A 57,013-nucleotide genomic window follows, 5' to 3' on the forward strand; every position below is an offset into this window, starting at 1 on the left:
AAGCTGCCAGCCGCGACCTGGCCATGGCGGCCGCTCTGTACAACATCGGCAAGCTGAGCTGGTCCGACAGCATGATGGTCACCCCTTCGGATCTGCTGAGGCACACTGACCGCGACCGCTATCGTGGCTATCCGAAGCAGAGCGAATCGCTACTGATGACCCTGGACCCGATGAAGGACGCGGCGCGGTTGATCCTGCACCATCAGGAACGCTGGGACGGCAGTGGTTTCCCCGACCGGCTCAAGGGCAAAGCCATTCCGTTCGGATCGCGATTGCTGAAGCTGGCGGTCGACTTCGTCGAGTTGCAGCGAGGATTGATTCTCGAACGACAGATGAACAGCGACGAAGCGCTGCTCTACCTGCGCCAGTACGCCGGACGGCTTTACGATCCTGACCTGCTCGAAGATTTCATCAAGGTATGCACCACATTCCTGAGCGATATCACCCTGGCCGATCCGCAGGTCAAGGTCCTGACCACCCGGGAACTGACGGCCGGGATGATGCTGGCGCGCAATCTCAACGCCGATAACGGCATGCTCCTGCTCAATGCCGGCAAGGTGTTGAACGGGCCGCTGGTGGAAAAACTGATCGCCTTCGAAGCCATGGAAGGCGGCAAGTACAGGATTTTCGTGAAGGTCCCGCAGGATACGCCGGAGCTGGTTCAGGCCAAGGCATGACGGCGGACGGTCGGACATGGGATCCTAGTGATTTCCACCAGGGTCCATGGCTGACACATGACATCTGTATCCGCTGTTTTACCGCGTATTATCCATATCGCCGCCGCCCTGCTGATCGGCCCTGATGGCCGCACACTGCTGGTGCGCAAGCGTGGCACCACGGCGTTCATGCAGCCGGGTGGCAAGATCGAGCCCCATGAGTTGCCGGTCCACGCCCTGGCCCGGGAACTTGAAGAAGAGTTGACTCTGGACATCGACCCGGCGCAGGCCGTTTACCTCGGTCACTTCTCGGCACCGGCCGCCAACGAGCCGGGTTTTGTTGTACACGCCGAGCTTTTTCAGCTGAACATTGATTCGGATGTCACCCCGCAGGCAGAGATCGAAGAAGTGATCTGGATCGACCCGGCCACCGAAGGCGATGTCAGCCTGGCGCCATTGACACGGGACCTGATCCTGCCGTTTTATCGTGCATCGCTGACTGCGATCGCCTGATCATCACGCAAAGGACTTCGCCCATGATCCCGCTTCAAGACCTGCTGATTTTTGCTGCCGCCGCGTTGCTGATGGTACTGACGCCGGGGCCGAATATGATCTACCTGATCTCCCGTTCAATCTGCCAGGGGCGCAAGGCCGGGGTGATTTCGTTGCTTGGGGTGGTTGCGGGATTCTTCGTGCATCTGTTTGCCGCCGCCGCCGGTTTGACCGCGGTGTTCCTGGCCGTGCCGATGGCCTATGAAGTGTTGAAGTGGGCCGGTGCGTTGTACCTGTTGTGGCTGGCCTGGCAGGCGATCAAGCCCGGTGCGCGCTCGCCGTTCGAGGCGCAGCAGTTGCCCCCGGATTCGTCGCGCAAGCTGATCACCATGGGCTTTCTGACCAGTGCCCTGAACCCGAAAATCGCAGTGTTCTATCTGTCGGTGTTTCCGCAGTTCATCACGCCGGAGCACGGCTCGGTGTTCAGCCAGAGCATCATCCTCGGCCTGACCCAGATCAGCGTGAGTTTCTGCGTCAACCTGCTGATCGCCATGTTTGCCGCGGGCATCGCCTCGTGGTTTGTCAGCAATCCGACCTGGCTGGCGATGCAGCGCTATTTCATGGGCTTCGTATTGTCGGCGCTGGCGCTGCGGTTGATGCTTGAGCAAAAACGGATGGCTTGAGCATGTGGATCGAACGACTGGATGCCAGCCATGCCCTGGACTACCGGGCGCTGATGCTCGAAGCCTACGACCTGCACCCGCAGGCCTTTACCTCGAGCGTGCGTGAGCGAGCGACGATGCCGCTGGGCTGGTGGGAGTCGCGCCTGACCGGCAAGCTGGACCTGGTGCTAGGGGCGTTCGAAGAAGGCCGGTTGGCCGGCATCGTCGGCCTTGCGTTCGAGCCTCGGGAAAAGGCCCGGCACAAGGTGACGCTGTTTGGCATGTATGTGACCGCCAAGGTTCGCCAGCGCGGCCTCGGCCATCAGCTGGTTCAGGCGGCATTGGCCGAGGCGCAGAACCATGAGGGTTTGCGCCTGGTCCAGTTGACCGTCACCGCCGGCAACGATGTCGCGCTCAACCTCTACCAGCGCTGCGGCTTCATCCAGTTCGGCCTGGAACCGATGGCGGTGCGGGTGGGGGAAGATTACTTCGACAAGATCCACATGTGGCGCGAGCTCTGAAGTCACCGCTGATCCCCTGTGGGAGCGGGCTTGCTCCGGGCGGCGTTCCGACGAAAGCGGTGGGGCAGGCAACATCAATCTTGAATGTTATGCCGCCTTCGTCGGAACGCCGCCCGGACCAAGTCCGCTCCCACATTTGTACAGTTTTCCTTCATTAAGAAATCAGCGAACCGCACTAACCCCATCCAGCGTCGAAAACGACGTGTCCTTGGCCGTCAGCAGGAAGTCACGCATGTACGGCGCATCGAGCATGTCGGCGCGGATTGCCGCATACAGCGTGGCGAACAGTCCTTTCTCGCCCAGCCGCTTGGCTTTCACATAGCCTCGCGAGCTGTATTCATGCAGCGCCCAATGGGGCATGCCGCACACGCCGCGCCCGCTGGCCACCAGTTGCATCATCATCACCGTCAGTTCCGAGGTACGGACCTGGGCCGGTTCGATGTCGGCGGGTTCGAGGAAACGGGTGAAGATGTCCAGCCGGTCCCGTTCCACCGGGTAGGTGATCAAGGTTTCCGGGAGCAAGTCTTCGGGGACGATATAGGCCTTGCTGGCCAGGCGGTGCTGGTTGGCCACCGCGAGCATCGCTTCATAAGTGAACAGCGGTACATAGGTGATCCCGGCCAGGTCCACCGGATCGGAGGTCACCACCAGGTCCAGGTCGCCACGGGCCAGGGCCGGCAGCGGGGCGAAGGAAAACCCCGAGGCCAGGTCCAGCTCGACTTCCGGCCAGGCGTCACGGAACTGGTCGATGGTCGGCATCAGCCACTGGAAGCAACTGTGGCATTCAATGGCCATGTGCAGGCGTCCGGCGGTGCCCCCGGCCAGGCGACTGATGTCGCGTTCGGCGGCGCGCAGCAGCGGGAGGGTGGCGTCGGCCAGTTGCAGCAGGCGCAAACCGGCGCTGGTGAAGCGCACCGGTTTGGTCTTGCGCACGAACAGTGGCATGCCCATGCGTTCCTCCAGTTCCTTGAACTGGTGGGAAAGGGCTGACTGGGTCAGGTGCAGGCGATCGGCCGCATCCACCAGGCTGTCGGCTTCGCGCAAGGCGTGCAGGGTCTTGAGGTGACGGATTTCAAGCACCGGGGGCTCCATGAGGAAAACTTGTCGATAAATCGAAAAGGTTGAGTTTGTCTCATGTTGGTGCCGCTGTCGACCACAAGCACGGCGGAGCACATTGCGTGCCCCGCCGTTGCTGCTTTACAGCGTGGAAAAGTGTTTGTTGCCCAGCGGTTTGCCGATGTCGCCGCGCCAGATCGCCTCGACCGTACCGCCACTGGCGGCCATGTCCTTCTGCCATTGCAGACCCAGGTTGCGTTGTTCCGGCCGTTTCAGATGGCCTTTGACGAAGTCGCTGAATTGCGGCTTGGCCGAGGTGTAGTGGAAGTGTGCGTACCACAGGGTTTGCGCCGGTTCGTGGCGCAAGTCACGCACCTCGTACTCCTGGAGGAAATCCCGTCGTCCGTCCGGGCGTTTGCCCAGGTCGCGCAAACCGCCTTCCTTGCGGATGTCCACCATCTGTTGTTCAACCAAATAGTCCAGATAACCTTCGGTCGGGGTTTTGCTGTTCATGCTTTGCTCGATGCGCAGGGTGCGCCCCGTGCTCAGCATTTCATCCGCCCGCGTGCGCAACTGTTGCGCCACGGTCTCGGTGGGGGACAACCGTTCGATGGCCTGGGCGCGCAGGGTCAACTCCGCCGCTTCGCTGCTCATCATGTGCTCAAGGTCGACCGGCAGCGTGTTTTGCTGCGCGTAGCCTTTGACTTTGTCGGTATAGGCGTCCGTGCTTCCCAGCCTTTTTCTGGCTTCGCTCAGCAGTGGCCTGACGTCGGTCGGCAGTGCCGGCTGGGTGGATTTCGGTGGTTCGCTCAGGTGATATTTGCCGCTGGAGCGCGGGAGCCAGGTTTCCGTGTGGCCACCAACCCCTTGAATGGTGAAGCGTTTTTGCCGGGAGGCCGCGTCGGTGCTGGCGATACCGATCAACAACTGGTTGTCTTCGGTCTCGAACAGTTGCTGCCCGGGCCGTCCTTCCCTGGGCACCACCGAAGGGCGGGTCCTGATGGCATGGCGCGCGAATTCCTCGACCTTGTCCAGATTGTCCAGAAACGCGGTGACTTGCTCCTGGTCCAGGTGCTGCGAATAACCAATGGTCCAGGCGCCCAGTTGGCGACGGAACTCGGTATAGGTCGCCAGGCAGTCTTCGAGGACTTTGTTGCGCTGGCTGACGGTGGCGCTCACCTGTGGCAGGTGATGCTGTGTCAGTAATGCGCGGCCGACCTTGTTGCGGGCTGTTTTCAACTGCGTGTGGAAGTATATCCAGGACAGGTCGGTCACCGCGTCATAACGGGTGATGATTTCCAGGGTGTGTGCCGTTTTCAGATAGTAGTGATTGGCGTCGCTGAGTTTTTCATTCACGGTCGCCATGTCCGCCACCATCTTCGACTTTTGCGTCCTGTTAGTGATCCGGCGGTTCCAGCGGTTGGCTTCCTCGACCGTCGTACGGAGCTGATCGAAATCTTTGAGAAAGTCTTTGCGGACCAGTTTGCGCTGCGCCATGAGCTGCAAGTGCGCAGCGGTATCAGTGGCTGGTGTGGTGTCTGATCGTGTGACCAATTGATCGATACGGTTGAGGTGCTCCACCAGCCGCTCCTTGACCAGGCCGATTCGTCGCACCGAACGGTCGACGATGATCCAGGCGCAGCGGCTTTGAATGTCTTCGATCTGCACGCGTTTGCGGCCATGGCTGTACAACATCAGCTCATCGAGATTCAGGTATTGGGCCTGGGCAAGGTCGATATCGTTCGCACAGGCGATGTCGGCTCTGGCGCGCGAGGCCGGGCGCTGATCGGGTTCGAGGGCGAAGTAGTGCTCCAGCGTGGCGTTGCTGCTTCGGGTCTGGGTGTCCAGCCGCCGGGTGTAGGCGTCGGCGGTATTGGTCAGGGTCAGTTGTCGACGCAGGGCCCGATCCGTCCACCAGCGCGGCAGCCAGCGGCGTATGGCGACCGGCCAGAGTGGGTCCAGTCCATCGGCCATGTGCCCAAGCACCGCGCCTCCCCCCACGCCGCCGCCTTCGATCACCGTGCCGAATACTGCGTAGTGGGTGTTCCAGTGGCCGGACTCATCCAGGGCGATTGGCTGTTTGTAGGTCCGGCTGCTGGTGCCGCTCAAACGCCAGCGGGGTGGATTGCCTTCCAGTTCGATGCGATAGATTCGCCCCTGGCTGAGCATGACGTCGCCGTCGGCGTGGTGATACACGTTGCGATAGATGCCTTCGGTGCCCGGTTGCAGGCCGGCGAGTGAAATCATCTGTTCGTATTCATAGCCCTTGAAGCGTTCCAGGGTTCGTTGTGCCTGGCGCTGCGTCGAACCGCGCAGTGCGCCGACGCTCTTGCTCACGGCGCGCAACTGGCGCTGGCGGGTGATGGCAAGCGCTGCCGAAGGTGCCGCACTGGCGCCGGGCAGCAGATCCATGGCCGCGTCGATTAATGACAACAGCACTGCTTCGACCTCGGCCAGCCCGTGGCCGACATCTCCGCGCAAGAACGCCGCCACTGCCAGGTTGGCGCTGCTCCAGGCGTCGTACAAGGCAATCGCCGTGCCGACGAAGGGCACCACGCCCAGCGCCATTTTCAGGTAGTTGAACATCGCGCCGGATTGCAGCGCAACCTGTTCCAGGTACAACGCATCGTTGGAACGAGACGTCGCCCGATGGGCTTCCAGCAAGCGGCCCATGTGCACATTCAACAGATGTGCTGCCAGGGATGTACTGGCTGGCCAGGGCGTACCGACGCCGATCAGGGTGTCGAAGTTTCTCAACCGGGCCTGGTTGATCCGGCTGACGTGGTGGGTGACATCGCCCTTCAAGGCCTGGCCGGCCAGGTAGTTGACCATTGAGCTGCGCAGGCAGTCGTTGAACAGGCGCATCCGAGCGTCTTCAAGACTGTCGAATTGACGCAGAAAAACACCGTCTGGACTGTCGGGCAGATAAAGCAGGGTCAGGCCGCTGATCTGCTCCACGATAAACGTGACGCCGGACAAGGTGCTCGGTCCCTGGCCATGGGTGTCCTTACCGCCCACCGTCAGGTGTGCCGGCAGCAGCTGGATGCGTTTGCCATTGGCGCTGAAAGCGTCACGGTTGTTGGCATCGATGGCAATGTCCAGGACCTGCTGGCCATCGGTATTGATGTCTTTGGCGAGCACGGCGAACTCGCCTTGCAGGCGCAGCATCAGGCGCCAGGGTTCGCTCAGGCATTCGTGGCGGTATTCATTGCTGAAGGTCGGTGCGTGCGAGGTGCCGAGGAAGGTTTCACGGATCAGCGTTTCATACTGTCCGGCCAGGTCCAGTTCGGTGGCCATCTTTCGCAGCCAGGCCTGGGTGATGCCGGTTTTCAGCTTCTGTCGATCTGTCGGATCGCCGCCGCTGGTCTCGACTTGCATGAACGACAGTCGCCACGACATCGCCTGATCAATGTTGCTTTGCGCAAGGTCTCCGAGGGACAGCTTGCTGCGTTGCTCGCTGGCGACCAGCACGTTTTCCTGGGGGGTTCCCGGTGCCGCACCCTCGATGACGACTTTGCGCCAGGTGGTGGCGTCAGGCACGTCCAGTAGCACGTCAACGTTCCGGCTCAGGCCGAACGCCTGGCGCAGGTGGGCATCAATGGCTTTTTTGCTGAAGGCGTCGCGGGGCGGCAACTCGCGCTCCAGCCATTCATGGGAGCGCTTCATGGCCTCGATGTAGGACTTGAACAGCGTCTTGATCCGCTCACGTTGCACGGTGGGCAGGGCGTCGTGCCACGCCGGCAAACGTGCGGCCAGTGCACTGCTGTGAACTTGCTCGACAATATGCTGGTGCGCCAGCTCTCGGGCTGCGTGGACAGGAACCGTCAGGCAGGCGAGGGTCTGTTCGCGCAGCTTTTCCAGTTCTGTTTCGCGTTGACTGGCGCGAGACGGATCCCGGTTGGCGGAAAGCAGCCGTGCCACTTGTTGTACGCAGCCATGAAGCTGGTTCTGCAAGGCGTATTCGAACGGGTTTGCAGCCAGCGGCAAGAGATGCAGCGCTTGACTGTTGTCGTTGGCCGCCAGTTTGAACAGCGTCTGTTCCAGCGCCTGTCGAGAGGTGAACCGTTGCAGGCCACCGAAACGTCCCGGCCAGTAGAGCAACAGGCTTTCGGTCGAGGACGGCAGCAAGGCCGATGGCTGGGCAAACAGCAATACACCGTCCAGTTCCTGGGTTTGTGTACGGGGGGTATCACCTTCGGTATCCATCATCGACAACACCAGACGCGCCACCACCACTCCGGCCGGGCGTGGTTGATCCGGTGCATCCAGTACACAGATCAACCACTGATGTTCCTCGTGGCTGATCTGGTTCAGGCTCAATTGCAGCTCGGCTTCGGCGCGCAGGCCGTCCAGGCGCGCCTGGTAAAGGGCGGCGTAGTGCGGGCGGTTTTTGTGGCGCAGTTCCAGCATTTGCTGCGCACTGTCGGTGTGCAGCAGCGCGGTTGCGGCGCGGGTGCTGGCCTGCTCGGCCGTCGTGAGCTCGTCCATTTGCCGTTGCAGACGTTGCAGGCGCGGGTCAGTGTGGTTGCCCTGAAAGTTATCGCCCAACAAGGCATCCAGTGCCGTGCGCTGTTGCGCCAGTGCATGGAGACGGATGCCCAGTGGAATATCGGGGCTCAACTGGCCGAACAGGACATCGTCGTCGTTGGTATCCGCGTCCGGCAGGTTGGCGGGCGGGGCCAGGATCAATTCGTTACGCAGTCGATCGCCAGGGGTGACAGGCAATCGTGCCCACAAGGATTGAGCACTGGTCTGCAGTACGCTGCGCTCAAGCACTGTGTAATAGACCCTGAGGGTACCTGTCGGTAGCCGGGGGTGGTCGAACATCTGCGGCTGATGTTCGATCAGCCAGCTTTCCATATCGACTCGGCTTTCAAAGGTCATCCAGGCCGATGGCCGGGAAGGCAAGTACAGCAATTGAGCGACCGGCTGGGCTGTGTCCCGGGTGATGACCAACGCGCCGGATAGTTCGATTGACAGGCCTTTGTCATCCTTGAACTGCATTTGCTCGACGTAATGCCGTGCAGTGGCAGGCGTTGCTGTCTGCACGGGCGGATCGATGAACGCCTGCAATGTCTGGAACTGTTCGACATCCAGGATGCCCCGGGCAAACGCCCATTGGCTCGACGCTTCGAAATGCTGACGATACAAGCGGTTGGCCTGAGCCCGGCGTGACTGATCCGTACCGCGCGCACGGGCATTCCACCAAGTGCTGGCGAGCGGCGACTGCGGATTTTGCGCCATAAGCGCCCGCCACTGTTCACAGCATTCATTCCAGCGCTCCGAGGCGCTCAGGGTCAGGCCTTGGTCCGGGTTCGCGGGCAAAGGAACAACAAGGCCGAAATCGGCCGCTAGGGGGGTGGTTTCGTCAACCATGACGATGAATCTCCAGAAGGCCGGGCCGTGCCGGCGGTGCGGGCATTAGGAGACAGTCGTCAAAAGGGCGGGTGGTACATAGTTATTGCGAGGCTGAATCTGACGCCTGATGACCGCTCGGCACTCTTCATCAAACTGTCATGGAACTGTGGCAGCGCGCTTGAACAAACTTCATCAGACTCGCGCTCTACTGGGGTTCTGCGTTTTGGTGTTTTTCCATGGGTGCTTCATTCCTTTCACGAATCGTTTTGTTGGCCGCGCTGTTGTTCGGCCTGCCGTCCATGGCGGCTTCGCGTTGTGACGTCAATGTTCCGACCGAACGGGTGGATCTGGCCCAGGTAAGCCTGGCGTACCAGAGCATCGGCCGTGCGTCCGATCCGGCATTGCTGCTGGTGATGGGCCTGGGCGGGCAATTGATTCACTGGCCGGACGAAGTGGTGGTCGCCCTGTGCCAGCAGGGGTTCCGGGTGATCCGCTATGACAATCGCGACGTAGGCCTGTCAACCTGGCGGCAAGCACCGGCCGAAGCCAACCTGACTTTCGAAGTTTTGCGCTACAAACTCGGATTGCCGGTGTCGTCGCCTTATTCGCTGACCGACATGGCCGAGGATGGCCTGGGCTTGATGGACGCCTTGCACATCGACCAATTCCACGTGCTGGGCGCCAGCATGGGCGGAATGATCGCCCAGCGCATGGCGGCCATGGCACCGCAACGGGTCGAGAGCCTGACCCTGATCATGACCACCTCCGGTGCCGAAGGCTTGCCGGCGCCGAGTGCGGCGCTGGTGCAGTTGTTGGCCCGGCGCGGCGCACCGAACCGCGAAGTGGCCCTGGAGCAACAGGCCGACTTGCTGGCGGCACTGGGCAGCCCGATGGTCACCGACGATCGCCAGGCGCTGCTGCATCAGGCGGCACAGTCCTATGACCGGGCGTTCAATCCCGAGGGTGTGAAACGCCAGATCATGGCCATTCTCGCCGAGCCGAGCCGGGTGGCGCTGCTCAATCAATTGCGGGTACCGGCGCTGGTGGTGCACGGCACGGCCGATCCGCTGCTGCCGGTGATGCACGGGGTGCATCTGGCGGCGCATCTGCGTGGCAGTCAATTGATCCTGATTCCGGGTCTGGCCCATCGCTTCCAGGAGGCATTCAAGGCGCCGTTGCTGGGGGCGGTGTTGCCGTATTTGCGCGAGCACCGTGAAGACACCTCGCACTGGGCGCAGATCGAGCCTGTGGCCGATCGCAACCTCCTCTAACCCCTGATCACCTGTAGGAGCCTCCGGCAGCTCCTACAGAGGTTGTGGGCGATCAGGTTTTGCTCAATGGCTCAGGCCGTACTTTTTCACTTTGTCGAACAGCGTGGTCTTGGCCATGCCCAGTTCCTGGCTGGCCTGGGTCAGGTTGCCGCCGCTGCGTTGCAAGGCGTCGCTGAGCAGGTTGCGCTCGAACGCCTCCACCGCTTCGGCAAAGGCCAGGCCCTGGTTGCCGGCGCCGGCACCGGTTTTCTTGAACGCCGGCAGGCCCAGGGCAAAGCGCTCGGCAACGTTGCGCAGTTCACGCACATTACCCGGCCAGTCGTGGCTCATGAGGTTCGAAACGGTCTGGTTGTCCAGTTCCGGTACCGTGCGGTCGAAGCGCAGGGACGACTGCTGCAGGAAGTGTTCGAACAGTTGCAGGATGTCTTCGCGGCGTTCGCGCAGCGGCGGCAGTTCCAGGGTCACCACGTTGAGGCGGTAATACAGGTCGCTGCGGAACTCGCCGGCCTTGCTCGACTCGACGAGGTCGGATTTGGTCGCTGCGATGACGCGGCAATCCACCGCTACGCTCTGGTTCGAACCGAGGCGTTCGAGGGTGCGTTCCTGCAACACCCGTAGCAGTTTGATCTGCAAGGGCAGGGGCATGCTTTCCACTTCGTCGAGGAACAGCGTGCCGCCGTCGGCGTGCTCGATCTTGCCGATCCGACGTTTGCCCGCGCCGGTAAAAGCGTTGGCTTCGTGGCCGAATATTTCGCTTTCGAACAGGTTCTCCGGCAGGCCACCGCAGTTCAAGGCGACAAACTGCTTGGTGTGCCGCCGACTGAAATCGTGCAGGCAACGGGCAACCAATTCCTTGCCGGTGCCGGTCTCGCCTTCGATCAGCACGTTGGCCGAGGTATCGGCAACGTTGGCGATCAGTTCCCGCAGGTTCTGCATGGCCGGCGAGCGACCGATGATCCGCCCTTCGAGGGAATCGCGTTCGGCCAGTTGCCGACGCAACGACGACACTTCCCGCGCCAGGCTGCGTTGCTCCAGGGCGCGGCGGGCCACATCCACCAGGCGCTCCGGGGAGAACGGCTTTTCCATGAAGTCGTAGGCGCCTTTCTGCATCGCGTCGACGGCCATGGAGATATCGCCGTGCCCGGTGATCAGCACCACCGGCAGGCTACGGTCCCGGGCCTTGAGACGGGTCAGCAATTCCAGGCCATCGATGCCCGGCAGGCGAATGTCGCTGACGACGATGCCGGCGAAGTTGTCGCCGACCCGCTCCAGGGCTTCTTCGGCGCTGCCCACGCCAATGCAGGGAATGTCCTCCAGGGTCAGCGCCTGTTGGCAGCCGAGCAGTACATGGGGGTCGTCTTCGACGATCAATACACTAAGGTCGTTGTTCATATTGGCTCGGCGGGAGTGGGGCTTACCAACGGTAAACTGAGGACGAACGCGGTACCACCGCTGGCCGGGTGCTCGACACCCAGGTGACCGCCGGTGGCGGCGGCCAGGCTGGCGGAAAGGGTCAGGCCCAGGCCCAGGCCTTGTTCGCCGGGTTTGGTGGTGAAGAAGGGTTCGAACAGGTGCTTGCGCGCTTCGGCATCGATGCCGTGGCCGTTGTCACGCACCCGCAGGCGGTATTTGCCATCGAACGCTTCGCCTTCGAGCCACAGCTCGGGTTGTGGCTGCGCTTGCATGGCGTCGAGGGCGTTGCCGATCAGGTTGACCAGAATCTGTTCCAGGCGGGTCTGGTCGATCTGCACCTGCACATCGGTGAAATCGCGGTGCAGTTGCAGGTGAATGTTTTCCACCCGGCCGCCGAGCAATTGCAAGGCCGCGTCCACGCCTTTGCCGAGGCAGGCCTGGCCCTTGTCGTCACCGCGCCGGGCGAACGAGCGCAGGCTGGCGGTGATCCGGCCCATGCGGTCGATCAGTTCGTTGATGGTCTTGAGGTTGGTGCTGGCCACGTCGAGCTGGCCGCGTTCGAGGAAGCGCACGGTATTGCCGGACAAGGTGCGCAGCGCTGCCAGCGGTTGGTTCAGTTCGTGGGCGATGCTGGTGGACATCTGGCCGATGGCCGCGAGCTTTCCGGCCTGTACCAGTTCATCCTGGGCGCGGCGCAAGGTCTCTTCGGCTTGCCGGCGTTCGCGGATCTGGCCCTTGAGCCGTTCGTTGCTGGCGCGCAGGTCGGTGGTGCGTTCGGTAATCCGACGCTCCAGCTGACTGTTGGCTTCCTGCAAGGCTTCCCGGGCCGCGAGGCGAGTGGCGATCACCTTGCGCCGCTCGTTCCAGGCGATCAAAAGGAACGCCAGCAGGGCAAACGCCACGGCCACCAGGATCCCCTGGTTGATCGCTTCGCGGCGCAGGTCCTGCAGCGGCGTGAGCAGGGTGAAATTCCACGGCGTATCGCCGAGCGGCCGGGTCTGCGCCAGGTAGCTGATGTTTTCATCGTCGGACACCAGTTCGCTATTGGCCGGGAACGTGAGTTTTTCCACGCCTTCGGACAGGGTTTCCCGGGCTAGCGGCTGCAGTTCGTTGAGCGGGAACCAGTAGTACTGCAGGCTGCGGGCGAGTTTTTCCTTGGTTTCTTCGCTCAGCGGTATCACCGATTTCAAGCGTCGTGCCGGATCGCTGGACAGAATGATGATGCCGTTTTCGTCGCTGACGAAGGCTTCCAGGCGTGCCCGTTGCCAGCGTTCTTCCATGGCCTCCAGACGGACCTTGACCACCGCGACGCCGATGATCTTGCCGTGTTCTTCCAGGCCGTGGGCCAGGTAGTAACCGGGTTCGCCATTGGTGCTGCCGATGCCGTAGAAGCGCCCCGGCTGACCGCGCACGGCGTTCTGGAAATAGGCGCGAAAGGACAGGTCTTCACCCAGGTAACTGTCGACATCGCGCCAGTTGCTGGTGGCCATGACGCGACCGGTGGTATCCATCACGTAGATGGCCCGACTGCGGCTGCGCCGGTTCAGGCCTTCGAGGTAATCGTTGACCGTCTGCCGGTGTTCCGGAGTCGGGTCGGCCAGCAACTGCGCAACGCTGGTTTCGAGTTCCAGCAGGCTGGGCAGGTAGGTGTATTTGCTGATTTCGCTTTCGACTGCACGGGCGTGCAGTTCCAGCTGGCGCTGGCCGTTTTCGCTGAGGCTGCGGATGCCGTAGTGTTCACTGATCCAGAAGCCGATAAAGCCCAGGCCGATCATCATGGCGATGATCAGCGGCGGCAGGAACAAATGGCGAACCAGACGGGGTTTCACGGCGAGTGATGGCGACGTGGCGCGATAAAGAGTGGGGTCGCATTTCATCACAGATGCCTTGGGTCAACCACAACAACAAGCCCAGAGGACTCCCTGTAGGAGCTGCCGCAGGCTGCGATCTTTTGATCTTTGCTTGTTAAAGGCAACATCAAAAGATCGCAGCCTGCGGCAGCTCCTACAGGGGAGACCGTGAAGCTTTTTAGTGCTGCAGGATCTTGTTGAGGAAGTGCTGCGTACGCTCGGCGCGGGCGTTGATATCACCGAAGAACTCTTCTTTCTTGCAGTCTTCGATGATCTTGCCGGCGTCCATGAAGATCACCCGGTCCGCGACTTTACGGGCGAAGCCCATTTCGTGGGTCACGCACATCATGGTCATGCCTTCGTGGGCCAGTTGCACCATCACGTCCAGTACTTCGTTGACCATTTCCGGGTCCAGCGCCGAGGTCGGTTCGTCGAACAGCATGACGATCGGGTCCATCGCCAGCGCACGGGCAATCGCCACACGCTGCTGCTGACCGCCGGACAGTTGGCCCGGATGCTTGTGGGCGTGGGCCGAGAGACCGACGCGCTCGAGCAGTTGCAGGCCTTTCTTGGTGGCTTCTTCCTTGCTGCGACCCAGCACCTTGATCTGCGCGATGGTCAGGTTTTCGGTGATGGTCAGGTGCGGGAACAGCTCGAAGTGCTGGAACACCATGCCCACGCGCGAACGCAGTTTCGGCAGGTTGGTCTTCGGGTCGGCGATGGAGGTGCCGTCGACCACGATGTCGCCTTTCTGGAAAGGCTCCAGGGCGTTGACGCATTTGATCAGGGTCGATTTGCCGGAACCGGACGGCCCGCACACCACGATCACTTCGCCTTTTTTGACCTCGGTGCTGCAATCAGTCAGTACCTGGAAGTCCCCATACCACTTGTTGATGCTTTTGATAGAGATCATACGGCGAACCTTTTTTGCAGACGCTTGACCAGCTGCGAGGCGGCAAAGCTGATAGTGAAGTACACGAGACCCGCGAAAATCAGGAACTCATTGGAGCGGCCAATGATGTCGCCACTGGCGCGCGACGCATTGAGGAAGTCCACCAGGCCGACGGCGTAGACCAGCGAGGTGTCCTGAAACAGGATGATGCTCTGTTGCAGCAACAGCGGCGTCATCTTGCGGAACGCTTGCGGCAGGATGATCAGGCGCATCATCTGTCCGTAAGTCATGCCCAGCGCTTGGGCAGCGCCCATCTGGCCCTTGGGAATCGACTGCACACCGGCACGGACGATTTCGCAGAAGTACGCCGCTTCGAACATCATGAAGGCCACGATGCACGAGGCGAACGCGCCGATCGGCGTGTCTTCGCCAGTGATCCAGCGCAGCACGAACGGTACCGCCAGGTAGAACCAGGTGATCACCAGCAGCAAGGGGATCGAGCGGAAATAGTTAACGTACGCGCCGGCGATGTTCGACAGCACTTTGTTGTGGGACAGGCGCATCAGGGCAAGGATGGTGCCGAGGATGATGCCGCCGATCACGCCCATGGCCATCAGCTTGAGGGTCATGATCATGCCGTTCCACAGGCCCGGCAGAGACGGGATGATGCCCGAGAAGTCGAATTCCATCATTTACCCCCTACGGAAATCAGGCCCGGTACGGCGACTTTCTTCTCGACCATACGCATCAGCAACATCAGGCTCATGTTCAGGGTGAAGTAGATCAGCGTTGCCAGGGTGAAGGCTTCGAACAGGTTGGCGGAGAACTCGGCGGTCTGCTTGGTCTGCGCGAGCAGCTCCATCAAACCGATCAGCGAGGCCACGGAGGTGTTCTTGAAGACGTTCAGGAATTCCGAGGTAAGCGGCGGAATGATGATCCGGTAGGCTTGGGGCAGCAGCACGTTCCAGTAGATCTGCGGCAGCTTGAAGCCCATGGCGCGAGCCGCGGATTCCTGGCCCTTTGGCAGTGCCTGGATACCGGTGCGCACCTGTTCGCAAACCCGGGCGGTAGTGAACAGGCCCAGGCACACGACGACGCTGAGGAAGGCCGAGGTGGTCGGGTTCAGATCCTGCTTGTACCACTCTTGCAGGTCGGCCGGCAGCAGGTCGGGTACCAGGAAGTACCAGATGAACAGCTGAACCAGCAGCGGCACGTTACGGAAGAGTTCGACGTAGCAGGTGGCGATGCCCGATACGATGCGGTTCGGCACGGTACGCATGACGCCCAGGATCGAGCCCAGTGTCAGGGCGATGATCCAGGCCGCGATGGCGATGCCGATGGTCCAGGCCAGACCGGACACGTACCAGTCGAAATAAGTCTCGCTGCCCACGCCGGTGGACTTGAAGAACACGCCCCAGTCCCAGTTGTAATTCATTAGGGTCTCCCCTCAGTTCAATCGATGTACAAGTGCCCGCTTGGGGGAAGCTCCGTTCCCTCCTGTCCTTGAGGGACAGGCACACGCTCCCGGCTCGACAGCCACCGGTTCGAGTGTTTCCAAAAAATGCCAGCAGGAAGTGACCACCTCCTGAAAGGGTCAGGGCCCTCTCAGGAGATAAGGTTAGTCAGAAATCAGGACTTCTTGTCGTCTGCCGCTTTATCAGTCGGTTTGGCGATCAGGGCCTTGAGTTCGTCGCTCATCGGGAAGTTCAGGTTCAGGCCTTTTGGCGGGATTGGTTGCATGAACCATTTTTCGTAGATCTTGTTGATCTCGCCCGATGCGTAGGTGGCCTTGATGGCGTCATCCACAGCCTTTTTGAACGGCTCGTCGCCCTTGCGCACCATGCAGCCGTAGATTTCGTAGGACTGTGGAGTGCCGGTCACGGCCCAGTCGCTTGCCTTCTTGGCCTTGGCGGCTTCACCAGCCAGCAGGGCGTCGTCCATCATGAAGGCCACTGCGCGGCCGGTTTCCAGCATCTGGAACGACTCGCCATGGTCTTTGGCGGAGATGACGTTCATGCCCATCTGTTTGTCGGCGTTCATCGCCTTGAGGATGCGCTCGGACGTGGTGCCGGCGGTGGTCACGACGTTCTTGCCGGCCAGGTCAGGGAAATCCTTGTACTTGGAGTCTGCCTTGGACAGCAGGCGAGTACCGATTTCGAAGATGCCAACGGAGAAGTCAACTTGTTGCTGACGCTCGACGTTGTTGGTGGTGGAACCGCACTCCAGGTCCACGGTGCCGTTCTGCACCAGCGGGATACGGGTTTGCGAGGTGACCAGGTTGTACTTGACCTGAAGGTTCGGCATGTCGAGGTCTTTTTTCAGCGCTTCGACGACTTTCAACTGGATGTCGTGGGAGTAGCCGACCGGTTTGCCGGAAGCATCCGCGATATAGGAAAACGGAATGGAAGCGTCGCGATGGCCCAGGGTGATGGTGCCGGACTCTTTGATCTTCTTCAGGGTGCCGGTGAGTTCGGCGGCGAAAACTGGCGTGCTGATCAGAGCGGCAGCAATGGCTGCGCCCAGGATATGGGGAACGATGCGCATCAAATTTTCCTCGACTTTGTTTTTTTTATGGAGCCAGTTCATCGGCCCTTTTGTGCTGCAAAACACCTGAGCGCTATTGAGAGTCGGCGCAAAGGACATTCGTCGAAGAAGTGTAGAGCATGACTCGTGCCAGACCAGTCGAAATTGGTCATAGCATTGATTTGTAAGGGAATTAAATATTTTTTGCGTTGAAGTTTCAGTGAGATGATCCGGTTAACCGAACTGACTCGCGGGTCGCGTTCGGAAAACCGAATGGTGGCAGGGTGCTACCCGATCATCAGCTGTACTTGCGCTTGTCCGGCGCTGGCGGGAAGTACTGGTACAACCAGGTTTCACTCAGGGTGCGGTCGTTGGTGCGGATGAATAGACGCAGTTCGACAGGCTCGACGCTGTCATTGGTCGGGTACCAGTCAAACAGGATGCGGTAGCCCTTGATGTCGTCGAGCTTCAGTATGCTGAAATCCTTGACCTCGCCGTTCGAGCAGGTAACGACCGGCTCGATACCCGTACCTTCGGGCAAGCGGTCCAGGCCGCCGCCGGTGAAGTCCACGGCAAAGCGCCGCGCCCACACCGGCGGGTAATGCTCGCCTGGCGCCCAGCCTTCGGTGAAGCCGCCCATGCCCGAACGGGTCGCGTTGACCCGTGCCAACGGCGTTCCGACTGGCGGCAATGCGCTCCAGTAGAGCTTGTAGCCGTAGTTCAGCGAATCCCCCGCAGCCACCGGTTTCTTCGGCGTCCAGAAGGCGACGATGTTGTCCATGGTCTCGCCGGTGGTCGGGATCTCCAGCAGATCGACCGAGCCTTCGCCCCATGAGGTGGTTGGTTCGACCCACAGGCTCGGGCGGCGGCTGTACCAGTCGACGGTGTCCTGATAGCTGGCGAACTCGTGGTCGGTCTGTACCAGGCCGAAACCTTTTGGGTCGGTATCGGCGAAGGCATTGAATTGCAGGGTAGCCGGGTTGTTCAGCGGGCGGCAGATCCACTCGCCGTTGCCGCGCCACATCGCCAGGCGGTCGGAGTCATGGATTTGCGGGTGAATGGTGTCGCACATGCGACGCTCGTGGGTGCCGCAACTGAACATGCTGGTCATCGGCGCGATGCCCAACTGGTCGATGGCGGTCCGGGCGTTGACATGGGCGTCGATCTCCATCACCACGCGCTCGGCCTGGCAATCGATATCGAAGCGGTAGGCACCGGTGGCGCTCGGCGAGTCGAGCAGGGCGTAGACCACGAAGCGGGTGCTGTCCTTGTTCGGTGTCTCGAACCAGAACTTGGTGAAGTCCGGGAATTCCTCACGTTTTTTGGCGTAGGTATCGATCGCCAGCCCGCGGGCCGACAAGCCGTACTGGCCGGTGGCGTCCACCGCGCGGAAGTAACTGGCGCCGAGGAAAGACACGACATCGTGCTTGTCCAGTTCCGGGGCCTTGAACAACTTGAAGCCGGAGAAGCCCAGGTCGCCCTTGAGCTGTGCGGTGTCGACCGTGGTGTTTTCATAGTTGAACAGCGACGGGCGGAAATGCACCTCGCGGGCCATCCGGGTTTTCGGATCGACGCTGTACATGCGCACCGGCTGCTTGAAGCCCATGCCGACGTGGAAGAACTGCACGTCCAACTGGCCCTTGAGCTCTTTCCACAACGAATGATTGCCGTCGTAGCGGATCGCATTGAAGTTCTGCGGCGTCATGGTCGCCAGGGTCGGCGGCAACTGCTGCTTGGTGTCCTGGTAGCGATTGCTGGCGAGCTGCTTGGCCTGGAGCTTCAGCGCCTCGAAATCGAACACGGTAGCCTCGCCATCAGCGGTGCCACTGCTGGCGGCCCAGGCCTTGGCGGCCAACAGACCCGTGGCGGACAAACCGGTGTAGGCCGCGATGGCCATGGAGGCTTTGAGCAAGTTCCTGCGGTGCATAAATACAACCTGTCGTGAGCAATCCCGCGCCGTTCCTGGCACGTGCTGGATCGGAAATATCGGTTCGGACATGCCTTCGGCCAAACACAACGGACTTTTAAACAGATGCCCGACAGCTTAAACCGTTCGATTGCAGAGCAAAATTGATTGATGGCATTGCGCTGGCTCGGCAATGAAACAAGACATGTCGGGAAACAATTCCGACAGGGGTTTCTGATTTACAGGGCATTTCTGCTTTTTTCGACTAATTACTCTAAAAACCGCTTTTCAGCGCCCGGAATATTTCTATTCTGTGCACATGACCGGTTTATGCCCGAAAGACCGGTGCGGTTCAGTCGGCACGATGCGGCTGCTGAATAGGGGGAGGGCGATGCGGTTTTTTGCAGTTTTCTTTGACGTTTAGAAGGACATCGTCCATGTCGAAAGTACAAGGCATCACCGAAATGTTGGGAATCTTTCCGTGTCTGGCCCTGGGGCGACGAAGACGCCGGCTCAATAGCGAGGAAATGAAACTGGTGGAACGCTATCGGGAGCTGTCGGAGAGCGACAGGATCGCGATGAGGTATCTGGTGGATGCGATGAGGAGTGTTTCGAGGTTTTGAAACAATGGGGCATCCCGTCCTGGCTGGATGCCCTCATCTACCAATCCTGGGAACGCTCGGATCGCTGATGCAGCACGCGCAGAACTTGTACCTGGCCTTGGGAAAATCGGTAAGGGGCGATAAAGGGAAAACGGCCAAGTACCAACTCTCGGACATCGGGCATGCCTGAAGGCCTGCCCGAGCCGGGAAACTGTTCCAACAGTTCAAAGGATTGCAGCATCGTGGAAATGATTTCGAGAGCGGCTTTTGCGCCAACTACCTTTCGGTAGTGTTCGTGGATGGCATCGAGATCGCTATCGGCTTTTTCAGTCAGTACTACGCTCGGCACGTTTTGCCCACTTAGCCTTCACGGCATCCAGATCGGTGAGTTTCCCTGCGTCGGCATCGGCGATGCCGTCACTGATGGCTTGCAGATGCCAGGACTCGGCTTCCACATATCGAACCAATGCACGCTTGAGATGGTACTGACGATCTCTGTCGGTCGCCGCAGCCAATAAATCCAGCTGCTGTGCCAATTGTTCTTCGACGCGAAAAGACAAAACGGGTGAGGCCATGATGGCTCTCCTAAGGTGTATACGCTGTAAACGACGTAAACACCCTAGGCCGAGCCAGGGTTTTCGTCAACCGCAGGCGTGCATGGGTTGCACGAAACTCTAGTGCGGCGAACACGAACGAGAGAGAGGGATGTGTTGCCAGATGCTAACGCAACGAGATGGGGTTAACCGACTCAACCCCCGTCGGGGTGATATCCATATTCAATCCTTGTTGGTTTTTTTAGATCACCCCGGCACCACGACGGCACCGGGGCGAATGCCGTTACCGGCTGACTTTCCAGGCATCCCCAGCAGGCGCCATGCCATGGTCATACGGCTTGGCGAACCACATGTAGAGCAGGCCCAGACCAATGACGATGGCGGTACTCAGCACCATCGCGTAGTTGATGTACCACGCGGCATCCGGGGTGCGTGGCCAGGCCATGTTGATGATGGCTCCGACACCATAGACCAGCGCGCCGATGTTCACGGCCCAGCCCCAGGCGCCGAGGGTGAATTTGCCGCTGGGTTTCCAGCCTTTCATGCGGGCGTACAGGGCCGCGAGCACGATCATCTGGAACGCCAGGTAGATGCCGATGGCCGCGAAGCTGACAATGGTGGCGACCGCGTCCTGCAGGAAGAAGCCGAGGATGATGATCAGCGCCGGCAGGACACCGGAGACGAACAGGGCCGCGACAGGAACCTGTGTTGTAGGGGAAATCTTCTTCAGCAGTCGGCTGCCGATGACCATTTCATCACGGGCGTATGAATACAGCAGGCGACTGGCCGCTGCTTGCAGGCTGATGACGCAGGAGATGAAGGAAATCATCACCACGCCCATCACCACTTTCGAACCGATCGGGCCGAAGGCGTTGTTGAGGATGGTGGTGACCGGGTCCTTGTCGGTGCCGTTGATCACCGCTTGCATGTCCGGCACGGCCAGGATCAGCGCCAGGCAGGCGAACATCGCCGCGATGCCGCCGATGTAGATGGTCATGCGCATGGCCACCGGGATTTTCTTGCTTGGGTTCGGGGTTTCTTCGGCCACGTCGCCGCAAGCCTCGAAGCCGTAATACAGGAACATCCCCGCCAGCGACGCGGTGAGGAACGCCGGCAGGTACGAGCCGTCGACGCTGATATCGAAGGTGTTGAACAACACGCTGATGGGTTGATGACGCTCGAAGATCAGCAAGTAAACGCCGACGATCACCGCGCCCACCAGCTCGCACAGGAAGCCGAACATGGCAATGCGCGCCAGCACTTTGGTGCCGCTGAGGTTGACCAAAGTGGCGAACAGCGTCAGGAACAGGGCGATGATGATGTTGGTGTTGTTGCTCGGTTCAAAACCCATCATGGCGGCGAGGTACGGACCGGCACCGACCGCAACGGCGGCGATGGTTACGCACAGGGCGATGGAGTAGATCCAGCCGACCATCCACGCCCAGCGTTTGCCCACCAAGCGGCGAGCCCAGGGGTATACGCCACCGGAAATCGGGAACTGCGAAACCACTTCGCCGAAGATCAGGCACACCAGCAGTTGGCCGCAACCGACCAGCAAGTAAGCCCAGAACATAGGTGGCCCGCCTGCGGCCAGGCACAGGCCGAACAGGGTATACACCCCGACCACCGGGGACAGGTAGGTGAAGCCCAGGGCGAAGTTTTCCCACAGGCTCATGCTGCGATTGAAGTTGGAGGTGTAACCGAGTTTGCGCAGTTGCTCGGCATCGCTGTCGGCAAGGGCTGCAGAGAGATCGGGTGATGCACTCATGTGTTATTGCTCCGGAAAATCGGCAGATTTCGGATGTCCGAAACCGTGGCGGGGCCTTGGGGGCGCCGCCCGGATCGGTGGTTATTGTTTTTTTAAGTTGCGGTGAATCCTTGGTGTAAATCGCTGACATCATCCGTGTGTCTGCTGAAAAGATCGCGGTTAATGCTTGAACATCACGTGCCGCACAACGGTGTAGTCCTCCAGCCCGTACATGGACATGTCCTTGCCATAGCCGGACAGTTTCTGACCGCCGTGGGGCATTTCGCTGACGAGCATGAAGTGCGTGTTGACCCAGGTGCAGCCGTACTGCAGGCGAGCCGACAGGCGATGGGCGCGGCCGACGTCGGCGGTCCACACGGAAGAGGCCAGGCCGTAGTCCGAATCGTTGGCCCAGCCCAGCACCTGTGTTTCATCGCTGAACCTGGTCACCGAGACCACAGGCCCGAACACTTCGCGGCGCACGATTTCGTCGTCCTGCTGCGCATCGGCCAGTACCGTCGGTTCGAAGAAGTAGCCGTTGCCCTCAACCGCCTTGCCGCCAGTGATCAAGCGAATGTGCGGCTGGGCGATGGCGCGTTCGACGAAACCGGTCACGCGGTCGCGGTGTTGCGCGGTGATCAGCGGGCCGAGCTCGGTCGATGGATCATCCTGCAAGCCGTACTTGATACTGCTGACGGCGGCGCCGAGTTTTTCCACGAACTTGTCGTAGATGCCTTCCTGGGCATAGATGCGGCAGGCAGCGGTGCAGTCTTGCCCTGCGTTGTAGAAACCGAAGGTGCGGATGCCTTCGACGGCGGCATCGATGTCGGCGTCGTCGAAGATGATCACCGGGGCCTTGCCGCCCAATTCCATGTGCATGCGCTTGACGCTGTCGGCGGTGCTGGAAATGATGTTCGAGCCGGTGGCAATCGAACCGGTCAACGACACCATGCGCACTTTCGGGTGGGTCACCAGCGGGCTACCGACCGTAGGACCACGGCCGAACACCAGGTTGAGTACACCGGCCGGGAAGATCTCCGACGCGAGCTCGGCCAGGCGCAGGGCAGTCAGCGGGGTTTGTTCCGACGGCTTGAGCACCACAGTATTACCGGCGGCCAAGGCCGGGGCGATTTTCCAGGCGACCATCATCAGCGGGTAGTTCCACGGTGCGATGGACGCGATCACGCCCACCGGGTCGCGGCGGATCATCGAGGTGTGCCCCGGCAGGTACTCGCCACCGGCTGAACCGCTCATGCAGCGGCTGGCGCCAGCGAAGAAGCGGAACACGTCGGCAATCGCCGGGATCTCGTCGTTCAGCGCAGCGCTGTAAGGCTTGCCGCAGTTGTCCGATTCCAGTTTCGCCAGCTCTTCGCCGTGGGCTTCGATGACATCGGCCAGTTTGAGCAGCAGCAGCGAGCGCTCTTTCGGCGGGGTATGCGACCAGCTGTCGAACGCGGCGTCGGCGGCGCGTACGGCGGCATCGACCTGGGCTTCGCTGGCTTCGTTGATTTCCACCAGTACACGACCCAGGGCCGGGTTGAATACGGGTTGGGCGGGGCCTTCGCCGTTGAGCAATTGGCCGTTGATCAAGAGTTTGGTTTGCATGTTTATCTCCTCTGAATTCTTTGTGTAGGGGGGATGTCAGTTACTTGCCACCACTCCCCGCAACGCTCTCACCACCCCGGGTCAGGTAATAGGCACCAAGAATCGGCAGCATGGTCACGATCATCACCAGCATCGCCACGACGTTGGTCACCGGCACGTCCCGTGGGCGGCTGAGCTGGTTGAGTAGCCACAGCGGCAGGGTGCGTTCATGGCCGGCGGTGAAGGTGGTGACAATGATTTCGTCGAACGACAGGGCAAACGCCAGCATGCCGCCGGCCAGCAGCGCCGAACCAAGGTTCGGCAGGATGATGTAGCGGAAGGTCTGCCAGCCGTCGGCGCCGAGGTCCATCGAGGCCTCGATCAAACTGTGGGAAGTGCGGCGCAAGCGAGCGATGACGTTGTTGTAGACGATCACCACGCAGAAGGTCGCGTGGCCGACGATGATGGTGAACATCCCCGGTTCGATTCCCAGTGTCTTGAAGGTCGCCAGCAACGCGATCCCGGTGATGATCCCCGGCAGGGCGATCGGCAGGATCAGCATCAGCGAGATGCCTTGCTTGCCGAAGAAGTCCCGGCGATACAGCGCGGCCGAAGCCAATGTGCCGAGGACCATGGCGATCAGCGTGGCAATCGAGGCGATCTGCAACGACAGCTTGATCGCTTCCAGTACATCTGGCCGCGAGAACGCCACGCCGATCCACTTCAAGGTGAAACCCTTGGGTGGAAAGCTGAACGCCGCGTCTTCGGTGTTGAAGGCGTACAGGAAGATGATCAGGATCGGGAAGTGCAGGAACACCAGCCCGCCCCAGGCCGCTATGCGTAGCCCGAGGGATGCCTGCCCTTGAGATGAAGAGTCAGAGCGCATCGAAGGCCCCCAGTCGTTTGACGATGGACAGGTAGATGGCGATCAGTACGATCGGCACCAGGGTGAAGGCAGCGGCCATTGGCATGTTGCCGATCGCGCCTTGCTGGGCGTACACCATGCTGCCGACGAAGTAGCCGGGCGGGCCCACCAGTTGCGGCACGATGAAGTCGCCCAGGGTCAGCGAGAAGGTAAAGATCGAACCGGCGGCAATGCCCGGGATCGACAGCGGCAGAATCACTTGCATGAAGGTCTGGCGCGGCTTGGCGCCGAGGTCGGCCGACGCTTGCAGCAACGAAGGCGGCAGGCGTTCCAGCGAGGCCTGGATCGGCAGGATCATGAACGGTAGCCAGATGTAGACGAACACCATGAAGCGCCCCAGGTGCGAGGTCGACAAGGTGCTGCCGCCCACCCCCGGAATCCCCAGAACGAACTGCAGGACCGGTTCCAGCCCCAGATGCTGCACGAACCACTGCGCCACGCCGCCCTTGGCCAGCAGCAGTGTCCAGGCGTAGGCCTTGACGATGTAACTGGCCCACATCGGCATCATCACCGCGATGTAGAAAAACGCCTTGGTCTTGCCGGTGGTGTAGCGCGCCATGTAGTAGGCAATCGGGAACGCGACAATGGCGCTGGCAATCGACACCACAATCGCCATGCCCAGGGTGCGCAGGATGATGTCGAAGTTTGACGGCTGGAACAGTGCGGTGAAGTTCGCCAGGGTCAGGTCGGGGGTGACCGCCATGGTGAAGTCGTCGAAAGTGTAGAAGCCTTGCCACAGCAGCGTCAGCAACGAGCCCAGGTAGATCGCGCCGAACCACAGCAACGGCGGCACCAGTAGCATCGACAGGTACAGGTTCGGCCGGCGATACAACAGGTTGGAAAACCTGCGCAACGGCGAGCCGCCCGACGAGGATTGTGAAATAGCCAAGGTGCTCATCTCACACCCCGCCGGCAAGGGTGTCGTGCAACTGGACCATGGCTTCCCGCGCCCAGCGTGCGCTCAGACGCTGGCCGGTCTGATGTTGCGCGCTGCTGTCGATCCACTGATTGTTGGCCTGGCTGATGTTCAGGGTCTGGCCGTTTTCCAGTTTCAGTTCGTAGCGGGTGGCGCTGCCCTGGTACTGGATGTCGTGGAGCAAACCGCTGACTTCGATCTCGTGGCTGGCCAGCGGGCCTTCGGCGAAGCGCACGTGCTCCGGGCGAATTGAAAATGGCTGCGGATTGCCACTGAGTTGCTTGGCCAGGTCGCCGCGAATCACGTTGGAGGTGCCAACGAATTCCGCCACGAAGGTGGTGGCCGGTTTCATGTACAGGTTGCGCGGGCTATCGACTTGTTCGATGCGGCCCTTGTTGAACACGGCCACCCGATCGGACATCGACAGCGCTTCGGTCTGGTCGTGTGTGACGAAGATGAAGGTGATGCCGAGCTGGCGTTGCAGCTTCTTCAACTCGCCCTGCATTTGCTCGCGCAACTTCAGGTCGAGGGCGCCGAGGGGTTCGTCGAGCAGCAGCACCCGTGGACGGTTGACCAAGGCGCGGGCCAGGGCCACACGCTGGCGCTGACCGCCGGAGAGCTGCACCGGCTTGCGCTCGCCGTAGCCGCCGAGGGCGACCATCTCCAGGGACTCTTCGGCACGCTTGAGGCGCTCGACCTTGCCGATGCCTTTGACTTTCAAGCCGTAGGCGACGTTGTCGCGCACGTTCATGTGCGGGAACAGCGCGTAATCCTGGAACACGGTGTTCACGTCGCGCTGGTAGGGCGGCAGGTGGGCGGCCTCTTCGCCGTGAATACGGATGGAGCCCGTGCTCGGTTGTTCAAAACCGGCGATCAGGCGCAAACAGGTGGTCTTGCCCGAGCCGGACGGCCCCAGCATTGAAAAAAACTCGCCGTCCTGGATGTCGATGGAAACCCGGTCTACGGCTTTCACTTCGCCGAATAGACGGGAGACGTTGGTGAACTGGACTGCAAGCGTCATGGTGCGGTGCTCCCAAAAGGCGCGCTTTCTTTCAACGGAATCGAGTGTGCTGTGAAAAGATCGCAGCCTGCGGCAGCTCCTACAGATTTTGCATAGGGCGCCACATTTGCGGTGCATGCGATCGGCGTAGGAGCTGCCGAAGGCTGCGATCTTTTGATCTGGTCAGGGGATCAACGACCGCCCATGATCGCGATGTAATCCTGGGTCCAGCGGCTGTACGGCACGAATTTGCCGCCTTCAGCCTGCGGGGTTTTCCAGAAGGCGATCTTGTCGAACTGGTCGAAACCGTTGGTCTTGCAGCCTTCGGCACCGAGCAACTCACTGCCCTGGCACGCCGCCGGCACCGCTGGCAACGAGCCGAACCAGGCCGCTACGTCACCCTGGACTTTCGGTTGCAGCGACCAGTCCATCCACTTGTAGGCGCAGTTGGGGTGCTTGGCTTCGGCGTGCAACATGGTGGTGTCGGCCCACCCGGTGGCGCCTTCTTTCGGGATGGTCGAGGCGATTGGCTGCTTCTCGTTGATCAGGCCGTTGACCTGATACGGCCAGGCACCGGAGGCGACCACGCCTTCGTTCTTGAAGTCGCTCATTTGCACTGTGGTGTCGTGCCAGTAGCGGTGGATCAGCGGCTGCTGGGCGCGCAGCAGATCGAGCACGGCCTTGTACTGGGCTTCGGTCAGTTCGTAGGGGTTCTGGATACCCAGTTCCGGTTTGGCCGATTTGAGGTACAGCGCCGCGTCGGCGATATAGATCGGGCCGTCATAGGCCTGTACGCGGCCCTTGTTCGGCTTGCCGTCCGGCAGGTTTTGCGCGTTGAACAACACGCCCCAGCTGGTGGGCGCGGACTTGAACACGTTGGTGTTGTACATCAGCACGTTCGGGCCCCACTGGTACGGGGTGCCGTAGGTCTGCTTGTTGACCACGTACCACGGTGCATCTTTGAGGCGCGGGTCGAGATTCTTCCAGTTCGGGATCAACGCGGTGTTGATCGGCTGCACACGCTTGCCGACAATCAGGCGCAGGGACGCGTCGCCGGATGCGGTGACCAGGTCGTAACCGCCCTTGGCCATCAGGCTGACCATTTCATCGGAGGTGGCCGCCGTCTTGACGTTGACCTTGCAGCCGGTCTCCTTCTCGAAACCGGTCACCCAGTCGTAGGCCTTGTCGCTCTCGCCACGTTCGATGTAGCCGGGCCAGGCCACAATATCCAGTTGGCCTTCGCCCGCCCCGACAGCTTTGAGCGGCTCGGCGGCCTGGACACTGGCGCTGGCCAGCAGCGCGGTAGTGATTGCACTGAGCAGTGCGGTCTTGTGCACGAACATGGGAATTCCCTCTTCTTCAAATTATGGTCGGGGCAGTTGTGAACGTGGTGAAGCATGCCGTTGGTGGCTTGTTATTAGCGTAGTCAGAGATGCTCGCCATGGCGGGCCATGATGTGCCGCACCACGCTGTAGTCCTGAAGCGAATCGCTGGACAGGTCTTTGCCGTAGCCCGAACGTTTCAGGCCGCCATGGGGCATTTCGCTGACCAGCATGAAGTGGCTGTTGATCCAGGTGCAGCCGTACTGCAAGCGCGCCGCGACCTGCATGGCCTTGTCGAGGTTTTGGGTCCAGACCGAGGAGGCCAGGCCGTATTCCGAATCGTTGGCCCAGTCCACCGCTTGTTCCAGCTCATCGAAGCGGGTCACGGTGACCACCGGCCCGAACACTTCGCGCTGGACGATCTCGTCACTTTGCTTGCAGCCGGCGAGCAGGGTCGGCTGGTAATAGAAGCCGGCACCGGAGTGCACCGCCGCGCCGGTCACCCGCTCGATGTGCGGCTGGCCCAAGGCACGCTCGACAAAACTGGCCACGCGGTCACGCTGGCGGGTGCTGATCAGCGGGCCGATTTCGTTGTCGGCATCGCGCTTGCCGGCGAAACGCAGGCTGCTGACGGCCGCACCGAGCTCGGCCACCAGGCGGTCATGAATCCCGGCCTGGGCATAAATGCGGCAAGCGGCGGTGCAATCCTGGCCGGCGTTGTAGTAGCCGTAGGTGCGCACGCCTTCGACCACGGCCTGAATGTCGGCATCGTTGCAGACGATCACCGGAGCCTTGCCGCCGAGTTCGAGGTGGGTGCGTTTGAGTGTCTTCGACGCGGCCTGCAGAATCTTCTGGCCGGTGACGATATCGCCCGTCAGCGACACCATGCGGATCTTTGGATGGCTCACCAGATGGCTGCCGACGCCTTCGCCGCCACCGCAAACGATGTTGATCACTCCCCGTGGCAGGATCTCGGCCAGTGCCGGGGCCAGGGCCAGGATCGACAGCGGCGTGTGTTCCGATGGCTTGAACACCAGGGTGTTGCCCGCGGCGAGGGCCGGGGCGATTTTCCACGCGGCCATCATGATCGGGTAGTTCCACGGCGCAATCGACGCCACGACCCCGATAGGATCGCGCCGGACCATGCTGGTGTACCCCGGCAGGTATTCGCCGCTGAGCTGGCCGGTCTGGCAACGCACGGCACCGGCGAAGAAACGGAACACGTCGACCGTGGCACTCAAGTCGTCCTGACGGGCCAGGTGCAACGGCTTGCCACAGTTCATGGATTCGAGGCGGGCCAACAGGTCGGCGTTTTTTTCGATGGTGTTGGCGATTTCCAGCAGCAGGTTCGAACGCTGCTGCGGCGTGGTCCGTGACCAACCGGCAAAGGCACGGTGGGCGGCGAGGATCGCGGCTTCGACTTGCTCGGTGCTGGCTTCGGCGATCCGGGTCAGGACTTCCCCGGTGGCGGGGTTGAGAATCGGCTCGACGCAGCCTTGACCGGCAACCAATTCACCATCGATCAACAATGCGGTGAACAACGGGGTCTGCGCGCCAGCCATTTTTCGGGTTCTCGTTTTTTGTGTGGCTTGTTGTGTAGACATGGCAGCGCTCCCTGTAACTGGGGCCCGGCCGTCTTTATTAGATGCACAAGACTAGTTCGCGGGCCCGAGGACAACAAATACTAAATACTGAAGGTGGCGTTCGATTAAATAGATGGCTTACGCCCGCCGTGGGGTTGTTCGCGGGCGACCGTCAGGAACGGGTCCACCAGCGCCGGTCGCGCGGTGCCGCGACGCCAGGCCAGGCCGACATCCAGGGTCTGGCTGAGGTCGGCGATCGGTCGCGCTTCGATGATGTCACCCTCCAGTGACCACGGGCGATAGGTCATGTCAGGCTGGATCGACACGCCCAAACCGGCGGCCACCAGGCTTCGCACCGCTTCGGTGGAGGCCGTGCGCAGGGTGATGCGCGGTTGCAGGGAGGCGGCCGACCACATGCGTTGGGCGTTGCGGTCCATTTCATCGACGTTCAGTTGAATCAATGGCTCGCGGGCCACGTCGGCGAGGTTGATGCTGTCGTGTTCGAGCAGCGGGTGCTGGGCTGGCAGCCATAGCCGGTGCGGCGAGTGGGTCAGGACTTCGGTCTGCAGGGCGTGGCGGTCTTCGAGGTTGGAGAGGATCAACACGCCGACATCGATCTCGCCGCTGACCAGCAAATGCTCGATGTACGGGCGCTCGTCTTCCATCACGCGGATTTCCACGTTGGGGTAGGCGCGCTGGAAACGGGTGAGCAGATCCGCCAGGTAATAACCGGCCACCAGGCTGGTCACGCCGACGATCAGTTGCCCGGCAACCTGGTCGGTGCTCTGTTGCAGGCTGCGCTTGGCATTATCCACCGTGGCCAGGATCAAGTGCGCCTGACGCAGGAACTGATGCCCCTGGTGGGTCAGGGTCATGCCCTTGGCGTGGCGGCTGAACAGGCTGACGCCGATTTCCTCCTCCAGTTGCTGGATCGCCAGGGTCAGGGTTGACTGGGAAATGAATGCGGTTTGCGCGGCGGCCGAGATCGAGCCGGTCTCGGCCACGGCGATGAAGTGACGGATCTGACGCAAGGTCATCATGGGAAAGCACCCGGTGGGCTGTTTTTATCGATTGGCGAGAGTGTATATCTTTTTTTTTGATAGGCCGTCGCAAGCGGCAATGGGCGCTGAGGCATGCAACATCTGGAAGCACTCTCGCCCATGGGGCGGGGGCACTTTCGTTTTAGGCTGGTGGTCTTGGTTTCAGGTTAAACGTCTTTTGGAGGCGGTAAATGAACACCCGTGGATTGCTCGATCAACTACTCAAGTCCGGCCAGGACCTGTTGCAGAACAAGGCCGGCAGCCCGCAGCAAAAGGGCGCGAGCGGTGGCACCAGCGCCCTCGGCAGTTTGCTCTCCGGTGCGAGTGGCGGGGCATTGGCGGCAGGTGCAATGGGTTTGCTGCTCGGCAGCAAAAAGGCCCGTAAAGTCGGGGGCAAGGTCGCGGTCTACGGTGGTCTCGCCGCGCTGGGCGTGCTGGCTTATAAAGCCTACGGTAACTGGCAGGCGCAGCAGGGCGATGCAGCCGCTACGGAACCGCAAACCCTGGACCGCGTACCGGCCGCGCAAGTCGAGCTGCACAGTCAGGCGATTCTCAAGGCGCTGGTGGCCGCGGCCAAGGCTGACGGTCATGTCGATGAACGTGAGCGCGCCTTGATCGAAGGCGAATTCACCCGGCTCGACAGCGACCGGGAACTGCAACACTGGCTGCACGCCGAGCTCAACAAGCCGCTGGACCCGAGCGATGTCGCCCGCGCCGCCCTCTCTCCGGAAATCGCCGCCGAGATGTACATCGCCAGCGTGATGATGGTGGACGAGGAAAACTTCATGGAGAAGGCTTACCTCGACGAGCTGGCGCGGCAGCTCAAGCTGGAGCCGGGGTTGAAGGCCGAGCTGGAAAAGCAGGTTCGCCAGGCCTCCCTGTAAACCTTCAGGCTGCATTCGCGAGCAGGCTCGCTCCCACATCAAGTCTTCAGTGATCGCAGATTCTGCATACACCAGAGATTCAATATGGGAGCGAGCCTGCTCGCGATGGCGTTTTCAGCCACACCACCGCCCCTTTTCTGCCCAATCACCCTGGTACCCGTCCCGCCTTTTTTTGACGGGATGAGAAGCGGTGCGCATCCGTCTTATAAATGAAACACCGCCCTCGGCTATACTCCCCGCATTTCGAATCGGCCCCGAGGAATGACTGTGAAGAACTGGACGTTACGCCAACGCATTTTGGCGAGCTTTGCGGTAATTATCGCCATCATGTTGTTGATGGTGGTCGTCTCGTACTCCCGGCTGTTGACGATCGAAAACAGCGAGGCCAGCGTGCGTGAGGATGCTCTGCCAGGGTTGTATTACAGTTCGATGATTCGTGGCGCGTGGTCCGACAGTTATGTGCGCATTCAGGCCATTCTCGGCCTGGAGGAGGGGCAGAGTTTCACTGCCGAGGATGCCGCGAACTTCAAGGGCTTCGCTGATCGGTTGAAAGAGCAGATGGACCTCTACCGTGCAACGATGGGCGACGAAGAAGACAGGGTCGATTTCGCAGCGTTCGAAAAACTTCATGACGACTACCACCGGATTCTGGCCGCGGTGATCGAGTTGCATAAACGCAACCAGAGCGCCGCGGCCGTCAACATGTTCAACAGTGAACTGACCCCGACCTGGGCAGCGGGTCGAATGAAGGTCAATGACATCCTGCGTCATAACAAGACCGTGGCGGACACAGAAATCGCGGCCATTGATGATGCGGTGGTCACCGCCAAAGTCATCATGGGCATTTCCCTGGTGATCGCGGTGCTGGCCGCCGGTCTCTGCGGCCTGTTGCTGATGCGCGCCATCATGGCGCCGATGAACCGCATCGTGAAAATCCTCGAAATCATGCGCACTGGCGACCTCAGCAGCCGCCTGAACCTGGAACGCAAGGACGAATTCGGCGCGGTAGAGACCGGTTTCAACGACATGATGACCGAGCTCACTTCTCTGGTGTCCCAGGCCCAGCGTTCGTCGGTGCAGGTGACCACGTCGGTGACCGAGATCGCCGCGACGTCCAAGCAGCAACAAGCCACCGCCACCGAAACCGCCGCCACCACCACGGAAATTGGTGCGACCTCCCGTGAGATCGCCGCCACTTCCCGGGATCTGGTGCGCACCATGACCGAGGTCTCCACCGCCGCCGACCAGGCTTCCGTGGCTGCCGGTTCCGGTCAGCAAGGCCTGGCGCGCATGGAAGAAACCATGCACTCGGTGATGGGCGCGGCCGATCTGGTCAACGCCAAGCTGGCGATCCTCAACGAGAAGGCCGGCAACATCAATCAGGTGGTGGTGACCATTGTCAAGGTCGCCGACCAGACCAACCTGCTGTCGCTCAACGCCGCCATCGAGGCCGAGAAGGCCGGGGAATACGGACGCGGCTTTGCCGTGGTCGCCACCGAAGTGCGGCGCCTGGCGGACCAGACGGCCGTGGCCACCTACGACATCGAGCAAATGGTGCGCGAGATCCAGTCGGCGGTATCGGCCGGGGTCATGGGCATGGACAAGTTTTCCGAGGAGGTGCGTCGTGGCATGTCCGAGGTGCAGCAGGTCGGCGAGCAGTTGTCGCAGATCATCCATCAGGTCCAGGCGCTGGCGCCGCGGGTGTTGATGGTCAACGAAGGCATGCAGGCCCAGGCCACCGGTGCCGAGCAGATCAACCACGCGCTAGTTCAGTTGGGTGATGCCAGCAGTCAGACTGTCGAGTCTCTGCGCCAGGCCAGTTTCGCCATCGATGAGCTGAGCCAGGTGGCCGTCGGGCTGCGCAGCGGCGTTTCGCGATTCAAAGTCTGATGAGCGAAATCACGGCCAAACGCTCTGTCGTGAAGCAGGCGCTGCATGCCTTGTTTCTGGTGTTTCGCATCGGCAACGAGCGCTATGCCTTGAAGGCTGTCGAAGTGGCTGAAGTGCTGCCGCGCCTGCCGTTAAAGCCAATTCCCCATGCTCCCGGCTGGGTCGCCGGGGTATTCGCCTATCGGGGCGCGGTGGTGCCGGTGATCGACTTGAGCGCACTGACCTTTGGCACGCCTGCACAGGCCCGTACCAGCACGCGACTGGTGCTGGTCAACTATCGCCCGGACGAAACCGCCGAGACCCAGCTGCTCGGGCTGATCCTCGAACAGGCGACTGACACCCTGCGCTGCGATCCGGCGGATTTTCAGCCCTACGGCCTGGACAATCGCCAGACGCCTTACCTCGGGCCGGTGCGCAAGGACGAGCAGGGCTTGTTGCAATGGGTTCGGGTCGGCGATCTGCTGGACGATCAGGTACGCGCCTTGTTGTTCCCCTCGCCGCCAATGGATCCGGCACTGCTGCAGGAGCGGCCATGAACAGCGACCAGCGTTTTTTCGACTTCCTCAAGGAAACCATCGGGCTCGACGTGACCTCGGTAGGGCCGGCGATCATCGAGCGAGCGGTGCGCCAGCGCAGCATCGTTGCGCAAGCCGTGTCGGCCGATGAATATTGGCGCACCCTGCTGGGCTCGCGGGACGAGCAGCAGGCGTTGATCGAAGCGGTGATCGTTCCGGAAACCTGGTTCTTTCGCTACCCGGAGTCCTTCGTCACCCTGGCTAAACTCGCGAGCAAGCGTCTGGCCGAGATCAACAACCTGCGTGCATTGCGGATTCTCAGCCTGCCGTGCTCCACCGGCGAAGAACCGTACTCGATCGCCATGGCGTTGCTCGATGCCGGGCTCAAACCGCACCAGTTCAAGGTCGACGGCCTGGACGTCAGCCCGTTGTCAGTGGAAAAAGCCCGGCGTGCGTTGTACGGCAAGAATTCCTTCCGGGGGGACGACATTGCGTTTCGCGATCGCCATTTCATCGCCGAAGGCGAGAGCTATCGCCTCGATCAGCGGGTGCTCGAGCAGGTGCGCCTGCAGGTCGGCAACCTGCTGGACCCGGCCTTGCTGGCCGGTGAGCCGCCCTTCGATTTCGTGTTTTGTCGCAACCTGCTGATCTATTTCGACCAGCCGACCCAGAAGCAAGTCTTCGAAGTGCTCAAGTGCCTGACCCACGTTGACGGCGTGCTGTTTATCGGACCGGCCGAAGGCAGTCTGCTGGGGCGTTTGGGGATGCGCTCGATCGGGATCCCGCAGTCCTTTGCGTTCAGTCGACAGGGGACTGCGGACCCTGATCCCTTGCCGGTATTCGTTCCTGCACCGCTGCCAGTGCCGCAACCGTTGCGCAATCCACCGCCTGCGCCAGTGCGCAGCCGTCCGTTTGCCCAGGTTGCGCCGCTGCGGCCGGCGCCTGCCAACTCTGGCTCCGACACTGCCGCGCTGCTGGCCAATATCGCCGTGCTGGCCGATGAAGGCAAAAGCGCCGAGGCGCGAGCAGCGTGTGAAAGCTACTTGCGCAGTCATGAGCCGGTGGCCCAGGTCTTTTACTGGCTGGGACTGCTCAGCGATGTGGCCGGCAATACCCTGGAAGCCCAGGGTTTCTATCGCAAGGCGTTGTACCTCGAACCGCAACATCCTGAAGCGTTGATGCACCTGGCCGGGTTGCTGCAGGCCCAGGGCGACGCGATGGGAGCCAGACGATTGCAGGAGCGTGCCGCCCGCAGCGCACGCGCCGCCGACAGTGAGCGTAAACGATGATCGCCGCCGACACCTTTAGCGTCACCCGGGATGCCCAGGCCATCGACGATTGCTGGAATCGCATCGGTATCCACGGCGACAAGTCCTGCCCGCTGCTCAGCGACCATATTCATTGCCGCAATTGTGCGGTGTATTCGGCGGCCGCTACACGCTTGCTCGATCGTTATGCATTGCTGCAGGAAGATCGCGGGACTGTGTCCGTCGCGGTTGAGAGCGAGGTGAAAACCCGCTCGCTGTTGATGTTCCGTCTGGGTGAAGAGTGGCTGGGGCTTGCGACCCGTAGTCTGGTCGAGGTGGCGCCGCTGCAAGCGATTCACTCTTTGCCGCATCAACGTTCCCGGGCCTTGCTTGGCGTGGCGAATGTGCGAGGCGCACTGGTCGCCTGCCTGTCGCTGGTGGAGCTGCTGGGGCTCGACGGCGCCAGCAGCGTGGCCACCGGTGCGCGGGTCATGCCGCGCATGCTGATCATCGCCGCCGATGGTGGACCGGTGGTGGTGCCGGTGGACGAAGTCGACGGGATTCACGCCATCGACGAGCGCACCCTCGATGCCGCATCGCGCTCGGGTACCCAGGCCAGCGCCAAATACACCCGTGGCGTGTTGCAATTCAAAGGTCGCAGCCTGCGCTGGCTGGATGAAGAACAGCTGCTGTCCGCCGTGACCCGGAGCCTTACATGACCCCCGAGCAAATGCGCGACGCCTCTTTGCTGGAGCTGTTCAGCCTGGAGGCCGAAGCCCAGACCCAGGTCTTGAGCGCCGGCCTGCTGGCGCTTGAGCGCGATCCGACCCAGGCCGATCAACTTGAATCGTGCATGCGTGCGGCGCACTCGCTCAAGGGCGCGGCGCGGATCGTCGGTGTCGACGCCGGGGTCAGCGTCTCCCATGTGATGGAAGATTGCCTGGTCAGCGCCCAGGAAGGCCGCCTGTTGCTGCGCCCCGAGCACATCGATGCGTTGCTGCAAGGCACCGATTTGCTGATGCGCATCGCCACGCCGAACAACAACCCGGAGGCTGCGGACATCGAGGCCTACGTGGCGTTGATGGCGCGGTTGCTGGACCCGGCGGCTCCGCGGGTTGCGCCTGCCGCGCCGGTGATGGCCGAACTTCAGCTTGAACCACCCGCGCCCAGGATCGAGCCGCCGACGCCTGCCGTCGAAGCGTCATCGGCGCCGGCTCCGCGCAAGACCAAACGCACCACTGAAAACGGCGAACGTGTGCTGCGTGTCACCGCCGAGCGCCTGAACAGCCTGCTCGATCTGTCGAGCAAATCCCTGGTGGAAACCCTGCGGCTCAAACCGCACCTGGCGACCATGCAGCGACTCAAGCGCATGCAGAGCAACAGCCTGCGCGCACTGGAGAATCTCAATGTGCATCTCAAGGACCACGCCTTGAGCCTGGAGGCCCGGGAAGCCCTTGAGGATGCGCGGCGTTTGCTCGCGCAATCACAGCAACTGCTCATGGAAAAGAATGCCGAACTCGACGAGTTCGCCTGGCATGCCAGCCAGCGGGCGCAGGTGTTGTACGACACGGCGCTGGCTTGTCGCATGCGGCCGTTCGCCGATGTGTTGACCGGGCAGGTGCGGATGGTCCGGGATCTGGGGCGCGACCTGGGCAAGCAGGTGCGCCTGGAAATTGAAGGCGAAAAGACTCAGGTCGATCGCGACGTACTGGAAAAGCTTGAAGCGCCGCTGACTCACCTGTTGCGCAACGCCGTCGATCACGGCATCGAAACCCCGGAGCAGCGATTGCTGGCGGGCAAGCCGGCTGAAGGTTTGATTCGCCTGCGCGCCTCCCATCAGGCCGGTTTGCTGGTGCTTGAGCTGAGCGATGACGGTAACGGCGTGGACCTGGAAAAGGTCCGTCGCAGCATCGTTGAACGAAGTCTGTCGCCCGTGCAAACCGCTGCGCAGTTGAGCGAAGAGGAGCTGCTGACGTTCCTGTTCCTGCCCGGTTTCAGTCTGCGCGACACGGTCACTGAAGTGTCCGGTCGCGGCGTCGGCCTGGATGCGGTGCAGCACATGGTCCGGCAGTTGCGCGGCGCGGTGGTGCTGGAGCAGACGGCGGGCGAGGGCAGCCGGTTCCACCTTGAGGTGCCGCTGACCCTGTCGGTGGTGCGCAGCCTGGTGGTGGAAGTCGGCGACGAAGCCTATGCCTTCCCGCTGGCGCACATTGAGCGCATGTGCGACCTGGAGCCGGCGGATATCGTGCAGGTCGAAGGTCGCCAGCATTTCTGGCACGAAGGTCGGCATGTCGGCCTGGTGGCGGCCAGTCAGTTGTTGCAACGCCCGGCCAGCCAGAACAGCGGGCAAACCCTGAAAGTCGTGGTGATTCGCGAGCGCGATGCGATCTACGGCGTGGCCGTGGAGCGGTTTATCGGTGAGCGGACCTTGGTGGTACTGCCGCTGGATGAGCGTCTGGGCAAGGTGCAGGACATCTCCGCCGGGGCCTTGCTCGACGACGGTTCGGTGGTGCTGATCGTCGATGTCGAAGACATGCTGCGTTCAGTGGAGAAGCTGCTCAACACCGGTCGCCTGGAGCGCATTGCCCGTCACAGCAATCAGGTGGTCGAGGCGGCCCGCAAACGAATTCTGGTGGTGGATGATTCCCTGACCGTGCGAGAGTTGCAGCGCAAGCTGTTGCTCAATCGCGGCTACGACGTGGCGGTTGCGGTGGACGGCATGGATGGCTGGAACGCGCTGCGTTCGGAGGATTTCGATCTGCTAATCACCGACATTGATATGCCGCGCATGGACGGTATCGAACTGGTCACGCTGTTGCGTCGGGACAATCGCCTGCAATCGCTGCCGGTGATGGTGGTGTCCTACAAGGATCGTGAAGAAGACCGGCGCCGTGGACTGGATGCCGGGGCCGACTATTATCTAGCCAAGGCCAGTTTTCATGATGACGCCTTGCTCGATGCAGTGGTCGAGCTCATTGGAGGAGCGCGGGCATGAGGATCGCAATCGTCAACGACATGCCCATGGCGGTGGAGGCCCTGCGCCGCGCCCTGGCATTCGAGCCGGCCCACGAGGTGGTCTGGGTCGCCGGCAATGGTGCCGAAGCGGTGCGCCAGTGCGCGCTGGACACCCCGGACCTGATTCTGATGGACCTGATCATGCCGGTGATGGACGGTGTCGAGGCCACGCGGCGGATCATGGCCGAGACTCCCTGTGCCATTGTCATCGTCACAGTGGATCGCCAGCAGAACGTGCACCGGGTGTTCGAGGCCATGGGCCACGGTGCGCTGGACGTAGTCGATACTCCGGCGGTCGGTGCCGGCAATGCCCAGGAAGCGGCCGCGCCGTTGTTGCGCAAGATCTTGAATATTAGCTGGCTGATCGGCGACAAGGGCAATCGCCCGCGCCTGACGACGGCGCCATTGCACCGCTCGGGCTCACGCCAAAGCCTGATCGCCATTGGCTCATCCGCTGGCGGGCCGGCAGCGCTGGAGGTCTTGCTCAAGGGGCTGCCGCGTGATTTCTCTCCGGCGATCGTGCTCGTGCAGCATGTTGACCAGGTGTTTGCCGCCGGCATGGCTGAATGGCTCGGCAGCGCCAGCGGCCTCGACGTGCGCCTGGCCCAGGAAGGCGAGCCGCCGCAAAGCGGCACGGTACTGTTGGCCGGCACCAATCACCATATTCGTTTGCTGAAAAACGGCACGCTGGCCTACACCGCCGAACCGGTCAACGAGATCTACCGGCCATCCATCGATGTGTTCTTCGAGAGCGTGGCCAGTTACTGGAATGGCGATGCCGTGGGGGTTTTGCTCACCGGCATGGGGCGTGATGGCGCCCAAGGGCTTAAACTCATGCGCCAACAGGGCTACCTGACCATCGCACAAGACCAGGGCAGCAGTGCGGTGTACGGCATGCCGAAGGCGGCCGCCGCCATCGACGCTGCCGTGGAGATTCGCCCGCTGGACAAGATAGCGCCACGATTGCTGGAGATTTTCGCCAAATGAGCACCTTTTTCCTCATTCCTGGCTCAGGTAGTACTCAGGTGACCGCACATGACTGAATTACAACTCGACGACTTCAAGACCGACGAAAACGCCGCCATGGTGTTGCTGGTGGACGATCAGGCCATGATCGGCGAAGCCGTGCGTCGCGGCCTGTCGAACGAAGAGAACATCGATTTTCACTTCTGCGCCGACCCGCACCAGGCCATTGCCCACGCGGTGCGCATCAAGCCGACTGTGATCCTGCAGGATCTGGTCATGCCCGGCCTCGACGGCCTGAGCCTGGTGCGCGAGTACCGCAATCACCCGGCGACCAAGGATATTCCGATCATCGTCCTGTCGACCAAGGAAGACCCGTTGATCAAGAGCGCGGCCTTTGCCGCCGGGGCCAACGATTATCTGGTCAAGCTGCCGGACAACATCGAACTGGTCGCGCGCATCCGCTATCACTCGCGCTCCTACATGACCCTGCTGCAACGGGACGCGGCGTACCGCGCGTTGCGGGTCAGCCAGCAACAACTGCTCGACACCAACCTGGTGCTGCAACGCCTGATGAACTCCGATGGCCTGACGGGGTTGTCGAATCGTCGGCACTTCGACGAATACATGGAACTGGAGTGGCGCCGTTCGTTGCGTGAGCAGAGCCAGTTGTCGTTGCTGATGATCGACGTGGACTATTTCAAGGCCTACAACGACAGCTTCGGTCATCTGGAGGGCGATGAAGCCCTGCGCAAGGTCGCCGCGGCGATCAAGGATGCCAGTGCCCGACCTTCGGACCTGCCGGCCCGCTACGGCGGCGAAGAGTTCGCCCTGGTGCTGCCCAATACCTCCCAGGGCGGAGCCCGACTGGTGGCCGAGAAGCTGCGCCAGACCGTGGCGGCCCTGAAGATCCCGCATAACTCGCCCACCGAAGGTTCGAGCCTGACCATCAGCATCGGCCTGTCGACCATCACGCCGAAAGCGGGCAGCAACTGCCGCGACCTGATCCTGGCGGCGGACAAGGGGCTGTATTCGGCGAAGAACAATGGGCGTAATCAGGTGGGGGTCGGGTGATCTGGTGAAATACCACGCTCTGCAGGAGCTGCCGAAGGCTGCGATCTTTTGATCTTCGCCGTTAAAGCAAGATCGCAGCCTTCGGCAGCTCCTACAAGTGCTCGCCGTGACTCCCAAAACCATTCGCCGGTAAACCCGCCATGCGGGCTGCCGGGGCCGCTTGATTACGGTATACTCGCCGGCTTTCAAAAGTTCGCCAACGAGTGCTGCCCGTCATGGAAATCAACCCGATCCTGAACACCATCAAGGACCTGTCCGAGCGCTCCGAAACTATTCGGGGGTATCTTTGACTACGATCAAAAGCATGAGCGTCTGACCGAAGTCAATCGCGAGCTTGAAGATCCGAGTGTCTGGAACAAACCTGAATACGCCCAGGAACTGGGCCGCGAGCGCGCTGCGCTGGCGCAGATCGTCGATACCCTCGACGAGCTGAACACCGGTCTGGCCGATTGCCGCGACCTGCTGGACATGGCCGTCGAAGAGAATGACGAAGGCGCAGTGGGCGATGTCGTCGCCGAGCTGGCCCGTCTCGAGGAAAGTCTGGCCAAGCTGGAATTCCGCCGTATGTTCAGCCACGAAATGGACCCGAACAACGCCTACCTGGACATCCAGGCCGGTTCCGGCGGCACCGAAGCCCAGGACTGGGCCAACATCCTGTTGCGCATGTACCTGCGCTGGGCCGACAAACGCGGCTTCGACGCCACCATCATGGAACTGTCCGCCGGTGAAGTCGCCGGGATCAAGGGCGCGACCGTGCACATCAAGGGTGAATACGCCTTTGGCTGGTTGCGCACCGAGATCGGCGTGCACCGCCTGGTGCGCAAGAGCCCGTTCGACTCCGGCAACCGTCGCCACACCTCGTTTTCCGCGGTGTTCGTCTCGCCAGAGATCGATGACAAGGTGGAAATCGAAATCAACCCGGCAGACTTGCGGATCGACACCTATCGTTCCTCCGGTGCCGGTGGTCAGCACGTAAACACCACCGACTCGGCCGTACGTATCACCCACGTACCGACCAACACCGTGGTCAGCTGCCAGAACGAACGTTCCCAGCACGCCAACAAAGACACCGCCATGAAAATGCTGCGGGCCAAGTTGTACGAGCAGGAAATGCAAAAGCGCAACGCGGCGTCCCAGGCGCTGGAAGACACCAAGTCCGATATCGGCTGGGGTCACCAGATCCGTTCGTACGTGCTCGATGCCTCGCGGATCAAGGATCTGCGCACCAACATCGAACGCAGCGACTGCGACAAGGTGCTCGATGGCGACATCGACGAATACCTGGAAGCGAGCCTGAAGTCCGGGCTGTAAAACACGCAATACAAGATGATCCCTGTAGGAGCTCAGGGGGACGCCTAGTCCCTGCTGAGCAATCCCCGGGCCGCAGGGCCCGGGGGCAACGAACCTGATGGAATATTTAAAGACATGAGCGACCTAGAACTCGACCCGCAAGCCCTGCAACAGGAAGAAAACTCCCTGATCGCCCTGCGCAAGGAAAAGCTTGCTGCCGAGCGCGCCAAGGGCAACGCCTTCCCGAACGACTTCCGTCGCGAAAACTACTGCGAACAACTGCAGAAACAGTACGCGGACAAGACCAAGGAAGAGCTGGCAGAGGCTGCGATCCCGGTCAAGGTTGCCGGTCGCATCATGCTCAACCGTGGCTCGTTCATGGTGATCCAGGACATGACCGGGCGTATCCAGGTCTACGTCAACCGCAAGACCCTCTCCGAAGAAACCCTGGCCGCGGTGAAAACCTGGGACATGGGCGACATCATCGCCGCCGAAGGCACCCTGGCCCGTTCCGGCAAGGGCGACCTGTACGTCGAAATGACCAGCGTGCGCCTGCTGACCAAATCCCTGCGCCCGCTGCCGGACAAGCACCACGGCCTGACCGACACCGAACAACGCTACCGTCAGCGTTACGTTGACCTGATCGTCAACGAAGACGTGCGCCAGACCTTCCGTGTGCGTTCGCAAGTCATCGCCCACATCCGCAGCTTCCTGATGAAGCGTGACTTCCTGGAAGTGGAAACGCCGATGCTGCAGACCATTCCGGGCGGAGCGGCAGCCAAGCCGTTCGAAACCCACCACAACGCGCTGGACATGGAAATGTTCCTGCGTATCGCGCCTGAGCTGTACCTCAAGCGCCTCGTTGTCGGCGGCTTCGAGAAAGTGTTCGAGATCAACCGCAACTTCCGTAACGAAGGCGTTTCGACTCGTCACAACCCTGAATTCACCATGTTGGAGTTCTACCAGGCCTACGCCGACTACGAAGACAACATGGACCTGACCGAAGAACTGTTCCGCGAACTGGCGCAGCTGGTCCTGGGCAGCACCGACGTGCCGTACGGCGACAAGGTGTTCCACTTCGGCGAGCCGTTCGTGCGTCTGTCGGTATTCGACTCGATCCTCAAGTACAACCCCGAGCTGACCGCCGATGACCTGAACGACATCGACAAGGCTCGCGCCATCGCCAAGAAGGCCGGCGCCAAGGTGCTGGGCTTCGAAGGCCTGGGCAAGCTGCAGGTGATGATTTTCGAAGAGCTGGTCGAGCACAAGCTGGAGCAGCCGCACTTCATTACCCAGTACCCGTTCGAAGTGTCGCCGCTGGCCCGTCGCAATGACGACAACCCGAACGTCACGGACCGTTTCGAGCTGTTCATCGGTGGTCGTGAAATCGCCAACGCCTACTCCGAGTTGAACGACGCGGAAGACCAGGCCGAGCGCTTCATGGCCCAGGTGGCCGACAAGGACGCCGGCGACGACGAAGCCATGCACTACGACGCCGACTTCGTTCGTGCGCTGGAGTACGGCATGCCGCCAACGGCGGGTGAAGGCATCGGTATCGACCGTCTGGTGATGCTGCTGACCAACTCTCCGTCGATCCGCGACGTGATCCTGTTCCCGCACATGCGGCCGCAAGCGTAAGTGTTTCAAATAAAAAGCCGCCTTTGAGGCGGCTTTTTATTGCCTGTCTGGTACAAACGTATCAACTTGTTACTTTCATCTGAGAGGAAATACCTGTCGTGATTCGTGCAATAGCTCAAGAAGGTGCAGCGGGTGTCGCCACTGCGGTCGCTGAAAGTGTTCAGTACCAGGGTCGCAAGGCCAGCCGACAGGGCAGCGAACAGCGACGACAGGAAATCCTGGATGCCGCCATGCGCATTGTCGTGCGTGACGGTGTGCGGGCCGTACGGCACCGTGCGGTGGCCGCAGAGGCACAAGTGCCGTTGTCGGCGACCACTTACTATTTCAAGGATATCGATGACCTGCTCACCGATACCTTCGCCCAATACGTGGAACGCAGTGCGGCGTACATGGGCAAACTGTGGGTGAACAACGAGGGCCTGCTGCGCGAGATGATCGACAGTGGCGATGGCAGCCCGCAGGCGCGCTCGAAACTGGCGGACGACATTGCGCGGCTGATGACCGATTACGTTCACCGGCAACTGGTCAATCGCCGTGAGCATTTGATGGCCGAGCAGGCGTTCCGTCAGGAGGCATTGCTTAACCCGCGCCTGGCCGAACTGGTGCGCTCGCATCAGCAAATCCTGTTGCAGGGCTCTTGCCAGCTGTTCCAGGTATTGGGCTCGCGCGAGCCGCATCAGGATGCCAAGGTGTTGACGGCGATTATCGGCCGGATGGAATATCAGGGCCTGCTCAACGTAGACGAGCCTGCCGCCGAAGAGGAAATGCTCGGCATCCTGACGCGCTACATGCACCTGGTGCTGGCGTCGGTCTAATCCCCGTAGGAGCTGCCGAAGGCTGCGATCTTTTGATCTTGATCCTTTGAAAAACAAGATCAAAAGATCGCAGCCTGCGGCAGCTCCTACAGGTTAGCTGTGTGTTCATAGGGAGTTTCGAATGAAAGCCTGGCGTGTCGTTGTGATCGCCTTGTCGTTCCTGCTGCTCAGTGGCTGTCTGGTGACCTTCAAGGAGCCGCTGCCTGTCAGCGAACCCGCGCCCAAGGGATTGCTCGGCAAATGGACCAGCACCAATGCCTGGGGCGAGCCGCTCAACCTCGAACTGACCCGCATCGGCGACAACCGCTATCAGGCCGTCAGTTATTACCGGGCCAGGCCCAGGGAGCGGGAGGCCTATCCCTTCACAGTGACGCGCCATGGCAACCGCTGGTATCTGTCGGCGAAGGTGCCGGCACAGTTCGGCGGGCATTTCACCATTGGCGGGTTTGAACTGACCGACAAGCATGAATTGGTGGTCTACAACCTCGACCTCGACCAGATCAACCAGGCCATGAAGCAGAAAGCCCTGAGCGGTGAAAGCTTCCAGACCCACGACGGTGATGGCGTATTGGTCGACAGCCACATGGATCAAGTCGCAGCCTACCTCGACGACCCGGCCAATTCCGATGTGTTCGTCGAAGCCGTGCGCTACCAGCGTCAGGCCAAAGCCAAATAAGCAGTACAAACAGGTTTCTACAGGAGTTTCGGGTGGACGATTACCAACAGTCGATACGCATTTTGTCCGATCGCATCGTGCTGGCGCAGACGCCGATCCGCGTCCTCGATGCGGTCAAGTGGGACGACAACATTCGTAAGGGCTTCCTCAAGGCCAAGGGCAAGGAAATGCCGGCGGTGGACCGCGACTACTACCTCAATCGGCCGCTGGCGTTCGATTCCAGCAAAGTGAAGCTGGAGTTCCAGAACATCGAGCGCGACATCACCCGCCAGCTCGGCCAGTTCAACCCGGTCGGCCAGATCATGCGCCGCATGTGCAAGGAATACCGCATGGTGATCCGCATGCTCGAAGCGCGTGGCACCGAGGATTTCGGCCTGATCTCCCAGGAGTTGTACGGCGCCGCGTCCGACGCGTTCCACGCTGGCGACCCGACACTGTCCGACCTGGGCATGATGTTGTCCGAATACCTGAACAACATCGACGGCCGTGGCGACCTCAAGGATGAGCCAAAGACGCTGACGGCCAAGGATGCGGTCGACCTGTTGCAGCATCGCTTGAACAAGGTGTTTGGCGAAGCCGAGGAAACCATCCGGGTGTTCGAGTCCGACGGGATCGTCGCCGATGCGGCGGCCGGCGCCGATTACATCAAGATCCGCTCCGATGCGATGTTCAACCAGCGCGATGTGCGCGCCCTGGAAGTCCATGAAGGGCTGGTGCACGTCGGCACCACCCTCAACGGCCTGAATCAGCCGATCTGTACCTTCCTCGCCAAGGGCCCGCCATCGTCGACGGTGACCCAGGAAGGCCTGGCGATCCTGATGGAAATCATCACTTTCGCCTCCTACCCGAGTCGCCTGCGCAAACTGACCAACCGCACCCGCGCCATCCACATGGTGGAGGAGGGAGCCGACTTCCTGCAGGTGTTCGAGTTCTTCCGCGAGCAAGGTTTCGAAATGCCCGAGAGCTACAGCAACGCCAGTCGCGTTTTCCGCGGCTCGGTGCCGACAGGTCTGCCATTTACCAAAGACTTGTCCTACCTCAAGGGCTTCATCATGATTTACAACTACATTCAACTGGCCGTGCGTAAAGGCAAGCTGGAGCAGATACCGCTGTTGTTCTGCGGCAAGACCACCCTGGAAGACATGCGTACCTTGCGCCAGTTGGTGGACGAAGGCCTGGTGGTGCCGCCCAAGTACCTGCCGGAACAGTTTCGCGACATGAACGCGCTGTCGGCGTGGATGTGCTTCTCCAACTTCCTCAACCACCTGAGCCTGGACCGGATCGAGGCGGATTACTCCAACATTCTTTAAGGCTGGTGAGATCCAAATGTGGGAGCAAGCCCGCTCCCACATTGAACCGTGTTCCACCATTTTTTCGCGAGGTTTCACCGGATGAGAACCCTCGGCATTCTCTGCCTTCTCCTGGCCTTGAACGGTTGCAGTTCGCTGCTGTTCTACCCCGAACCCGGCCAGTTGTTCACGCCGGAAAAGGCCGGGCTCGAATACCGCACGGTCACCCTGATCACCGCCGATGGCCTCAAGCTGAACGCATGGTGGCTGCCGGCGAAGAAGGGGGTCGAGGTCAAGGGTACGGTGCTGCACCTGCACGGCAACGGTGGAAACCTGCCCATGCACCTCGGTGGGAGCTTTTGGTTGCCGAAAAATGGTTACCAGGTGTTGCTTGTGGACTATCGCGGTTATGGCCTGTCCGAAGGTGAACCCAGCCTGCCGGCGATCTATCAGGACATCGACGCAGCCTTCAAATGGCTCGACCAGGCGCCGGAGGTCAAAGGCAAGCCGCTGATCCTGCTCGGCCAGAGCCTTGGGGGCTCGATGGCCGTGCATTACCTGGTCCAGCACCCTGAACGCCAGAAACAACTGAAGGCTTTTGTCCTCGACGGAGTGCCCGCCAGCTACCGAAGCATCGGTCAGTTTGCCTTGAGTACGTCATGGTTGACCTGGCCGGTGCAGGTGCCGTTGTCGTGGCTGGTGCCGGACGGCGACAGCGCGATCAACTCCATGACGCAACTCAAGGACGTGCCGAAACTGATCTACCACAGCATCGACGATCCGATCGTGCCTCTTTCCAACGGCATCCGTCTGTATCAAGCTGCGCCGCCGCCGCGGGTGCTGCAACTGACCCGTGGCGGTCATGTGCAGACGTTCGCCGACCCGGTCTGGCGCAAGGTCATGTTGCGTTATCTAGATGATCCGCAGCATTTCAACGGCCTGCGCCGGTTGGGTGAAATTCCCAACTATCCGGCACCCCCGAATTCAGAAGATGAACCACCAGAGAGTCCGCAATGAGTGAAGAACGTAACGCTATCCCGCTGATCATCACCGGTATCTGCAGCATCCTCGGCACTGTCGGTGCCCTGTGGTGGTACGGCTACCTGCATTTCGCCAAGCCTGAGGATGCGTTGCTGCTCAACGAATTCACCATGCTCAAGACCGTGCCGGGTGAAGACTACAAAGTCTCCCTGGAACCGGCCGCGCAAGTGGCGCAGTGCATCGATGGCGTGCTGGTGCTGTTCGACATGGAACAGAAAGGCCTGACCGGCGTGCTGGTCGACAGCAAGAAAAAAGCCGTGCGCTGCATGGGGCAGGAAACGCCGCAGAAGCTGGAGCAGTAAACCGGTATTTGTTGGCAATAGAGATCAAATGTGGGAGCAAGCCCGCTCCCACACTGGTTTCGCGCAGTAGCTTGATTATTGGGTGTATGAACTCATCGCCGAACGCGGAATCACCGGCTGATTGTCATTGGAGATGGTCACCTCTACCCGACGGTTCATCGCCCGGCCCGAGGTGCTGCTGTTATCCGCCACCGGATACTCCTTGCCGTAACCCTGGGCGACGATACGCGCCGGATCAACGCCCATCTTCACCAGCGCCGCCCGCACGGAGCCCGCGCGACGTTCCGACAGCGACTGGTTGTGCGACGCCGTACCGGTGCTGTCGGTGTAGCCCTCGACAATCACTTTGCGCTCGGGGTTTTCCTGGAGGTACTGCGCCAGTTTGCTGATGTTCGCCAGGCCGTTGGATTTCAGCTCGGCCTTGTCGGTGGCGAACAGCACATCACCGAAGGTCACCAGCGTCCCGCGATCGGTCTGCCTGGCATTGAGGCTGTCTTTCAACTGTTTGATCTGCTGGTCACGGGCGTCGAGGCGCGCCTGGGCCCGTTGCGCCGAGGCATCTTTCAGGCTGGCCTCGGCGGTGCGCAGGGCGATGGTCTGCCCGGCCACTTCGACGCGCTGGTTGGTCAAATAGGCTAGCTGGTCGACCTTGGCCGCGTCCTCCTTGTCCCTGTAGGCCTTATCGGCCAGGTCCAGAGAGTCGCTGGCCTCCTTGGTCTCCAGCGCCGCGACTTTGCTGGCCTGCGGATCGGCTTGCAGGCCAGTGTAGTTGTTGCGGGCCTGTTCGAGGTTGGCGTTCGGTGGTGTGGAGCAGGCTGTCAGGGCTACGGTGACAGCCAGCAGGGCAGGGATCATCAATTGATTGGATTTCATGATTTCGTCCTTTTAGTCGAGTGGGAATGCGGGGGGCCGCGCCGCTTACTGAACGGTGCGCTGGCTTTCCTGACGCAATTCCTGAACGCCTTTCTGCGCGTCCTTCACTGATTGTTCGGCCTTCATCGCCTGGGCCTTGCGCTCGGCCACGCGAGCGTCCCACTCGGCCTGTTCGGCGAGCATCCGGGCCTGGTCGTATTGCTTGTCGTGCATGGCAATTTCGGCTTGCTTGAGCTTGTCCTGGGCCGACTTCATTTCCACTGCGGCGAACTCGGTGCCGCCGGCGCTCACGGCGTCATTGACGGCCGATTGGGTGACCGCGTACTGCTCGGCCGGCGGATTACCGGCGCAACCGGCCAGCACCAGGCAACTGCCCAGGGCCAACGCCACCAGTTTGAGGCTTTGCGAACAGGTAAATGAGGGGGTTCCGGTTCGGGTTTTCATGGTCTTCAACTCCATTGGGCCAGTTCCTGAAAAACGTCGAAGTCCACCCCGGGCAGGGCGCTGAAACCATCAATTGCGGGGTATTTTGAAACGCTCGTCCCAGGCGTGGTTACTTGGGTTGACCCGAGGCTTTTTTTGAAAGTTCAGAGAAAATAGCCGGCTATCGAAAAACTTGGATCAAGTCGACAGCGCCCTTTAGGGCAGGAGAAGTGCGATTTTTTGAATTGGAATACGGGCTAATGTGGGAGCGAGCAAGCCCGTTCCCACAGGTTTTGCGGATGTTCAGTGTTTCTGTTTGTCTTCAGGCACCGACAAGTCATGCAAATGTCGACGGGACAACGCCAGAAAGCGCGGGGTCGGCCCGATGTCTTCGTACAGCGGATCGCCTTCTTCATCGGTGGCAACCACGGTCGTGCCCTTGACGTACGGGAAGCTTCTTTCCAGCTCTTCCAGTGCGGCGCCGATCAGATCGCCGAGCAGTTCTTCGGGATGCCGCTTGGGGTACATTTCGACGAGCGCGGCCAGCCGTGCGGCAGACTCCACGTCCAGATGAATCGAGTAGCCGGTGTCGGTCAGGCGACCCTTGGCGTTTTCTTCCCAGTGGTGGGCAAGCTCGCGGATTTTCATATTGACCTCATTGCGCTCCCGCTCGTGGCAGGCAGAGTGAGTGTCCGGCACTGGCCGGTGACAACCGTTGTACGGCTTACTGTTCAGACTAGCCTCAACAGGCAGGGTTTACAGGCCCTTCGTCGTCTTGCTTGTAAGAACCTGTCTGGGGCGGCACTCTCTTGTTTCTTAGCCGCCCGGATTTTTTGCTGGAGACCTGCTGATGACCGATATTGATGCACGCTTGCGCGAGGACGTTCACCTGTTGGGTGAGCTGTTGGGCAACACCATTCGTGAGCAATATGGCGATGGTTTTCTCGACAAGATCGAGCAGATCCGCAAGGGCGCCAAGGCTGACCGGCGCGGTTCCATGGACGCCGAACTCAGTGCCAGCCTCAATCAGCTGAGCGAAGACGAGTTGCTGCCGGTGGCGCGTGCGTTCAACCAGTTTCTCAACCTGGCCAACATCGCCGAGCAATATCAGTTGATTCACCGTCGCGAGGAATCCCGGGAGGCACCGTTCGAAGCCCGGGTGCTGCCGGAGTTGCTCGCGCGCCTGCGCGCGGAGGGGCATGGCGCCGACTCGCTGGCCCGGCAACTGGGCCGGCTGGAGATCGAGCTGGTGTTGACCGCGCACCCGACCGAAGTAGCCCGCCGCACGCTGATCCAGAAGTACGACGCCATCGCCGCGCAGCTGGCGGCTCAGGATCACCGTGACTTGACCGGTGCCGAGCGCGAACAGATCAAGACCACCCTGCAGCGCCTGATCGCCGAAGCCTGGCACACCGAGGAGATCCGCCGCACGCGCCCGACGCCGGTGGACGAAGCCAAGTGGGGGTTCGCGGTGATCGAGCATTCGCTGTGGCAGGCCATTCCCAATTATCTGCGCAAGGCCGATCAGGCCCTGCACGCCGCCACCGGCCTGCGCCTGCCACTGGAGGCGGCACCGATTCGCTTTGCCTCGTGGATGGGCGGCGACCGCGACGGCAACCCGAATGTGACGGCGGCGGTGACCCGGGAAGTTTTACTGTTGGCGCGCTGGATGGCGGCTGACTTGTACCTGCGCGATGTCGATCGCCTGGCCGCCGAGCTGTCGATGCAGCAGGCCAGCGATGAATTGAAGGCCCGGGCGGGAGACAGCGCCGAGCCCTACCGGGCTGTGCTCAAACATCTGCGCGAACGCCTGCGGGCAACGCGAAACTGGGCACACGCCGCCTTGTCGACGCCCGCGCCGGCGCCGATCGACGTGCTGCAAGACAACCGCGAACTGCTCGAACCACTGGAGCTTTGCTACCGCTCCTTGCACGAGTGCGGCATGGGCGTGATCGCCGACGGGCCGTTGCTCGATTGCCTGCGTCGGGCCGTGACATTCGGACTGTTCCTGGTTCGTCTGGATGTACGCCAGGACTCGTCGCGGCACACCGCGGCGATGACCGAAATCACCGACTACCTCGGCCTGGGTCGCTACGAGGACTGGAGCGAAGAAGAGCGCATCGCCTTCCTGATGCGCGAACTGAGCAATCGTCGGCCGTTGTTGCCGACGTACTTCAAACCTTCCGCCGACACCGCTGAAGTACTGGCGACCTGCCGGGAAATCGCCGCTGCGCCGTCGGCATCCCTCGGTTCCTATGTGATTTCCATGGCCGGTGCGGCTTCCGATGTACTCGCCGTGCAGTTGCTGCTCAAAGAGTCCTGCGTGTTGCGGCCGATGCGCGTGGTGCCGTTGTTCGAAACCCTGGCCGACCTCGACAACGCGGGGCCGGTGATCGAGAAGCTGCTGCTGTTGCCGGGCTATCGCGCGCGCCTGCAAGGGCCGCAGGAAGTGATGATCGGCTACTCGGATTCGGCCAAGGACGCCGGCACCACCGCGGCGGCCTGGGCGCAGTACCGGGCGCAGGAGCGACTGGTGGATATCTGCCGTTCGCACGACGTCGAGCTGCTGCTGTTCCATGGTCGCGGCGGCACTGTGGGGCGAGGCGGCGGCCCGGCCCACGCGGCGATCCTGTCGCAGCCACCGGGCTCGGTGGCGGGGCGTTTCCGCACCACCGAACAGGGCGAAATGATTCGATTCAAATTCGGCCTGCCGGACATCGCCGAGCAAAACCTCAATCTGTACCTGGCCGCGGTGCTGGAGGCGACTTTGCTGCCTCCGCCGCCACCTACGCCCGAGTGGCGCCATTTGATGGACGAACTGGCCGCAGACGGTGTCAGCGCCTACCGCGCGGTGGTGCGGGAAAATCCGCAGTTCGTGGAGTATTTCCGCCAGTCGACGCCGGAGCAGGAACTCGGCCGTTTGCCGCTGGGCAGTCGTCCGGCCAAGCGCCGGGCCGGGGGGATCGAAAGCCTGCGGGCGATTCCGTGGATCTTCGGCTGGACCCAGACGCGCCTGATGCTGCCGGCCTGGCTGGGTTGGGAAGCGGCCCTGAGCAAGGCACTGGAGCGTGGCGAAGGCGAGCTGCTGGGGCAAATGCGCGAGCAGTGGCCGTTCTTCCGCACCCGCATCGACATGCTGGAAATGGTCCTGGCCAAGGCCGATGCCGACATTGCGCAGTCCTACGATGAGCGTCTGGTGGAGCCGAAACTATTGCCATTGGGTGCGCACTTACGCGACCTATTGTCGCAGGCGTGCACCATCGTTCTCGGCCTGACCGGGCAGTCGCAGTTGCTGGCACATAGCCCAGCGACCCTTGAGTTCATCCGCTTGCGCAACACTTACCTCGACCCGCTTCATCTATTGCAGGCCGAGTTGCTGGCTCGTTCAAGAGTGCAGGACGTGGCGCAGGGCAGCCCGGTAGAACAGGCCTTGCTGGTGTCTGTGGCGGGGATTGCCGCCGGTTTGCGTAACACCGGCTAAGGTTTTTGCCGTGGGCTGAGGCGTCCGGCAGGTGAGCCGGATGCCGACGTTTGACGGGGGCAAAAGTGCTGTCAGGCGACAGTTAATGATGGGGTTGCGACTTGGGAAACTGCGCGCAATGGTCGCAAGAGGCAGCGGTTTCTCCGACTTTTGGCGTCTTGTGTGGGCGCAGCCTGCTGTGTATCTTGATCAGCCTTTGACCGTTTGGGCGGTCACGACCCTATTTTTGAGATTGGCCCCACGAGGCGAATCTGACGTTATCCATATAAAAAATTGAGGAGCACATCGATGCGCGTCATTCTGCTGGGAGCTCCCGGGGCCGGTAAAGGTACTCAGGCTAAGTTCATCACCGAAAAATTCGGCATTCCGCAAATCTCCACCGGCGACATGTTGCGTGCAGCGGTCAAGGCCGGCACCGAGCTGGGCATCAAGGCCAAGAGCATCATGGATGCCGGTGGCCTGGTGTCCGATGACCTGATCATCGCACTGGTCAAGGACCGCATCGCCCAGTCCGACTGCGCCAACGGTTTCCTGTTCGACGGCTTCCCGCGCACCATTCCCCAGGCAGAAGCCCTGGTGACTGCAGGCGTCGAGCTCGATGCCGTGGTTGAAATCGCCGTTGAAGACGAAGAAATCGTCCAGCGTATCGCCGGTCGCCGTGTTCACGAGGCCAGCGGCCGCGTGTACCACATCGTCTACAACCCGCCGAAAGTGGCTGGCATTGACGACGTCACCGGTGAAGAGCTGGTACAGCGCAAGGACGACACCGAAGAAACCGTGCGTCATCGCCTGTCGGTCTACCACTCCCAGACCAAGCCGCTGGTTGAGTTCTACCAGACGCTGTCGGCTGCCAATGGCAAGCCCAGGTACAGCCACATCGAAGGCGTCGGTTCGGTTGAAGCGATCACCGCCAAGGTGCTTGCAGCCCTGAGCTGAAAAACCTGACCCGCTGCATCATCCACGGCCCGCTTGCGGGCCGTAGTTGTTTATACTGACGCACTTTTTTCTGATTTCTCTTGTGGATACATCGATGAGCACCTTGCTGGCCCTGGACACCGCGACTGAAGCTTGCTCCGTTGCCTTGCTGCATGATGGCAAGGTCACGAGCCATTACGAGGTGATCCCGCGCCTGCATGCGCAGAAGCTGCTGCCGATGATCAAGCAGTTGCTGGCCGATGCGGGCACCACGCTGCAAGCGGTCGACGCCATTGCGTTCGGCCGTGGCCCGGGGGCCTTCACCGGTGTGCGCATTGCCATCGGCGTGGTGCAAGGCCTGGCGTTCGCCCTGGATCGCCCGGTGCTGCCGGTGTCGAACCTGGCCGTGCTGGCGCAACGTGCGTTGCGTGAACACGGCGCCACTCAGGTCGCCGCCGCCATCGATGCGCGCATGGATGAAGTGTATTGGGGTTGCTACCGCGAAGCGGCCGGGGAGATGCGCCTGGTGGGGGCTGAAGCTGTACTGCCGCCGGAGTCCGCTGCATTGCCGGCCGATGCCGGCGGCGAATGGTTCGGCGCAGGCACTGGTTGGGGTTATGCCGAACGTATCGCCGTCAGCCTGAGCGGGCAGGACGCGGGCATGTTGCCCCATGCGCAAGACTTGCTGACTCTGGCGCGGTTTGCCTGGGAACGTGGCGAGGCGATCGTGGCCGATGAGGCGCAGCCGGTATATCTGCGTGACAAGGTGGCGACGCCCAAGGCGCGTTAAGCCTTTACAGATCGCAGCCTGCGGCAGCTCCTACAGAAGATCGCATTTCCCTGTAGGAGCTGCCGCAGGCTGCGATCTTTTCCAGGCACCACCAATCGTCTTTTTCTAACCCCAGCTTTTAAACCTTTTGTCTTTTATGTGTTCTAGTTATCACTCGGCGGTTTGCGAAGTGGGATATGCGCCACTAAACTGCCATCACTGATTCCGAGTATGCACGTATGCGTATAGACGGCGTTTCCTCTCAGTCCTACCCCATCAAGCGCAAGCCTCGCAAAGACCGCGTGGTGGAAGACGACGCCATTGATATCGAAGGCGAGCTGGAATTCCCGACTGAAGAGCAACTGGCTGCCCGCGCCGCCAAAGCTTCCGCGCAAAAACTGAGCAATCTCCCCGCCCGTCAGCAAGACATGATTTACCACCGTGCCATGAGCAAAAGCGTGGCGACAGCCTTGGCCAGCTACCTGAGCACCGCCGGTTTCGTCGATTGGGAAGCGGATGTGCTGGGTCTCGACCTGTACATCTGATGTTGCTGCCGTATTACCTCGGTTGTCCGTCCTGGAGCGAAAACGCCTGGCGCGACTACCTGTATCCGTCCGACGCCAGACCCGCCGACTTTCTTGATCTCTATTGCCAGGTTTTCAATGCCGTGGAAGGCAACACGACCTTCTACGCGAGCCCGGCTGCCAGCACCGTGCAGCGTTGGGCCGAGACCATGCCCGAACACTTTCGCTTCACCGCCAAGTTTCCCGGCGAGATCAGCCACGGTGGCGATCTGCGCGAGCAACTGACCGCCGCCGAAACCTTCGTGCAATTGCTCAGCCCGCTCGGCGAGCGAGTGTCGCCACTGTGGTTACAGCTGTCGAAAAGCTTCACGCCCCAACGCTTGCCGGAACTGGCCGGATTCATCGATGCCCTGCAGCGGCCGCTGGCCGTGGAAGTGCGGCACGACGAGTTTTTCGCCAAGGGTGACAGCGAACGAATGCTCAATCGTCTGCTGCTGGATCGCGGTGTCGAACGCATCTGTCTCGATCCCCGTGCTCTGTTCAGTTGCACCTCGACCGAGCCCTCGGTGCTCCACGCCCAATCGAAGAAACCTCGGGTGCCACCGCGCCCCGCGGCATTCACGCAATTCCCGCAGGTGCGTTTTATCGGCCATCCGACGCTTGAAGCCAACGATACGTTCCTGGAGCCGTGGGTCGAGAAAATCGCGCTATGGATCGAAGAGGGCCGTACGCCGTACATCTTCCTGCACACCGCCGATAACTTGCTGGCCGCGAAGCTGGCGCAGCGTTTTCATGCCAGGCTGATGCTGCGTTTGCCTGGCTTGCCGGCGCTGCCTGAGCTATACAGAGAACCCGTCGCCGAGCAACTTGGCCTGCTCTGAGGCGGATTCTTTCCCCTCTTCAGGAGCCTGCCCAATGGATGCGCAAACCCTTCGAGCCCAGGCGTTCAAAGCCCTTCATGAACGCCCCGGGGCTTTTGTGATTCCCAATCCGTGGGATGCCGGCTCGGCGAAAATGCTCGCCAGCCTTGGCTTCGAGGCGCTGGCAACCACCAGCGCCGGTTATGCCTTTTCCCAGGGCCGTGCCGATGGCGGACTGACTCTCGACGATACCCTGATGAACGTCCGGGCGATTGTCGCCGCCACCGACCTGCCGGTTGCCGTCGACCTGGAAAACGGCTTTGCCGACAACCCGGCCGACTGCGCGAAAAGTATCTTGCGCGCGGCAGAGGTCGGCGCCGTCGGTGGTTCGATCGAAGATGCCACCGGCCGCGAAGAAGGCCCGATCTACTGTTTCGAACACGCCGTGGCGCGCATCGAAGCCGCTGTGGCAGCCGCTCGCAGTTTGCCGTTCGACTTTACGTTGACTGCCCGGGCGGAAAACTTCCTGCACGGCAATCCCGATCTGGCCGACACCATCCGGCGCTTGCAGGCATTCGCCGAGGCCGGTGCCGATGTGCTCTACGCGCCGGGCCTGCGCAGCGCCGAGGATGTGCTGGCGGTGGTGCGCGCCGTGGCGCCAAAGCCGGTGAATGTGTTGATGTCGGGCGGCTTGAAGCTGACGGTCGCGCAGTTGGGTGAGATGGGCGTTAAACGCATCAGCGTCGGTTCGGCGCTGGCATTGGCGGCCTATGGCGAATTCTTCCGCGCTGCCGAAGAAATCCAGACGTCAGGCACGTTCGGTTTCACGTCCCGGTCGATGCCCTATCAGAAGGCCAATCAGTTTTTCAAAGGCTGAGGATCAGGCGGCGATGCGCAGGTTCTGCAGGATGATCGGGCGCGCCCAGCCATTGTCGAAATCGAATTGTTTCTGTTGTTCCACCAGCTCTTGCGGCGAGAACGGCGGGAACGGCTTGTCGAGCAGATCGAGTTCGAATTCGGCAATCGGCAGGTGCAGCGGACGCGGTTGCGGGGCAGGGCCACCTTCTGGCAGCGGTTGACCGGCGTTCAATACGATCGGGCGAACCCAGCCGCTTTCGAAGTCCTGCTGTTTTTGCTGGGCGACGATTTCGTCCGCCGGGAACGGTGGGGATGGCTTGTCGGCCAGGTCCATCTCGAATTCGGCGATCGGCAGGAACAGCGGCTCGGGCGGGCGGATTACGTTGTCCTTCACGTCGCATTCGCGCTGGGACACGATGTGGGCCAGCAGGTCGCTGCCGATCGTGGGTTCAACCGGGCTTTCGAGATCGACCGGTGGAAGGTTCAGCGATTGCGGCAGCACTTCACCCGACTGTTCTGCCAGCGCCCGGGCAAAGAAATCCTGCCAGATGTGGCTGACGCCGCTCAGTGCCTGGGTGTTTCGCAGGTTGTAGTCGCCGTAGGGCGAGATAAAACCTGTGATTGTGGGTTGAATGTCTGACATTTCTCTCGGTCGACGCTCAGCTCTGGCAAAATGCTCGATAGTTTTGTTATCGGCCGTTTTTGCCGATCATTAATTTTTTGAGCGTGTTTTCCGATGATTGATCAACCTGCGGCCTGCCGCATCCATGTCCAGGCCCTCGACGCGGCTTTCGAGCCACAAGCCGAACAATGGGCTGAGCGCCTGGGCTTGCCAATGCAAGTGGCAGACGGCGAGTTTGCCTTGCAGGTGGGTGACATGGGCTTGCAGCTGCAACAACTGGGGCCGGATGCGCCGGGGCCGGTGCGGGTGGACTTCGTCGAGGGCGGTGCGGCCCATCGCCGGCTGTACGGCGGCGGCAGCGGGCAGATGATCGCCAAGGCCGTCGGCGTCGCCCAAGGCGTGCGCCCGCGGGTGCTGGATGCCACGGCAGGGCTGGGCAAGGACGCGTTCGTGCTGGCCAGCCTCGGTTGCGAGATGAGCCTGATCGAGCGTCAGCCGCTGATCGGTGCCTTGCTCGAAGACGGCCTGGCCCGTGGCGCGGAAGATTTCGACGTGGCGCCGATCGTGGCGCGCATGCGCTTGCTCAAGGGCAATTCGATCGAGGTCATGCGCAACTGGGAAGGTGAACCACCGCAGGTGATCTACCTCGACCCGATGTTCCCGCACCGTGAGAAAACCGCGCTGGTGAAGAAGGAAATGCGCCTGTTTCGGCCATTGGTGGGCGATGACCCGGATGCGCCGGCATTGCTCGAAGCCGCGTTGGCCCTGGCCAGCCACCGGGTGGTGGTCAAGCGCCCGCGCAAGGCGCCGTGCATCGATGGGCCGAAGCCGAGTCATGCGCTCGATGGCAAGTCCAGTCGGTATGACATTTATCCGAAAAAGGCGCTCAAGCCGTAAGACCGAGTCGCCCCCTTCGCGAGCAAGCCCGCTCCCACATTTGATCGCATACTGTCTGACGGAACCGGGTCACTTGTGGGAGCGGGCCTGCTCGCGAATACGCCCGCCCAATCACCATAAACTCACCAGGCTCACTCAGGCCGATAAGCCCGCATAAACAATCCCACCACTTCCTGCACATGACTCTCGGCGGCCTCGTCGTCCAATGGTTCGCCACAGCCGAAGAGCAGCCGGAAATTCGCTGCGCCCTTGAGCAGGCAGAAGAAGTGTTCTGCTGCA

The 57,013-nt window shown here is 61.3% G+C and carries 52 protein-coding genes (2 of these 52 running past the window's edge); 28 read left to right on the forward strand and 24 right to left on the reverse strand.

Annotated elements, in window-relative coordinates; translation table 11 throughout:
* The 4 genes in view from AB4O40_RS22940 to AB4O40_RS22955 are tightly spaced (at most 57 nt apart) and all read left to right on the forward strand, a layout consistent with a single transcriptional unit that may run on beyond the window.
* A protein-coding gene (locus AB4O40_RS22940) for a response regulator c-di-GMP phosphodiesterase, NosR family (RefSeq protein ID WP_056721111.1) crosses the window boundary here: on the forward strand, positions 1–677 show its final stretch. 682 nt of this gene lie to the left of the window's left edge; the window shows 677 of its 1,359 coding nt (coding positions 683–1,359); its start codon lies off the left edge, out of view; its stop codon occupies positions 675–677.
* Positions 678–734: 57 nt separating this feature from the next.
* Positions 735–1,169 (forward strand): NUDIX hydrolase, encoded by a 435-nt coding sequence (locus tag AB4O40_RS22945; protein ID WP_223542185.1) that lies wholly within the window; start codon positions 735–737, stop codon positions 1,167–1,169.
* A 23-nt stretch (positions 1,170–1,192) separates the two neighbouring features.
* The gene (locus AB4O40_RS22950; protein WP_056721107.1) at positions 1,193–1,831 is read left to right on the forward strand and encodes a LysE family translocator; all 639 of its coding nucleotides are present in this window, start codon (positions 1,193–1,195) and stop codon (positions 1,829–1,831) included.
* A 2-nt stretch (positions 1,832–1,833) separates the two neighbouring features.
* Positions 1,834–2,331: an N-acetyltransferase family protein gene (locus AB4O40_RS22955; RefSeq protein WP_460057911.1), complete on the forward strand. Its 498-nt coding sequence runs from the start codon at positions 1,834–1,836 to the stop codon at positions 2,329–2,331.
* A gap of 162 nt (positions 2,332–2,493) precedes the next feature.
* Here AB4O40_RS22955 and metR read toward each other — a convergent pair whose 3' ends face one another.
* Positions 2,494–3,411 (reverse strand): transcriptional regulator MetR, encoded by a 918-nt coding sequence (gene metR / locus AB4O40_RS22960; protein WP_007985733.1) that lies wholly within the window; start codon positions 3,409–3,411, stop codon positions 2,494–2,496.
* A 117-nt stretch (positions 3,412–3,528) separates the two neighbouring features.
* Positions 3,529–8,763 (reverse strand): dermonecrotic toxin domain-containing protein, encoded by a 5,235-nt coding sequence (locus AB4O40_RS22965; protein ID WP_460057908.1) that lies wholly within the window; start codon positions 8,761–8,763, stop codon positions 3,529–3,531.
* A gap of 218 nt (positions 8,764–8,981) precedes the next feature.
* Between AB4O40_RS22965 and AB4O40_RS22970 the strand changes: the two genes are divergently transcribed.
* Positions 8,982–10,016: an alpha/beta fold hydrolase gene (locus AB4O40_RS22970; RefSeq protein WP_056721101.1), complete on the forward strand. Its 1,035-nt coding sequence runs from the start codon at positions 8,982–8,984 to the stop codon at positions 10,014–10,016.
* A 63-nt stretch (positions 10,017–10,079) separates the two neighbouring features.
* Here the strand turns inward: AB4O40_RS22970 and aauR are convergent, their stop codons facing one another.
* The 7 genes from aauR to AB4O40_RS23005 form a co-directional block, all read right to left on the reverse strand.
* A complete protein-coding gene (gene aauR, locus AB4O40_RS22975) occupies positions 10,080–11,360 on the reverse strand; it encodes a two-component response regulator AauR (protein ID WP_236709755.1) in 1,281 nt (426 codons plus the stop codon).
* Positions 11,361–11,404: 44 nt separating this feature from the next.
* Complete coding sequence (gene aauS / locus AB4O40_RS22980) at positions 11,405–13,306, reverse strand: two-component sensor histidine kinase AauS (RefSeq protein WP_409078251.1); 1,902 nt, start codon at positions 13,304–13,306, stop codon at positions 11,405–11,407.
* A gap of 151 nt (positions 13,307–13,457) precedes the next feature.
* Positions 13,458–14,192, reverse strand: coding sequence for an amino acid ABC transporter ATP-binding protein (locus AB4O40_RS22985; protein ID WP_056721096.1), 735 nt, complete (start codon positions 14,190–14,192; stop codon positions 13,458–13,460).
* Positions 14,189–14,860 carry an amino acid ABC transporter permease gene (locus AB4O40_RS22990; protein ID WP_056721094.1) on the reverse strand — a complete coding sequence of 224 codons (672 nt, stop codon included), beginning with the start codon at positions 14,858–14,860 and terminating at the stop codon, positions 14,189–14,191. Before AB4O40_RS22990 ends, AB4O40_RS22985 begins: the two co-directional genes overlap by 4 nt.
* Positions 14,860–15,606: an amino acid ABC transporter permease gene (locus AB4O40_RS22995; RefSeq protein ID WP_056721091.1), complete on the reverse strand. Its 747-nt coding sequence runs from the start codon at positions 15,604–15,606 to the stop codon at positions 14,860–14,862. Before AB4O40_RS22995 ends, AB4O40_RS22990 begins: the two co-directional genes overlap by 1 nt.
* A gap of 194 nt (positions 15,607–15,800) precedes the next feature.
* Entirely contained in the window at positions 15,801–16,715 is a 915-nt protein-coding gene (locus AB4O40_RS23000; protein ID WP_046041277.1) for a glutamate/aspartate ABC transporter substrate-binding protein, read from the reverse strand.
* Between the two features lie 277 nt (positions 16,716–16,992).
* A complete protein-coding gene (locus tag AB4O40_RS23005) occupies positions 16,993–18,621 on the reverse strand; it encodes a glucan biosynthesis protein D (protein WP_056721089.1) in 1,629 nt (542 codons plus the stop codon).
* Positions 18,622–19,037: 416 nt separating this feature from the next.
* Here AB4O40_RS23005 and AB4O40_RS23010 point away from each other — a divergent pair, with 416 nt between their 5' ends.
* Entirely contained in the window at positions 19,038–19,223 is a 186-nt protein-coding gene (locus AB4O40_RS23010) for a hypothetical protein (protein WP_046041279.1), read from the forward strand.
* 37 nt (positions 19,224–19,260) lie between these two features.
* Here AB4O40_RS23010 and AB4O40_RS23015 read toward each other — a convergent pair whose 3' ends face one another.
* From AB4O40_RS23015 to AB4O40_RS23060, 10 genes are all read right to left on the reverse strand, one after another.
* Complete coding sequence (locus tag AB4O40_RS23015; protein ID WP_082562882.1) at positions 19,261–19,551, reverse strand: type II toxin-antitoxin system RelE/ParE family toxin; 291 nt, start codon at positions 19,549–19,551, stop codon at positions 19,261–19,263.
* Complete coding sequence (locus tag AB4O40_RS23020; RefSeq protein WP_056721085.1) at positions 19,529–19,777, reverse strand: CopG family ribbon-helix-helix protein; 249 nt, start codon at positions 19,775–19,777, stop codon at positions 19,529–19,531. The genes AB4O40_RS23015 and AB4O40_RS23020 overlap by 23 nt, the downstream gene beginning before the upstream one ends.
* Before the next feature lie 262 nt (positions 19,778–20,039).
* Positions 20,040–21,524 (reverse strand): APC family permease, encoded by a 1,485-nt coding sequence (locus AB4O40_RS23025; protein ID WP_460057899.1) that lies wholly within the window; start codon positions 21,522–21,524, stop codon positions 20,040–20,042.
* 159 nt (positions 21,525–21,683) lie between these two features.
* Positions 21,684–23,108 carry a gamma-aminobutyraldehyde dehydrogenase gene (locus tag AB4O40_RS23030; protein ID WP_056721081.1) on the reverse strand — a complete coding sequence of 475 codons (1,425 nt, stop codon included), beginning with the start codon at positions 23,106–23,108 and terminating at the stop codon, positions 21,684–21,686.
* 40 nt (positions 23,109–23,148) lie between these two features.
* Complete coding sequence (locus AB4O40_RS23035; RefSeq protein ID WP_056721079.1) at positions 23,149–23,973, reverse strand: ABC transporter permease; 825 nt, start codon at positions 23,971–23,973, stop codon at positions 23,149–23,151.
* Complete coding sequence (locus AB4O40_RS23040; RefSeq protein WP_056721073.1) at positions 23,963–24,910, reverse strand: ABC transporter permease; 948 nt, start codon at positions 24,908–24,910, stop codon at positions 23,963–23,965. The genes AB4O40_RS23035 and AB4O40_RS23040 overlap by 11 nt, the downstream gene beginning before the upstream one ends.
* A gap of 1 nt (position 24,911) precedes the next feature.
* Positions 24,912–25,949, reverse strand: coding sequence for an ABC transporter ATP-binding protein (locus AB4O40_RS23045; protein WP_056721071.1), 1,038 nt, complete (start codon positions 25,947–25,949; stop codon positions 24,912–24,914).
* Between the two features lie 170 nt (positions 25,950–26,119).
* Entirely contained in the window at positions 26,120–27,271 is a 1,152-nt protein-coding gene (gene ydcS, locus AB4O40_RS23050) for a putative ABC transporter substrate-binding protein YdcS (protein ID WP_223542179.1), read from the reverse strand.
* 83 nt (positions 27,272–27,354) lie between these two features.
* Entirely contained in the window at positions 27,355–28,854 is a 1,500-nt protein-coding gene (locus AB4O40_RS23055; RefSeq protein ID WP_082562881.1) for a gamma-aminobutyraldehyde dehydrogenase, read from the reverse strand.
* A 104-nt stretch (positions 28,855–28,958) separates the two neighbouring features.
* Positions 28,959–29,873, reverse strand: coding sequence for a LysR family transcriptional regulator (locus tag AB4O40_RS23060; protein ID WP_007975056.1), 915 nt, complete (start codon positions 29,871–29,873; stop codon positions 28,959–28,961).
* 191 nt (positions 29,874–30,064) lie between these two features.
* Between AB4O40_RS23060 and AB4O40_RS23065 the strand changes: the two genes are divergently transcribed.
* The 15 genes from AB4O40_RS23065 (at position 30,065) to AB4O40_RS23135 (ending at position 46,512) form a co-directional block, all read left to right on the forward strand.
* Positions 30,065–30,757, forward strand: a complete 693-nt coding sequence (locus AB4O40_RS23065) for a tellurite resistance TerB family protein (RefSeq protein WP_056721062.1) — start codon at positions 30,065–30,067, stop codon at positions 30,755–30,757.
* A gap of 267 nt (positions 30,758–31,024) precedes the next feature.
* Positions 31,025–32,647: a methyl-accepting chemotaxis protein gene (locus tag AB4O40_RS23070; protein ID WP_056721061.1), complete on the forward strand. Its 1,623-nt coding sequence runs from the start codon at positions 31,025–31,027 to the stop codon at positions 32,645–32,647.
* Positions 32,647–33,183 (forward strand): chemotaxis protein CheW, encoded by a 537-nt coding sequence (locus AB4O40_RS23075; protein WP_056721059.1) that lies wholly within the window; start codon positions 32,647–32,649, stop codon positions 33,181–33,183. Before AB4O40_RS23070 ends, AB4O40_RS23075 begins: the two co-directional genes overlap by 1 nt.
* On the forward strand, positions 33,180–34,451 hold the full coding sequence (locus AB4O40_RS23080) for a CheR family methyltransferase (protein ID WP_056721057.1): 1,272 nt from the start codon (positions 33,180–33,182) through the stop codon (positions 34,449–34,451). Before AB4O40_RS23075 ends, AB4O40_RS23080 begins: the two co-directional genes overlap by 4 nt.
* Complete coding sequence (locus tag AB4O40_RS23085; protein ID WP_223542177.1) at positions 34,448–35,128, forward strand: chemotaxis protein CheW; 681 nt, start codon at positions 34,448–34,450, stop codon at positions 35,126–35,128. Before AB4O40_RS23080 ends, AB4O40_RS23085 begins: the two co-directional genes overlap by 4 nt.
* Positions 35,125–37,404, forward strand: a complete 2,280-nt coding sequence (locus AB4O40_RS23090) for a response regulator (RefSeq protein WP_460057887.1) — start codon at positions 35,125–35,127, stop codon at positions 37,402–37,404. Before AB4O40_RS23085 ends, AB4O40_RS23090 begins: the two co-directional genes overlap by 4 nt.
* The gene (gene cheB, locus AB4O40_RS23095; RefSeq protein WP_223542176.1) at positions 37,401–38,411 is read left to right on the forward strand and encodes a chemotaxis response regulator protein-glutamate methylesterase; all 1,011 of its coding nucleotides are present in this window, start codon (positions 37,401–37,403) and stop codon (positions 38,409–38,411) included. The genes AB4O40_RS23090 and cheB overlap by 4 nt, the downstream gene beginning before the upstream one ends.
* 48 nt (positions 38,412–38,459) lie before the next feature.
* On the forward strand, positions 38,460–39,461 hold the full coding sequence (locus AB4O40_RS23100; RefSeq protein ID WP_056721050.1) for a response regulator: 1,002 nt from the start codon (positions 38,460–38,462) through the stop codon (positions 39,459–39,461).
* A gap of 215 nt (positions 39,462–39,676) precedes the next feature.
* A protein-coding gene (gene prfB / locus AB4O40_RS23105) for a peptide chain release factor 2 (RefSeq protein WP_109790603.1) occupies positions 39,677–40,772 on the forward strand; the annotation gives its coding sequence in 2 pieces (ribosomal slippage) (positions 39,677–39,748 and positions 39,750–40,772; 1,095 coding nt in all).
* A 114-nt stretch (positions 40,773–40,886) separates the two neighbouring features.
* Positions 40,887–42,389 carry a lysine--tRNA ligase gene (gene lysS / locus AB4O40_RS23110; protein WP_056721048.1) on the forward strand — a complete coding sequence of 501 codons (1,503 nt, stop codon included), beginning with the start codon at positions 40,887–40,889 and terminating at the stop codon, positions 42,387–42,389.
* A gap of 98 nt (positions 42,390–42,487) precedes the next feature.
* Positions 42,488–43,204, forward strand: coding sequence for a TetR/AcrR family transcriptional regulator (locus AB4O40_RS23115; RefSeq protein WP_056721047.1), 717 nt, complete (start codon positions 42,488–42,490; stop codon positions 43,202–43,204).
* Positions 43,205–43,325: 121 nt separating this feature from the next.
* The gene (locus tag AB4O40_RS23120; protein ID WP_056721045.1) at positions 43,326–43,880 is read left to right on the forward strand and encodes a hypothetical protein; all 555 of its coding nucleotides are present in this window, start codon (positions 43,326–43,328) and stop codon (positions 43,878–43,880) included.
* A 32-nt stretch (positions 43,881–43,912) separates the two neighbouring features.
* Complete coding sequence (locus AB4O40_RS23125) at positions 43,913–45,190, forward strand: flavohemoglobin expression-modulating QEGLA motif protein (protein ID WP_056721043.1); 1,278 nt, start codon at positions 43,913–43,915, stop codon at positions 45,188–45,190.
* Positions 45,191–45,271: 81 nt separating this feature from the next.
* Positions 45,272–46,186: an alpha/beta hydrolase gene (locus AB4O40_RS23130; RefSeq protein ID WP_056721041.1), complete on the forward strand. Its 915-nt coding sequence runs from the start codon at positions 45,272–45,274 to the stop codon at positions 46,184–46,186.
* A complete protein-coding gene (locus AB4O40_RS23135; protein WP_046041078.1) occupies positions 46,183–46,512 on the forward strand; it encodes a hypothetical protein in 330 nt (109 codons plus the stop codon). Before AB4O40_RS23130 ends, AB4O40_RS23135 begins: the two co-directional genes overlap by 4 nt.
* A 75-nt stretch (positions 46,513–46,587) precedes the next feature.
* Here the strand turns inward: AB4O40_RS23135 and AB4O40_RS23140 are convergent, their stop codons facing one another.
* The 3 genes from AB4O40_RS23140 to AB4O40_RS23150 form a co-directional block, all read right to left on the reverse strand.
* Positions 46,588–47,385, reverse strand: coding sequence for an OmpA family protein (locus tag AB4O40_RS23140; RefSeq protein WP_460160113.1), 798 nt, complete (start codon positions 47,383–47,385; stop codon positions 46,588–46,590).
* A 45-nt stretch (positions 47,386–47,430) separates the two neighbouring features.
* The gene (locus tag AB4O40_RS23145; protein ID WP_056721036.1) at positions 47,431–47,844 is read right to left on the reverse strand and encodes a DUF4398 domain-containing protein; all 414 of its coding nucleotides are present in this window, start codon (positions 47,842–47,844) and stop codon (positions 47,431–47,433) included.
* 267 nt (positions 47,845–48,111) lie between these two features.
* Positions 48,112–48,456, reverse strand: a complete 345-nt coding sequence (locus AB4O40_RS23150; protein ID WP_056721034.1) for a hypothetical protein — start codon at positions 48,454–48,456, stop codon at positions 48,112–48,114.
* 202 nt (positions 48,457–48,658) lie between these two features.
* On the opposite strand from AB4O40_RS23150, the gene ppc reads away from it, so the two are divergent.
* The 6 genes from ppc (at position 48,659) to AB4O40_RS23180 (ending at position 55,234) form a co-directional block, all read left to right on the forward strand.
* Positions 48,659–51,289, forward strand: a complete 2,631-nt coding sequence (ppc, locus tag AB4O40_RS23155; RefSeq protein WP_223542173.1) for a phosphoenolpyruvate carboxylase — start codon at positions 48,659–48,661, stop codon at positions 51,287–51,289.
* A gap of 288 nt (positions 51,290–51,577) precedes the next feature.
* Positions 51,578–52,225, forward strand: coding sequence for an adenylate kinase (adk, locus tag AB4O40_RS23160; RefSeq protein ID WP_056721029.1), 648 nt, complete (start codon positions 51,578–51,580; stop codon positions 52,223–52,225).
* A gap of 94 nt (positions 52,226–52,319) precedes the next feature.
* Positions 52,320–52,994 (forward strand): tRNA (adenosine(37)-N6)-threonylcarbamoyltransferase complex dimerization subunit type 1 TsaB, encoded by a 675-nt coding sequence (gene tsaB / locus AB4O40_RS23165; protein WP_056721027.1) that lies wholly within the window; start codon positions 52,320–52,322, stop codon positions 52,992–52,994.
* Positions 52,995–53,212: 218 nt separating this feature from the next.
* Positions 53,213–53,518: a hypothetical protein gene (locus AB4O40_RS23170; protein WP_056721025.1), complete on the forward strand. Its 306-nt coding sequence runs from the start codon at positions 53,213–53,215 to the stop codon at positions 53,516–53,518.
* Complete coding sequence (locus AB4O40_RS23175) at positions 53,518–54,378, forward strand: DUF72 domain-containing protein (protein ID WP_056721023.1); 861 nt, start codon at positions 53,518–53,520, stop codon at positions 54,376–54,378. Before AB4O40_RS23170 ends, AB4O40_RS23175 begins: the two co-directional genes overlap by 1 nt.
* A gap of 34 nt (positions 54,379–54,412) precedes the next feature.
* Positions 54,413–55,234, forward strand: coding sequence for an isocitrate lyase/PEP mutase family protein (locus AB4O40_RS23180; protein WP_056721022.1), 822 nt, complete (start codon positions 54,413–54,415; stop codon positions 55,232–55,234).
* A gap of 3 nt (positions 55,235–55,237) precedes the next feature.
* Here AB4O40_RS23180 and AB4O40_RS23185 read toward each other — a convergent pair whose 3' ends face one another.
* Complete coding sequence (locus tag AB4O40_RS23185; protein WP_460057873.1) at positions 55,238–55,858, reverse strand: energy transducer TonB; 621 nt, start codon at positions 55,856–55,858, stop codon at positions 55,238–55,240.
* Positions 55,859–55,951: 93 nt separating this feature from the next.
* On the opposite strand from AB4O40_RS23185, the gene AB4O40_RS23190 reads away from it, so the two are divergent.
* Positions 55,952–56,734, forward strand: a complete 783-nt coding sequence (locus AB4O40_RS23190; protein ID WP_056721019.1) for a class I SAM-dependent methyltransferase — start codon at positions 55,952–55,954, stop codon at positions 56,732–56,734.
* A gap of 131 nt (positions 56,735–56,865) precedes the next feature.
* On the opposite strand, the gene AB4O40_RS23195 is transcribed toward AB4O40_RS23190, so the two are convergent.
* Positions 56,866–57,013: the 3' end of a TetR/AcrR family transcriptional regulator gene (locus AB4O40_RS23195; protein ID WP_056721017.1), read on the reverse strand. It continues 491 nt past the right edge of the window; 148 of the gene's 639 nt are visible here — the last part of the coding sequence; its start codon lies beyond the right edge, outside the window — the gene reads right to left on this strand; it ends in the stop codon at positions 56,866–56,868.

This window comes from Pseudomonas sp. S2_F07 (assembly GCF_054668325.1).

Bases quoted from the DNA above. Each gene is read 5' to 3' on its own strand.
- lysS (WP_056721048.1), top strand. From the start codon at position 40,887: ATGAGCGACCTAGAACTCGACCCGCAAGCCCTGCAACAGGAAGAAAAC.
- tsaB (WP_056721027.1), top strand. From the start codon at position 52,320: ATGAGCACCTTGCTGGCCCTGGACACCGCGACTGAAGCTTGCTCCGTT.
- AB4O40_RS22985 (WP_056721096.1), bottom strand. From the start codon at position 14,192: ATGATCTCTATCAAAAGCATCAACAAGTGGTATGGGGACTTCCAGGTA.
- AB4O40_RS23185 (WP_460057873.1), bottom strand. From the start codon at position 55,858: ATGTCAGACATTCAACCCACAATCACAGGTTTTATCTCGCCCTACGGC.
- AB4O40_RS23145 (WP_056721036.1), bottom strand. From the start codon at position 47,844: ATGGAGTTGAAGACCATGAAAACCCGAACCGGAACCCCCTCATTTACC.
- AB4O40_RS23010 (WP_046041279.1), top strand. From the start codon at position 19,038: ATGTCGAAAGTACAAGGCATCACCGAAATGTTGGGAATCTTTCCGTGT.
- AB4O40_RS22995 (WP_056721091.1), bottom strand. From the start codon at position 15,606: ATGAATTACAACTGGGACTGGGGCGTGTTCTTCAAGTCCACCGGCGTG.
- AB4O40_RS23140 (WP_460160113.1), bottom strand. From the start codon at position 47,385: ATGAAATCCAATCAATTGATGATCCCTGCCCTGCTGGCTGTCACCGTA.
- AB4O40_RS23135 (WP_046041078.1), top strand. From the start codon at position 46,183: ATGAGTGAAGAACGTAACGCTATCCCGCTGATCATCACCGGTATCTGC.
- AB4O40_RS23080 (WP_056721057.1), top strand. From the start codon at position 33,180: ATGAACAGCGACCAGCGTTTTTTCGACTTCCTCAAGGAAACCATCGGG.
- AB4O40_RS23075 (WP_056721059.1), top strand. From the start codon at position 32,647: ATGAGCGAAATCACGGCCAAACGCTCTGTCGTGAAGCAGGCGCTGCAT.
- AB4O40_RS23000 (WP_046041277.1), bottom strand. From the start codon at position 16,715: ATGCGCATCGTTCCCCATATCCTGGGCGCAGCCATTGCTGCCGCTCTG.
- adk (WP_056721029.1), top strand. From the start codon at position 51,578: ATGCGCGTCATTCTGCTGGGAGCTCCCGGGGCCGGTAAAGGTACTCAG.
- AB4O40_RS23150 (WP_056721034.1), bottom strand. From the start codon at position 48,456: ATGAAAATCCGCGAGCTTGCCCACCACTGGGAAGAAAACGCCAAGGGT.
- aauS (WP_409078251.1), bottom strand. From the start codon at position 13,306: ATGAAATGCGACCCCACTCTTTATCGCGCCACGTCGCCATCACTCGCC.
- AB4O40_RS23045 (WP_056721071.1), bottom strand. From the start codon at position 25,949: ATGACGCTTGCAGTCCAGTTCACCAACGTCTCCCGTCTATTCGGCGAA.
- cheB (WP_223542176.1), top strand. From the start codon at position 37,401: ATGAGGATCGCAATCGTCAACGACATGCCCATGGCGGTGGAGGCCCTG.
- AB4O40_RS23100 (WP_056721050.1), top strand. From the start codon at position 38,460: ATGACTGAATTACAACTCGACGACTTCAAGACCGACGAAAACGCCGCC.
- AB4O40_RS23085 (WP_223542177.1), top strand. From the start codon at position 34,448: ATGATCGCCGCCGACACCTTTAGCGTCACCCGGGATGCCCAGGCCATC.
- AB4O40_RS23025 (WP_460057899.1), bottom strand. From the start codon at position 21,524: ATGAGTGCATCACCCGATCTCTCTGCAGCCCTTGCCGACAGCGATGCC.
- AB4O40_RS23090 (WP_460057887.1), top strand. From the start codon at position 35,125: ATGACCCCCGAGCAAATGCGCGACGCCTCTTTGCTGGAGCTGTTCAGC.
- AB4O40_RS22970 (WP_056721101.1), top strand. From the start codon at position 8,982: ATGGGTGCTTCATTCCTTTCACGAATCGTTTTGTTGGCCGCGCTGTTG.
- AB4O40_RS23020 (WP_056721085.1), bottom strand. From the start codon at position 19,777: ATGGCCTCACCCGTTTTGTCTTTTCGCGTCGAAGAACAATTGGCACAG.
- AB4O40_RS23175 (WP_056721023.1), top strand. From the start codon at position 53,518: ATGTTGCTGCCGTATTACCTCGGTTGTCCGTCCTGGAGCGAAAACGCC.
- AB4O40_RS23120 (WP_056721045.1), top strand. From the start codon at position 43,326: ATGAAAGCCTGGCGTGTCGTTGTGATCGCCTTGTCGTTCCTGCTGCTC.
- AB4O40_RS23005 (WP_056721089.1), bottom strand. From the start codon at position 18,621: ATGCACCGCAGGAACTTGCTCAAAGCCTCCATGGCCATCGCGGCCTAC.
- AB4O40_RS23190 (WP_056721019.1), top strand. From the start codon at position 55,952: ATGATTGATCAACCTGCGGCCTGCCGCATCCATGTCCAGGCCCTCGAC.
- AB4O40_RS23130 (WP_056721041.1), top strand. From the start codon at position 45,272: ATGAGAACCCTCGGCATTCTCTGCCTTCTCCTGGCCTTGAACGGTTGC.
- AB4O40_RS22990 (WP_056721094.1), bottom strand. From the start codon at position 14,860: ATGGAATTCGACTTCTCGGGCATCATCCCGTCTCTGCCGGGCCTGTGG.
- AB4O40_RS23035 (WP_056721079.1), bottom strand. From the start codon at position 23,973: ATGCGCTCTGACTCTTCATCTCAAGGGCAGGCATCCCTCGGGCTACGC.
- AB4O40_RS23055 (WP_082562881.1), bottom strand. From the start codon at position 28,854: ATGTCTACACAACAAGCCACACAAAAAACGAGAACCCGAAAAATGGCT.
- AB4O40_RS23180 (WP_056721022.1), top strand. From the start codon at position 54,413: ATGGATGCGCAAACCCTTCGAGCCCAGGCGTTCAAAGCCCTTCATGAA.
- AB4O40_RS23040 (WP_056721073.1), bottom strand. From the start codon at position 24,910: ATGAGCACCTTGGCTATTTCACAATCCTCGTCGGGCGGCTCGCCGTTG.
- AB4O40_RS22945 (WP_223542185.1), top strand. From the start codon at position 735: ATGACATCTGTATCCGCTGTTTTACCGCGTATTATCCATATCGCCGCC.
- AB4O40_RS22955 (WP_460057911.1), top strand. From the start codon at position 1,834: ATGTGGATCGAACGACTGGATGCCAGCCATGCCCTGGACTACCGGGCG.
- AB4O40_RS22965 (WP_460057908.1), bottom strand. From the start codon at position 8,763: ATGGTTGACGAAACCACCCCCCTAGCGGCCGATTTCGGCCTTGTTGTT.
- AB4O40_RS23170 (WP_056721025.1), top strand. From the start codon at position 53,213: ATGCGTATAGACGGCGTTTCCTCTCAGTCCTACCCCATCAAGCGCAAG.
- AB4O40_RS22950 (WP_056721107.1), top strand. From the start codon at position 1,193: ATGATCCCGCTTCAAGACCTGCTGATTTTTGCTGCCGCCGCGTTGCTG.
- AB4O40_RS23065 (WP_056721062.1), top strand. From the start codon at position 30,065: ATGAACACCCGTGGATTGCTCGATCAACTACTCAAGTCCGGCCAGGAC.
- ppc (WP_223542173.1), top strand. From the start codon at position 48,659: ATGACCGATATTGATGCACGCTTGCGCGAGGACGTTCACCTGTTGGGT.
- AB4O40_RS23030 (WP_056721081.1), bottom strand. From the start codon at position 23,108: ATGCAAACCAAACTCTTGATCAACGGCCAATTGCTCAACGGCGAAGGC.
- ydcS (WP_223542179.1), bottom strand. From the start codon at position 27,271: ATGTTCGTGCACAAGACCGCACTGCTCAGTGCAATCACTACCGCGCTG.
- AB4O40_RS23060 (WP_007975056.1), bottom strand. From the start codon at position 29,873: ATGATGACCTTGCGTCAGATCCGTCACTTCATCGCCGTGGCCGAGACC.